The organism is Arthrobacter sp. S41 (assembly GCF_004320535.1).
Lineage (GTDB): Bacteria > Actinomycetota > Actinomycetes > Actinomycetales > Micrococcaceae > Glutamicibacter.
This window is the reverse complement of record NZ_SIHY01000001.1, coordinates 1,436,599-1,493,748: the sequence shown is the minus strand read 5'-3', so window position 1 is coordinate 1,493,748 and position 57,150 is coordinate 1,436,599. Positions and strand designations below refer to the sequence as shown.

The following is a 57,150-nucleotide window of genomic DNA, read 5'->3' as shown; positions in this document are numbered from 1 at the left end:
GCAGCCATCTACGCCGGTGCGTGCCACCGGGCCGCAGAACTCTTCAAAGACACGGTGAGCTGTTTGCTGCACAGGATGGGCCGGATCCAAGTACGTGTCGGTGTCAGCGCCTAGGGACTTGGCTGCATTCAGGAACCCTGCATGTTTTCCCGAACAGTTGAACGTCAAGCGCGACTTGGGCAGATGCTCAATGGTCATCTGCGTGCGAGTCGCTGAATCTACGGGCCACGCTTCGGGGCACTGCAAATCATCGGTACTCAGTCCAGCTGATTCCAAAATCTGTAAGGCAAGCTGCTGATGCGCAAAGCTGCCCACGTGGCTAGCGCAGGTCAGAGCTACCTGTTCCTCAGTTAGTTGTGCACCGCAGCGCAAGGAAGCGATTGCTTGGAAGGGCTTGAGTGCAGATCGCGGAAAGATCAGCGCCTCTGGGTTACCGAGAGCCAGCAACGAGGATCCGTTTTCTCCGAGCACCACGGCTACACCGTAGTGTCTAGATTCCACCGCGCCATTACGTCGCACCTGCACCAGCTGCGCACAATCGGAAATATCCACTGATCCATCCATCTGCCCAGTTTATTCGCGAACTGTGCGCACCAATGCTCAACGGCGTGCAGCAGGGTGATCCTGCGTCCAAATTCAGAGGATCTGGGGAAGTCATAGACAGCATCAGCTCCCAACTTCTCCGGTAAACTCGGCGGGGTGAAGGTACTGGTTATTGGCCCAGGTGGCCGCGAGCATGCAATTGTCCGAGCACTCAGTGCAGACCCCTACGTCAAAGAAGTTCATTGTGCACCCGGTAATGCCGGTATCGCACAGGACGTCACCACCCATCAGATCGATGCACAAGATCCAGCATCAGTGTTGGCGCTGGCCCGCGAGCTAGCTAGCGATCTGGTCGTTGTTGGACCCGAAGCGCCATTGGCAGCAGGCGTTTCCGACGCACTCATTGAGGCGGGAATCCCGGTCTTCGGCCCAACCAAAGCCGCAGCCCAGCTGGAGGCTTCCAAAGCATTCGCCAAGAACGTGATGGCCGCGGCTGAAGTTCCAACCGCGATGGCTCATGTGGCGACCAACCGTGAGGAAGCCGCCAACGCATTAGATGACTTCGGCGCACCTTACGTGGTCAAGGATGATGGACTAGCCGCAGGCAAGGGTGTTGTTGTCACCTCTGACCGTGATGAGGCCCTTGAGCACGCTGAAGCCTGCTTCGCAGCCGGCGGCACTGTAGTCATTGAAGAATTCCTTGATGGCCCAGAAGTTTCACTTTTTGTTATTTGCGATGGCAAGCATGCCGTTCCACTGTCGCCAGCCCAAGATTTTAAGCGCATCTTCGATAATGACGAAGGCCCAAATACCGGTGGCATGGGTGCCTACTCACCACTTGAGTGGCTTCCAGAGAACTTCGTCAACGAGGTTATGGACCGAGTCGCTTACCCAACTCTGCGTGAGATGGAAAAGCGTGGCACTGCCTTTACCGGTGTGCTCTACTGCGGTTTGGCGCTGACCAAGCGTGGTATTCGAGTCATTGAATTTAATGCTCGTTTTGGTGACCCTGAAACTCAGGCGGTGCTTGCACGCCTCAAGACTCCACTTGGTGGCATTTTGTTGGCCGCCGCCAAGGGTCAGCTTGATGATGATGAGCAGTTGAACTGGTCGTCCAAGACCGCAGTAGACGTAGTTATCGCGGCAGAGAATTACCCTGACACCCCGGTGAAGGGTGCGGTAATTTCCGGCCTTGACGCTGCCAACGCACTGGAAAACGTGCATGTGATGCATGCCGGAACCTCCGCGGATGCCCAAGGCAATGTCATTGTTGCTGGCGGACGTGTGCTGGCAGTGGTTGGTCTAGGCGATGACCTGAGCGCTGCTCGCAAGGCTGCCTACGCAGGCGTTGCACAGATCAGCTGGAACGGTGCCCAGTCACGCACCGACATTGCATTGAAGGCCGAACGCGGCGAAATCGTCGTAGCGAAGCAAAGCAAGTAAGGGACTAGGCAGTTATGGCAGGATTGAAGACCGAAGTTCTTGACCTTGAAGGTTGGGACCATTTCTACTCGGGCAAGGTACGCGACTTGTACGTGCCAGCCGGTGTGAGCTTCGAGGACACCGACCGCGTGCTGGTCGTTGCTTCGGACCGCATCAGCGCCTACGATTTTGTACTTTCCAGCGAGATCCCAGACAAGGGCAAAGTGCTGACTCAGCTAAGCCTTTGGTGGTTTGAACAGCTCAGCGACTTCGCCAACCACGTGATCTCCACCGATGTTCCAGAAGCTGTGGCCGGACGAGCCATGGTCTGCAAGAAGCTGGAAATGTACCCGATCGAGTGCATCGCTCGCGGTTACCTCACCGGTTCAGGGCTAGCTGAGTACAAGGTCTCCAAGACCGTATGCAGCCTGCCATTGCCTGATGGCTTGGTTGACGGTTCACGTTTGACCCCTGCACTGTTCACTCCATCGGCTAAAGCTGAGGTGGGGGAGCACGACGAGAACATCACTTACGAGCAGACCGTTGAGCGCGTTGGCAACGACGTGGCTGAGGCACTGCGTGAGAAGACTGTTGCGTTGTACGAACAGGCCGAACAGATCGCCCGTGGCCGTGGCATCATCTTGGCTGACACCAAGGTTGAGTTTGGGGCTGACGCAGCTACCGGTGAAGTTACTTTGGGTGATGAGGTGCTCACCCCGGATTCATCACGCTTCTGGGACGCAGAGGCCTATCAGCCAGGTCAGGCGCAGCCGAGCTTTGATAAGCAGTTTGTCCGCGACTGGCTGACCAGCGACGCATCGGGTTGGGACAAGAACTCTGACCAGGAGCCACCACAGCTCCCAGAAGAGATTATTGAGAAGACTCGCGCTCGGTACATTGAAGCCTATGAGCGTCTAACTGGCCTAAGGTTCAGCGCCTAGGCTAGTTGCACTCCACGATAAAACCCCTGTCGATCCGGAATGATATTCCGGGCCGGCAGGGGTTTATTCGTCGGTCGGCGGACCTTAGACCAATGAGTCTTTCCATGCCTTGTGTAAGGCGGCGAAACGTCCCTGACTGGCAATGAGCTCCTGTGGTGTACCGTCCTCGGTGATCTTTCCATCGTGAACTACCAACACCCGGTCAGCGATCTGCACAGTGGAGAGCCGGTGCGCAATGATCAGCGCCGTACGGTTACCCAGCAACGTCTGCAATCCGCGCTGTACAGCTCGCTCTGAAGGAATATCCAAGGAGCTGGTGGCTTCATCAAGTATCAACACTGCAGGATCTGCCAAGAACGCTCGTGCAAAGGAGATCAGCTGGCGCTGGCCAGCGGAGACACGGCCGCCGCGTTTGTTCACGTCGGTGTCATAACCTTCGGGCAGATCCATGATGAACTCGTGAGCTCCAACTGCGCGGGCCGCCGACTCAATATCTTCAAGGGACGCGCCAGGGCGTCCCAGGGCAATGTTCTCGGCAACGGATCCCGAGAAGAGGAACGCTTCCTGAGTCACCATCACTACGTGCTGACGTAACTCTTTGTTGGACAGTTCATTGATCGGAACCGAATCCAGTGCCAACGTTCCGGAGCGAAGATCATAGAAGCGGGCGATGAGCTTGGCCAACGTCGATTTTCCTGCACCGGTCTGACCCACCACAGCGACCGTTTGACCGGCAGGGATGTGCAGATCAAATTTGTCCATGATGATCGGTCCATTGCCATAACCAAATACCGCGTCCTTGAACTGAAGATCTCCGGCCACTGTGGTGATGGACTGAGGCTGCGCAGGTTCACGCACCGTTGGTTCTTCTTCAAGCAGACCCGAGACCTTCTCCAACGCCGCTGTTGCTGACTGCAGAGACGAGTAGAACATCGCAATCTGTTCTACAGGCTGAAAGAGCCGTTTTGAGGCCAAGAGGATCGCCACCATGGCACCGACGGCCATGGTCCCTGAGATGATTCGGAATCCACCGTAGGCTAAGAGAGCGGCCACAGTGAGGTTGCCAATGAGCACCAGTCCGGGCTGCAAAACACCAAACAGGTTGAAGGAGCGGACCGAATTATCCCGGTACTTTTCCGCAATTTCTTGGTAGTTCTCGTCGTTGGCCCGTTCTCGGCGGAAAGCTTTCACAGCGCGAATGCCGGTCATCGTTTCGACAAAGGTGGAAATCACCTTGGCTGAAACGACGCGGGATTCGCGGTACAGAACTTCAGAGCGGCGCTGGTACCAGAAGAACAAGATGGTCACTGGAATCGCGGCAACACAGACTACTAATCCACTGCGCCAGTCGAGGAAGAAAATCGAAATCAGCGTGAAGATAACAAAGACGCAGGAGGAAGCCAGCTCGGAGACTCCCTGATCAAGCAGCTCTCGCAGAGTTTCCAAGTCTGAAGTCTGTCGGGAGATGATGCGACCGGAGGTGTAGTTCTCGTGAAACTCAAGGCTCAGGCGCTGGGTATGACGGAACACTTGCTGTCGCAGATCCAAGAGCATAGCCTGCGAAATTTTTGCTGCAGAGTTGATGTACCAAGAAAGCAAAAAGCCACTGAGGATCGCGCAGATAATGTAGCCGGCGCCGGTAAGGCCCAAGGCTGACCAGTTGCCCTCACGTACTTGAGGTAGCGTCCAGTCGATAGCAAAGGCAATGATTACCGGCAGCAGAACGCGTGCTGCATTGGAGAGCAACACCAAAACTACGGTGAGGATAAAAAGCTTTTTCTGCGGCAAAGCCAGTGCCCCGAGCAATCGGAAGGACCGCTGGCGTACTACCTTACGATCAGCAGCGTTGAGTTTGATGGCGTCCTCGTTGGCGACGCCTTGTGTCTGGCTCATCGGGAGGCTCCCTCAATTGCTGATTGTTCTTCATCATGCAAACTGGCAATGACAAATCTGTAGTGTTCATTGGTGCTCAGCAGGTGGGTGTGACTGCCCACCGCGTCGATTCGTCCATCGCGCAGCAACGCCACTCGGTCTGCGAGCATCACCGTTGATGGTCGGTGAGCCACGATGAGCGTGGTGGTTCCGGCGAGAACTTCTCGAAGTTTCTCGGTCACCAGTTCTTCTGTCTTCACATCCAAAGCGGACAGCGGATCATCAAGGACCAGTACGCTCGGACGGGCCGCAATGGCACGTGCTAGCGCGATGCGCTGACGCTGGCCGCCGGAGAGCGAAAGCCCCTCTTCACCGATGAGAGTATCTACGCCGGCAGGCAGGTCATAGGTGAAGTGCGCTTGGGCTACGTCTAGTGCTTCGCTCAGCAGTGCTTCGCGTTGTTCTTCGTTTAGTTGTTCTGGGGCACCGAGCAGGACGTTCTCTCGAATGGTGTTTGAGAACAATGTGGTGTCTTCAAAAGCCACGGCAATTTCGGTGCGTAGCTGATCTAATTCCCAGTCCTTGACGTTCTGTCCATGGATGAGCACTTCCCCGGCCGTTGCATCGTGCAGACGGGGGATCAAGTTCAATAAGGTGGATTTGCCTGAACCGGTGATTCCCACCAAGGCCATCGTTTCGCCAGGACGAATGTCTAGATCAATGTCGGCAAGGATCGGGCGGCGTGTTCCGGCTACATCTGGGTAGGCAAAACGAACGTGACGTAGCTGCACGCTTCCGTCTCGCGTTTCAGGGACGGTTGGGTTGGCCACAGAGACAATGTCATTGGTCGAGTCCATGACCTCAAAATGCCGGTCCAGTGCAGTCTTGGTACTCAAGGTCATGCCCAAGAGCATTCCCATGCCTTCTACCGGGCCAGCGATCACTGCGGCGATGGCGAAGTAGGCAACCAGCGCGCCGACACTGAGCGTTCCATTGGCGACTTGAGCGATACCAATGAACAGGCCAATGCCCAAGATGGTTTCTGGCACCGCGACCACAGTAAGCAAGAAACTAGCCAAGGTCTTAGCTTTGGCAATTTCGGTTTCTTGGAGGGATTTGGCTTGAGTATTAAATCCTTCGTAGATGTGTGGACCGCGTCCAAAAGCCTTGATGACACGAATACCGTGCACCGATTCTTCCACGGCGGTGGCAAGGTCTCCGGCTTGGTCCTGACTGAGCCGGCTGGCCGCACGGTATTCATTGCGGAAGCGGTAAGCCTTGATGGCAATGGGAATAGAGCCAAGCAAGTACAGCAACCCCAAGATCCACGAGTGAGTGAACATCAGAATGAGTCCGGTGATCACAGTGACGGTCTCAACGACCAGCATCATTGCGCCGAAGGCCAGCCAACGGCGCAACAGCGACAGATCCGACATGGAGCGGGAGAGTAGCTGGCCGGAGCCCCAGCGCTCGTGGAAGGCAACAGGCAGCCGTTGAAGGTGCTTGTAGAAACGAATGCGCATCTGGGTTTCAAGCCCGGCGGCGGGATTGAGCACAAACTGGCGGCGCAGGAAAATCAGTAGCGCTTCAACAAATCCGAGGGCGGCAATGATGGCAACGGAAATCCAGACTTCGGAGGTGGCACCATCACGGTGAAAAACAGAGTTCACCAGCCACGCCAACACCTGGGGGATGGCTAGGGCAACAATTCCGGCACCGAGCGCACAAAGGAATCCGCAGAAGAGCCGAGGAAGTATCGGCTTAACAAACGGGTACAGTCTCTTCAACGTTGCCGAGAGCGGAACTGGAGCTTTGGTCTCGACTTTTTGTGCTTGCGCCACGGTACCCCGTATTCATCCAGAAGTTCGACAGAGCTTCAGCTTACAGTCACTGGTTGGGATAATTCAATCAATTTCTGAATTTGGGAAAGAAACGCTTCACATCGGAAATGAGTAGATCCCGGGACTTCGCCAGATAAGGCGAAATACCGGGATCTCAAGAACAATATTTAGTGTTTAGCTACGTGCCTTCAGCGTCACAAGAATTGCTTCAGGCGGGCAAGCAAAGCGGATCGGGGCGAAGCGCGAAGTGCCCAAACCGGCCGAGACATTTAGCGGAACCGTGTTGCCTGCGTACTCCCAGTCGCTCAGGCCGCGAGCTCGCCAGGTTGGCAGATCGCAGTTAGAGACCAAAGCGCCGTAGCCAGGGATGCAGACTTGGCCACCGTGTGTATGCCCAGCGAAAATAACGTCCGCCTTTGCTTCGGTGAACTGATCTAAGACTCGCTGGTATGGGGCGTGAGTCAGTGCGATACGCACGTGCGGAGCCTGGTCGCTGGTGGATGAGCCACGGGTCCATCCGGCGAAGTGGTCCCGGTTGATGTGCGGATCATCAACGCCGGTCAGATCCAGACGCAGTCCGTTCAGTACCGTCGAGTGGGAGCGGTTGGACATGTTGCTCCAACCGGCTGCACCAAATGCGCGGTGCATTTCTTCAAAAGGCAGCTGGTCCTTTGGTGACGGGTTAGGGGAGCCCTCGGAGCTGGAGAAGTATTTAAAAGGATTTTTCAGCTTGGGCGCGTAGTAGCAGTTGGAGCCAGGAACAAAGGCTCCCGGGAACGCCATCAGCGGTTCCAATGCCTTGAGCAAAGATGGAACACCCTTGCGGTGGCTCAGATTATCGCCGGTATTCACCACAAAGTCTGGCTTCAGGTCGGCGAGTTCACGGATCCACTGAATTTTGGTCTCTTGGCCCGGAACCATGTGAATGTCGGACAGGTGAAGGACCTTGATGTCGGCAGCACCTCTGGGCAGAACATTCAGGGTCTCACGGCGTAGTCCAAACTTCTGGGTCTCCAGCATGCCGTAGCCAATCAAGGCGGTGCCGAGAGCCAACGCTCCACCGGCCGCCAAAGCTGTTGTACCCGCTGCGTGGCGCAGCGCGGCGCCAAATGTATTGTGTTCAACCATGACTTTTCTGCCATCGTCCTTTCATGCCCGGGGGCTACTTCTCATGAAGTCCGCTATTGCCAATCTAAACCGAAAGGCCGCGTTCAACCAAAGTTGAACGCGGCCTTTGCTTGGCAGCTAGCTATTATTCGGACTAATCAGTGGACTTCGGCGGCTTAGGTTTAGACGACTGTGCCGCCTTCTTCCTCGCCTCTTCAGCCTTCTTCTTAGCTTCGGCTGCTGCCTTCTTCTTAGCTTCGGCAGCTGCCTTCTTCTTGGCAGCTTCAGCCTTTGCCTTAGCCTCGGCAGCGTCCTTCTTAGCTTCAGCCTTCTTCTTGGCGTCGTCGGCTTTCTTCTTAGCCTCGTCTGCCTTCTTCTTGGCTGCAGCATCCTTCTTAGCTTCGGCCCGATCCTCGGCAGCTTCCTTAGCATCAGCGGCACGCTGTCGAGCTTCAGCTTCTGCTCGTTGCTGGGCAGCAGCTCGCTTCTGTGCTTCGGCGGCAGCCCGAGCCCTAGCAGCGGCAGCCGCTGCAGCAGCGTCCTGCTTCTCGCCTTCGGTTTTTGCGCTTTCCGGAGTGGAAGGGATTACAGGTGCTGGACGTTTGCCCGGCTTACCAAAGCCCTTGCGCTCGTACTGAAGGACTGCATCCTTCATGAAATCGACCCACAACGGTGCAGCGTAGGTGGAGGAGTCAACCATTTCAGGTGCTTGCTTATCATTGATGATTGCGCCGTGCAGCGAATTCTGCTCAGTGGCAGCCTTGCCGTCCAGACGGCCTACCCACGTAGCGGTCGAGATGCCGGTGGTGAAACCAACAAACCAGGTCGAGGTGGCGTAGTTGTTAGTACCGGTCTTACCAGCGATTGGTCCCTCGACAACACCCTTAGAAACACGCTTGGTAGCGATCTTCTTCAGAGTCTTATCAAGATCGGCAACATAGGTTGGATCAACCTCTTGTGAGCAAGATTCGCCAGCGACCTTGTACTCGTTGTCAGCTGAATCGGTCACGCCGGTGATGGCGCGTGGCTTGCAGTACTCACCCTTGTTGGCGAAGGTAGCAAATGCTGCTGCCTGCGACAGTGGGGTGATGTTGGCCGAACCAATGATGAACGATGGGTTAGCTGGGCTGATTGGGCCTGGCTGACCATTATCAGCATCCTGATCCAAGACGCCAAGGCGCTTGGTGTAGTCAGCGATGGTGCACAAATCGGTTCGGTAGGCTTCCTGAACGGTCGCGGTGTTAATGGACCAGTACAAACCGGTATCAACGCTCATCGGGCGGTAGAAGCCCTTGGAAGCGTTCTTTGGTTCCCACTTGGTGCCCACCGTCGCGGTGCTGCCAGGCAGGCAGGAAGCGCGGAACTTCGTGCCAGGCTGGAAGACCTGCTTCTTCGCGTTGATGGTGTCGTTCATGCGGTTACCCTCGGTGAGCCAACCCAAGGTGGTGTAAGGCTTCATGGTGGAACCACCCTGGAAGCCACCGGCACCACCCTTGGAGCGTTCAACAGCGAAGTTGTAGTACGTGCTTGAGCCCGAGTCGTCCTTCTCGGGACCGTACTCGGTGTTCTGGGCCATGGTGAGAATGTTGCCGGTGCCAGGCTGGACCGAAACTACTGAAGAGTGAATGTCCTTGTTGGACTTGGCGTTCGGATCGATCGCCTCGCGAGCGTCGTTGGCAGCCTTTTCGTTCAGCTTGCTGTTCAGCGTGGTCTTGATGGTCAATCCGCCACGGTAGAGCAGACCTTCACGGTCTTCCTTGGTCTTACCGTAAGCTTCATCGCTCAAGATCAGGTTGGTGACATAGTCACAGAAGTAAGCGTTGTCCTTGGCCGAGGAGCAACCCGAAGGGGAAACACTTGGCTTGAGTTCGAGATCAGACTTCACAGCCTCGTCGTACTCTTTTTCGGTGATGACGCCGGTGCGGTACATGTTGCCAAGTACCTTGTTACGGCGGTCAAGCGAACGCTCAGGGTTGTTGATTGGGTTGTAAACGTTGGGCAGCTGAACCATGCCCGCAAGCATGGCGGACTGCTGGACGTTTAGATCCTTGGCATCAACCGAGTAGAAACGGTGCGCTGCGGCCTGGATGCCGTACTCGCGACCCGAGAAGAGCACCAAGTTCAGGTAGCCTTCAAGGATTTCGTCTTTCGACATTTCCTTTTCAATAGCTACCGCGTACTTCAGCTCGCGGATCTTTGCGGCGTAATCCTTCTGACCAGAAATGGTCGACTCTTCCGAGCCGGTGAGCTCCTGGTTGTTCACCAACAGGTTGTTTACATACTGCTGGGTGAGCGTGGAAGCACCGGAACGGGATGAGGAAGTAAGGTTGCCGATTACTGCGCGGGCGATACCGCGAGGGTCGACACCCTTATGCTCGTAGAAGCGCTCATCTTCCACCGACACGATTGCCTTCTGCATGTGTGTGGAGATGTCATCAAGTTTCACCGGTTCGCGGTTCTGCTGATAGAAGGACGCAATGGTCTTTCCGTCCGCGTCCAAGATCTTTGAAGGCTCCGAAATTGGGAGCTTTTCAAAGGTGCTTGGAAGTGCACTAATGACGCTGTTACCGGTGGTCAAACCGGTTTTCGCGATAGCTGCTACGGGTACGAGCATACCTGCTGCGAGCACACCACACAGGGCGCTGATTCCGAAGAACGCAACGACTTTCCCTAACGTGGTGGCGGTATCAAAAAAGGGGGACTTCTTGGCTGCCATACCTATTAGTTTACAAGGACGCGATAACGTATCCAGTATGACTAAATGGGAATACGCTACTTTGCCACTCTTGATCCACGCTACGAAGCAGATTTTGGACCAGTGGGGAGACGATGGCTGGGAGCTGGTAACTGTTGTTCCAGGTCCCAACGGCTCCTCGCCAGTGGCCTACCTGAAGCGCGAAAAAGAATAATAAATTAACACTTCCTAAAGGAGACAAAGCCCATGCAAGAAGCCACTTCTTCGCGTGTCGAAGCACGCCTAGCTGAACTCGGCCACACGCTGCCAGGCGTAGCGAAACCAGTTGCCGCGTACCTGCCGGCAGTAACTACCGGCAACTACGTGTACACCTCGGGTCAGCTTCCACTGATTAATGGTGAACTCTCAGTTGTTGGAAAGGTTGGGGCAGAAGTTTCAGCTGAAGAAGCGAAGGCTCAGGCGCAGGTAGCTGCGCTGAACGCTTTGGCTGCCATCAAGGCTGAGATCGGTGACCTAGATCGCATTAAACGAATCGTGAAGGTTGTCGGCTTCGTGTCGTCAGATCCTTCGTTCACCGGACAGCCTGGCGTCATCAACGGAGCCTCCGAATTCTTCGGTGCGGTCCTGGGAGATGCCGGCCTGCATTCACGTTCGGCCGTTGGTGTCGCCGTACTGCCGCTGGATGCGCCAGTCGAGGTTGAGGTCATCGCTGAATTTGAGTAGTTCATTTCAGTCGCCAGTTGCGCGGACCGCAAGGGCTTTTCCTTGTGGCCCGCGCAGCGGCATGGTGCGCCGAATCTTTGATGTGCCTCCGCACCAGATCCCTACTGCCGAAAATTGGTTTACCTTCGGCTCTCGCACACCTCGAAGTCCGCGCCGCGCATCCTCTGTTGCGCTGGTGCACGATTGCGCGAACGGTGTGGAAACTTACCTGACCTATCGGCCAGGCGGCTCACCGTTGGGCAACGTAGCCTTTCCAGGTGGTAGCCACGAGGCCAGTGACCGAGCAACTTACCAATGGTTTGGCCCAAGTCTTTCTCAGTGGTCCAAGCGCATGGACGTGCTGGATCAGCAATTAGTGCAGGCCTATATTGTCTGTGCCATCCGTGAGCTGTTCGAAGAGACCGGCATATTATTAGCCGGCACCGATGAGCAGTCTATTGTCGAGATGACCGACCCTGATGACTGGATGAGCGCTCGGGAAGCCATTGCGGTTCAGGACTTATCCTTTGATGAATTTCTTCGCCGTCGCGGACTGGGACTACGCACCGATTTGTTGCGCCCGGTCTCGCACTGGCTCAGCCCAAACTTTGCGCTGCGCAGATTTGATACCTGGTACTTCGCGGCTACCGTTCCCACTCGCCAAGAACCGACGTTGCTTCGTGGCAAAGGAAAATGGGCCCGCTGGAATGTTGCCAAACAAGTTCTCGCCGGCCGCGAGAGCGCCGCGTTGGGAGACCTCGTAGGCCAGCCCAACACCGTAGGGCTCAATCTTTCGCAGATTAGTTACCCCGCAGTGGAGCTGATCCTTGAGGCCATGTCGGATGCCAACGGAGTTGTGGCTTACCTTTCGCGGTCTAGGGCCCTGGACCTAAAACACCCAGACTTGCTGGTGCGCGATGGAATCCACTATCTGGAAGTGCTCGGCTCAATGAGCGCTGAGTCATCGCGTCCCTGGCAGGCTCTGGCCGGTCACTAAAAAACTAGAGTTAAACACAAAGGCCGAATATCCATGATGGATATTCGGCCTTTGTACTAAGTGCGTTTAGCGTGAACGCTGACGCAGACGCTGGATGTCTAGAATCACGACAGCGCGTGCTTCTAGGCGGAGCCAGCCGCGCTGTACAAATTCAGCCAATGCCTTGTTTACGGTTTCACGCGATGCGCCAACCAGCTGAGCGAGCTCTTCCTGGGTTAGCTCGTGAGCTACCAGGATGCCGTCAGTTGCTGGGCGTCCGAAGCGATCAGCCAAATCCAGCAGAGCCTTGGCAACACGGCCAGGAACGTCGGAGAAGACTAGGTCCGCTAGGGACTCGTTGGTGCGACGCAAGCGAGCAGCCAGAGCCTGCAGCAACTGGATCGAGACCTCAGGGGAGTTCAAGATCGCCTTGCGCATGTTCTCGTGGCTTAGACCTGCAAGTCGGGTTTCCGACACAGCAGTCGCCGTAGCGTTGCGTGGGTGTGGATCGAATAGGGCCATTTCGCCAAACAGTTCACCTGGGCCAAGAACAGCAATCAGGTTTTCGCGACCATCCGAAGAGGTGCGACCCAGCTTAATCTTTCCCGAAACGATGAAGTACAGACGGTCGCCTTGATCGCCTTCACGGAACACCGATGCACCGCGAGACAGATCAACCTCGGTCAATTCTTCGGTCAACGCGGTAAATACTTCATCACCAAGCGACGCAAACAGTGGCGCGCGACGCAGTACCTCGATATCCATTAAATCTCCTGTCAACAGTAGTAGGCGCTTACCTCATTGTGCCGTATTCAGTAACAATGTGACAGTTTCCACACGTGGTTTTACCAAGAAAATGTTGAACGTCACGCTCATCAGGTCAAAACTCGCGGATATGCTCGCAGAAATCCATCAGCTTCTAAGGGTACCTTGGGTTAATACAAAGTAAATGAACGCATTGGAGTCTTGGTGCTCGGAATTTTCAGCTGGCTCGACATAGCCATCTGTGCAGTTTTACTGATCTTTTTCATCATCGGACTCCGCCGAGGTTTTCTTCTGACCGTCGGTGACATGGTGGGCCTCATTCTTGGAGGTGTTGCCGCGTTCTTTGCCATCCCCTTGGTTTCAACCTTTGCCACTAATCCGTGGTGGCGTGTTGGGCTGATGGTCGCCACCGCAGCGGTGCTGATCATCCTTGGCCAAGCTCTAGGCAGGGTTATCGCCACACGCATTCGGCACTGGATGAATGTCGATTTTTTGCGTTCAGCTGATCGCTTTGCCGGCGGTGTGCTTTCCGTGGTCATTAGCGCCACGATCATTGGTGGTCTGGCGTTTTCCACCTCCAGCATGGGCATTCCGCAGTTATCCATGGAGATTGGTAAGTCAGGGATGATTACCGCTATCCGCTCGGCGACTCCGCAGTTTGTGAACTCAGCAATTTCCAGCGCACGTTCTAAAGTGATCGCTGAAACCTTGCCGGCCTTCCTGGATCCGTTTGCACCGCAGGTTGATCAGCCGGTGGACCACAATTGGCAGGCCACTGACTTGCAGCGCGCCGCTTCCGAATCAGCTGCCAAAGTCTCGGGCACCGCAGTTCAATGTGGTGTGAACCTAACCGGCTCCGGGTTTGTCGTGGCACCAGAAATGGTCATGACAAATGCTCACGTGGTCGCAGGCTTGGGCTCAGCAACAGTAGAAACCGGTCGTAATGAAGTTCACCGCGGAAACGTCGTTTACTTTGATCCTGAGACCGATATTGCTTTGCTTTATGTCGAAGGTTTACAGACCCCGGTCATCGACTTGGCACCTGATGAGCTCACTCGCGGCGACGCCGCAGCCTTCATCGGCTACCCAGCCGGTGGTCCGCAGCAAATCCGCAGTGCCGTCATCGCTTCCCGAGCCAACGTGTCTATCGCAAATATATACGGTGAAGATCCAGGACGAATCTCTGTCTACCAGCTCAGCGCCCAAGTAGCTCAGGGTAATTCTGGCGGACCTCTGCTAGACGAAGAAGGCGAAGCCGTTGGCCTGATCTTCGCTAAGTCACGCAGCGATGATCAGGTCGGCTTCGCACTGAGCCTGGACGAAATGGAAAACGCGATGGAGCTTGGTGGCTCGAATCGGACCTCGGTGAGCACCGGGGACTGCATCGCCAACTAGCTGTGTTGACTGTTTACTTGCTCAGGAGGTGCACCAGTTGCTCAACGGCCAGCTTGTAACCATTAACGCCGGCTCCCACAATGATCGAGCTTGCTACCGGTGAGATGTAAGAGTGGTGGCGGAATGCCTCACGCTGATGCACGTTGGAAATGTGCACCTCGATGGTTGGAAGCTCCACACCGCTGAGTGCGTCGGCAATGGCTACTGAGGTGTGGGTGAAGGCGCCAGGATTCATGACGATACCGGCGGCAGTGCTGCGTGCTTCGTGGATCGCATCTATGAGTACACCCTCATGGTTGGACTGCAAGGTGCGCAATTCATATCCGTGGGCCGCCGCGGTGTCGCGGGCCAGCTGTTCAACGTCAGCCAAGGTGTCGTGTCCGTAAATCTTGGGTTCGCGAGTACCGAGCAAGTTCAGGTTTGGTCCGTTGAGTAGCAAGATGGTGCGCGATGCGTTGTCAGTCATGGACTCAAATCTATTACATCCTCACGCATTCGTTGCCCAACCTTTATTGATGAACGAGAAAACGCCACCGCCGTGGAGAACAATGTTGTTGTTCTCCACGGCGGTGGCGTCGAAATATTTCTGGATTACTTACCCATGGACTGGGCGATCTGACTCATGACGGTGGAATCCGAGAGAGTTGTTGCATCGCCAACTTCACGACCTTCAGCCACGTCCTTGAGCAGACGGCGCATGATCTTGCCTGAACGTGTCTTAGGTAGTTCAGGAACCACCAACACGTGCTTCGGCTTGGCGATCGGTCCAATGTCCTTACCTACGTGGTTGCGCAAGGTAGCCACAACGTCTTCACCTTCAGCAGGCTCGGTTTGCAAGATGACAAAGGCAACTACAGCTTCACCGGTGGTGTCATCCTTAGCACCAACAACAGCTGCCTCAGCCACATATGGGTGGGCAACCAAGGAAGACTCGATCTCGGTGGTGGACAGGCGATGTCCGGACACGTTCATCACGTCATCCACACGACCGAGCAACCAGATGTCGCCGTCTTCATCCTTCTTAGCGCCGTCGCCGGCAAAGTACATGTTCTCGAAGCGGGACCAGTAGGTCTCCTTGTAGCGGTCCATGTCGCCCCAGATGCCGCGCAGCATCGATGGCCACGGCTCGCGGATGACCAAGAAGCCACCCTCGCCATCGCCGACCGATTCACCGGCTTCATCAACTACATCAATGCTGATACCTGGCACAGCCACCTGAGCCGAGCCTGGCTTGGTATTGGTGACACCGGGCAGTGGAGCGATCATGTGGGCGCCGGTTTCGGTCTGCCACCAGGTGTCCACGATCGGCGTTGGGTTTTCTTTGAGTTCACCGTTTTTGCCGTTGTTGGTGCCGATGACCTCGCGGTACCACATCCAAGCTTCTGGGTTGATTGGTTCACCAACCGAGCCCAGCACCCGAAGCGAAGACAGATCAAATCCATCGGGAATGGAACGACCCCACTTCATGAAGGTACGGATAGCGGTTGGCGCGGTGTAAAGAATGGAGACCCCATACTTTTCCACCAGTTCCCACCAGCGGCCCTGGTGCGGAGTGTCCGGTGTGCCTTCATACATCAGCTGGGTGGCGCCATTGATTAGCGGCGCATAGGTGACATAGGAGTGACCGGTGATCCAGCCAATGTCCGCGGTGCACCAGTACACGTCAGTTTCTGGGTGCAGGTCGAAGGTATCGCGGTGGGTGACTGCACCCTGGGTGAGGAATCCGCCCGTGGTGTGCACGATGCCCTTTGGCTTGCCGGTGGTGCCCGAGGTGTAAAGCACAAACAGTGGGTGCTCGGAATCGTGTGGCACCGCGGTGTGCTCGGTGGAGGCCTCGTCGACAACTTCGTGCCACCACTTATCCAGTGGGCCAAACTCCACTGGTTCGCCGTTGCGCTTAACGACCAAGACGTTCTGCACGGTGTGGCCCGGAGCAGTCAGTGCACCGTCCACGGCAGGCTTCAGTGGGGAAGGCTTGCCACGGCGCCAGGTGCCGTCGGCGGTGACAACCAATTTTGCGTCCGCGTCATCGATGCGGCTGCGTAGCGCGTCGGCGGAGAATCCACCGAAGACCACTGAGTGGATTGCGCCGATGCGTGCGCAGGCGAGCATGGTGATGACCGCTTCAGGGATCATCGGCAGGTACACGGCAACACGGTCACCCTTGGCAACACCCAAGGATTCAAATGCGTTGGCAGCCTTTTTGACCTCTTCGGTCAGCTGGGCGTAGGTGTAGGTGCGGGTGTCGCCCGGTTCGCCTTCAAAGTAGATGGCCACACGATCTCCCAGACCGTTTTCGACGTGACGGTCCAGTGCGTTGTATGCCGCGTTGAGCTTGCCCCCGACAAACCACTTGGAAACCGGTGCTTCACTCCAGTCCAAGGTCTGCGTGAAATCGGTGTCCCAGGTAAGTACCTTGCGCGCCTGATCAGCCCAATATTGCAGGCGGTCAGCGTTGGCCGCCTCATAGCTGGCCGAGGTGGCTACGGCTTGGTCACTGAACTCTTTGCTCGGAGCAAAGGCACGGTCTTCGTGTGACAGGTTGTCTAGGGTTTTTGAATCGCTCACGGGCTTCGTTTCCTTCCGTGTAAACATAAATATTCTCTGTGATCAAAGTTACATCCTTATAAGGCTTTGGAGGTGAATTGTGTTCTCGAACAGGGAGAAAGAGTGTGATTTCTGCGCTCAACGGTCAGCTCACAGCGATGAACAGCAACTAACAACGGTGTCCCACAGTGAAAACACGGCCCGCACATGACACGATCTATCCGTGGCGAAAAAACCAAAATTGGAAACTGAACTGGGGCTCAAGCGTCGAGCGCGCAAAATTAATCGGGTGCTGGCGCAGACCTATCCCTATGCGGTCCCGGAACTCGACTTTGAAAACCCCTTCGAGTTGTTGGTGGCGACGGTGCTCTCAGCGCAAACCACCGACGTGCGGGTCAACGCGATCACCCCGGCGCTCTTTGCACGTTTCCCGGATGCGCTGGCAATGAGCCAAGCGGAGCGAAGCGAGATCGAAGCGCTGATTAGGTCCACCGGGTTCTTCCGGGCAAAAACCGATTCCTTACTGGGGCTTTCCGCGGCACTGGTCGAGCGCCACAGCGGACAGGTTCCACCCAAGCTCGAAGAACTCATCAAGCTTCCCGGAGTCGGACGTAAGACCGCCAACGTGGTGCTAGGCAATGCCTTTGGCGTGCCTGGAATTACCGTTGATACCCACTTTGGTCGTTTGGCCAACCGCTTTGGGTGGAGTGACGAAACCGATCCAGTCAAGCTGGAACAAGCGGTAGGAGCACTCTTCGAAAAGCGGGACTGGACCATGCTCAGCCACCGCGTAGTTTTCCACGGTCGGCGCATCTGTCACGCTCGCAAACCCGCCTGCGGAGTATGCCCGGTGGCGTCCTTGTGCCCCTCGTATGGAATCGGCGAGGAAATACCCGCCAAGGCTAAACAGTTGCTTAAGTATGAGCTCGCACCGGGGCGCGAAGACCTGCTGGCAAAGATGCAGGCAGGCGCCACTCGCCGGCAGCTGCGGGAGCAAGGATATGGATTGGACGCATGAGCGCACGTAGTGAACTGAAGCAGGTTATTGCCAAGATTCAAGCCAAGGTTGGTGCGGCCCAGAAGCTGCCCAAGGAATGGATTGAACTTGATCTTGACGCCGGGCCTGCCCGCAAAGCAGCGGTGCTAATTCTTTTTGGCGCCACCGGTGATGGTTCTTTAGCGCAGAACACGAGCGCTAGGGATCTGGATCTGCTTTTTGTTGAGCGGGCCACCACCTTACGCAAACATGCTGGACAGATTGCCTTCCCAGGCGGTGGCATTGATCCTGAAGATTCGGGCGCCACTGATGCAGCTTTACGCGAAGCGTGGGAAGAGACAGGGGTAGATACCAGCGGCATTGAAGTGTTGGGAAACCTTGCAGAGACCGAACTGCCGGTCTCAAACTTCTTAGTCACTCCGGTGATCGGTTGGTGGCATGCCGAGTCCAAAGTTCACGCAGTAGATCCTGGCGAGAGCGCTGGTGTTTTCCGTGCACCGGTCGCCGAATTACTGGATCCAAAAAATCGGCTGACTGGCGTTGTTCAGCGCGGAGGACAGAAATTCAGCTCACCGGCCTTCCAGTTTGGTGAACGGATCATCTGGGGCTTCACCGCTATCGTCTTGGACCGACTGTTCACAGACCTGGGCTGGACCAAAAACTGGGATACCCGGCGCGAACTACAAATGAACTAGCGGCTCAACCTTTATTTGGCTTCCCCGTAGTTGGCATTAATGGCCACGCTGACGGGGAAGTATGGTGAAGCGGATCCAAACAGGGTACGCCCTGCGAGCATCGCAGCGTGCCGGACCAACTCCTGCAGCTGATCAGCCATTTCAATCGGGCATTCAAAAACGATCTCATCGTGAACAAAAAATACTTGTTTGCACACTGAATCCCAGCCGGCGGTGTGGATCAGATGACGGGCATGACCCATCCACACCAGCGCCCATTCGGCCGCGGTGGCTTGCACTACGAAGTTTCGGGTAAATCGGCCCCGGGAGCGAGCAGCTGCGTCGGCTGCACGTTGTGAACCTTCATCAGCGGTATCTCGTTGCGCCCGCATCCACGCATCATCGGCCGGTGGGCAACCACGGCCCAAGAAGCTGCGCACACCTTGGCCCTGTTCGCCGGCTTGGGCAGCCTGCTCAACAAATTTCATGGCGGTAGGAAAACTGCGGGTCAACGCCGCACCCACGGTGCCCGAATCACCGCCCCCGCCACCATAAATGACCGAGAGCATCCCCAATTTGGCTTCTTGGCGGGTGGAGACCAACTTGGCGTCAAGCAACCATTGGTACAGGTCATCTTGCCGCCCAGCCTTTTGCAACTGTTGATCGTTGGAGATCGCCGCCAAAATACGTGGTTCCAGTTGCCGGCCATCAGCCACCACAAAGGTCCGGCCCGCAGTGGTTCGAACGACCTGGCGGATAGCGTGGGGAAGCTGCAAAGCTCCGCCACCTGAAGCGGCCCAGCGCCCCGAAGCCACAGTGCCAAGAACATAATGTGGATGGAAGCGAGAGTTTTTCACCCACTGATCCAGCCACGCGTCCCCATGGCTGCTGGCGAGTCGAGCCAGTTTTTTGTATTCCAAAACCTGGCTCATCAACGGGTGATTGATCTGCTCAAGTTCCCAAGCCCGCACCGAACGCACCGCAAATCCAGCCTTGTGCAATGCGCGCAAGAGTTCTTGCGGGGAGTCAGGATTGAGCCCCGGGGTGTTCAGGGCGGAAGCCAACTCCTGAGCCTTGGCCGCGAGCTTTGGCGGGCGCGAATAGTCGGTGACCCGTTCGCCTAACTGTTCACGCAATAGTGCACGGTGTTCGGACTCATCCCATGAAAGCCCTGCTGCTTCCATCTCGCAGGCAATCAGCGCACCCACCGACTCAGCGTGAACTAGTAGTTCAAGGCGTCGTCGGGCACTAGGATCAGCTGGCATCGCTTGGCGTTGCTGGGTGTAGAGCTCAATGAGATCTTCCAAAGACTCACCGGAGGAAGGAGCGGCAAAGAGCGCGTCCTGATTAAAGCGGTCGGAGGAAGAAGGCGGACGTTCAAGATCAAAATCGGGGATAACTTCAGAAGCTAGGGGAGTGCGGTGCATGATGCGCTGCGCCAAGGAAAGGATGTACGCCTTGGCCAGATACACCCCGGCGGCCACCAAAGGTGTCATCCACGGATCGGTGCGCAGCATGGCCCAGCGCGGTTGAAGCTCGGCTTCAGTGGTTGCAATAACGCTGACAAAGTCTTCACGAGTGACCGCGGTGGTTGGCTTGAGTGAGACTCCGGTTTCGGACTCACGGATATCAATCAGGGCGTAGCCTTCAGGATCGGAAGCAATAAAGGCGATGGCACTCATAGCTCCATTGTGCCGTGCCAGCATCAGATATCCCCAGTTGGCTCCGGGGCTTGTACGTACTTCTTTGCCTGATGCCACGCTCGAAGCATGAAATGGCTAACTGACACCCCAGTGGGACCCCAGTCTCAACGAACTGATCGCTTTGTGATCACCAAGCTTGATAACCCGGTGGGAACACCTGCCCCTGAACCAAGCCAGCTGCCTGACATCAATAGGGGCAACGAACCGGTGTGCACCATCGTGAGCAACGATCCGAAAATTATTGAGATCTGTGCGGCCATCGCCGTCGGTGCGGCCGTGCGCATCATTCAATGTACGGAACCTGCATCGCTATCTCTGTGGATCGCGGGCCCGGTGCTCTGGGGTAGTGATATGGCGATAGTTGCCGGCCACCAGAATTATCCGGTTGATGTTTTGGTGGGGCTAGAACCTGATGCATCCCATCTGTGGGCGCTAGCAAGCCGCATTCCCAAAGCCCGCGTTGCGCTGTTGCCCTCGGCCGGTCAATGGCTCGGAGAGTATCTAGGCTTGTGGGCCATGCGCGCCGGTCACGGCCACACCTTGGCTGTTTCCGCCACAGCTGGGGGACTGGGAACAACCACGCTGGCCATGTTATTGGCTCACGCTGGAACACTGAGCGGATTACGTAGCGTTTTGATTGATTTAGACCCACATTCACAAAGCCTGTGGCCATGTATTACCACCAGAGCGCCAGTAGGGGTTGGGTGGGAAGAATTGGTGAAGTCCGGCGGAGCACTCGCTGCCCACCAGCTTGCAGAGACGCTGCCAAAACTACGCGAGACTTCGGTACTCACCTGGTCACAGGCTAATGAACACGAAGTATTGGAAGAACAACTACTCATCAGACTTCTCGCCGCAGCGCGCCAAGGGTTCGACTTTGTGGTGCTAGATACCGGCCGGGCGGTTCATCCTCAGCAAGAGATTATCAACCAATTTCTAGACCGCCACGTGTTTGCTGCCAACAACACCACCATTCCCAAAACGGGGGAAACGGTGCTGTGCGGTGAGTCGCGTTTGCGCAGATCTACAGAAGATCACGCGCAGATACTCGGATCGTTCCCCCTCAATAGCAGGATCATCAAAGCCACTGGGCGCGGGGAACTACTTGATTGCTTCAAATCCCGCACCTTGCGACAAGGACTAGCGGATTTTTGCTTGATCCCACAAGTTCAGGAGCAACGCTCATGAGTTCAGGACGCCACAGCAAAGACGGCATCATGGTGGCCACCGGCCATGTGTTGGATGCAAAAATCCTTGAATCAGTACGCGAAAGGGCGCTGCTCTCCGGTGGACAACTTGATGCCATCGCGTTGGCCGGTGCAGTTCATGATTCGGGAGCAGCCTTGGGTGCACAAGGTGCAGCGCAGTCTTTAGAAATTCTGCAACACGAAGTTGCCGGACTGTCGATTCTTGAACCATTCGCGCGCATCCCGGATGTCACCGACGTTTTAGTAGACGGACAAGGCCAGGTATGGACGGATTCCCCACGAGGCTTAGAGCTCACCGATTTTAGCTTCTCTTCAGCTGAACAAGTCCGTGAGCTTGCAGTTCACTTAGCTACCTTGGCTGGGCGGAGACTAGATTCGGCCAGTCCGTTTATGGACATGAGCCTGAAAAACTATCGCGTTCATGCAGTGCTTCCACCTATCGCTGCCGCGGGACCGCTGATTTCAATCCGTGTAAAACACAGCACACAGCTGGGGCTGACCGAAGTGCTGCAACATTCTCTGGGCTTCTGGGATCCGCTCTTGCGTGTCATCGCCACCCAACAAATGAACTTCTTGGTCACCGGAGGAACAGGTAGCGGAAAGACCACCTTGCTTCAGGCAATGCTGGCCGAGGTAGGAGCACAACAACGCCTAATCATAGTTGAGGACTCTCAAGAGCTGCAGGTGAATCATCCCCACGCAGTCTCCCTACAAACTAGGGCAGCCAACGTGGAATCGGCCGGACTGGTAGAACTCAAAGATCTGGTCATCCAAGCACTGCGAATGCGTCCAGACAGATTGATCGTAGGGGAGTGCCGCGGCGAAGAAATCAGAGACTTCCTCGCAGCAATGAATACCGGACATCAAGGAGCCGCTGGCACCCTGCACGCAAATAATCCAGAGTCGGTTCCTGCCCGCTTGGCAGCACTGGGAGCCCTGGCTGGGTGGAGCGTTCAGGCAACCTCACTTCAAGCGTCCAGTGCATTGGACCTGATCATCCATCTCAGCCGAGGAGAGCACGGACGCCGTGGACCAGTGGCACTAGGAACTCTAGAAACCGATGAGCCAGGACGCATGTTCATGCACACCCTGATTGATCTGCACAGCACCGACCCCATGCCAGAAAAGGCTCGGGCGGTGCTGGAGAAAAAGTTCGGAGCTAAGCTCATGTTCAAGATCTGCGCGGACTTGAATCAGTCCATGGCTGTAGGGCAACGGCCATGCTGATCCTTATCTGTTGCGCCATGGCGCTGGCCCTAGGGATTCCCGCACATCAAAGTGAGCATCATCAGCCCGCTCAATTCTGGAGAAGATGGAAGAAAAGCAGCCAAGGGGCCCATCAAAAGAATCTGGCCTTGAGCGAAGACGCGCGCGTTATTCGAGAACTCTCGGCACTGCTTCGAAGCGGCGTGGGTTTCTATCCAGCGTTGGAGGCCCTGCTTGAAGTTGAAGAAAACACAGGCAATATTGCCCAAGCGTTGAAGGGCTTGCAGGCAACTCATCGGTTGAACAACCAGCCCGGCAACGAATCCGTATCGCTCAGCCGAAGTGGGCATCCGGCGGTTCAACGATTGCATTGGTGCCTGAAAATTTCTGAACGCAGCGGCGCTAGTTTGGCCGAAGTCCTTGAACGGCTAGCCGAGGATCTGGAATCAGCGTTGGTAGCTCAGCAATCCTTTGATGCAGCGATGGCCGGACCGAAAGCCACCACCAAGTTACTCACTTGGCTTCCCTTGGTTGGGTTCGGCTTCGGGTTACTCGTAGGCATCGACGTGATCGGAACAATCACTTCCTCATGGGCAGCCCAGTTGAGCGTAGCCGTCGGCGTAGGGCTCTGGGTTTTGAATAGATTCTGGTGTCAACGACTCCTGCACTCAACCTCAGCGCAGGCACTGTCATGAACACACTCATCTTGTTATCCGCAGCGCTCGCCGGACTTCTTAGCCTCGGCACCGGGATTACTGCGCGAATGTCTGCTCGATTGATACCAACAGAAGGGCCATCCAAGCGTCGTGACGCCCAGCAGCCCATCGAATTAGTCCTTGATTTGAGCGCCAGCCTGCTGGATGCAGGCATGCCTATTACGGAGATCTTGGACTTGCTTGGCAGCAATATAGAGCAGTGCACCGTTTTGCGAAGCGTCGCTCGGTGTCTGGAAATGAATCTCGCGTGGGATAAGGCATGGGAAGCCGCACCCCAATGGCTTGCGCCACTGCGCAAAGCACTGCTCTTCGCCCATACGACCGGTGCTCCGGCAGCTAATCTGCTGCGTAATACTGCCGCCCTTCAACGTCGAGAACACTCGCAAAAGGTGGCACGTCTCGGAGCACAGTTCGCGACGAAACTTGTTCTGCCCCTGGGTGCCTGTGCCTTGCCCGCTTTCATTGCGTTGGGCGTTGTGCCTCTGATCATCGCGCTGTTTCCCAGCCTCTAGATTGCCTGACGAGATGTTCATAAGAGTTATACCCAGATCGTTTGCAACTAGCTCAAGAACTTTACCGACTAGCTGAGAGTGAAGATACACCGTTGGCAGCGACAAAGCCGCCAACAACTAACACTGAGAAAGGTGAAAACAATGAACGGACAGTTCCGCGAAATCATGGACCAGCTGAAGGACGAGCAGGGTTCCACAACCGCCGAGTTTGCTATGGTCACCCTGGCCGCTGTGGCATTCGCCGGCTTGCTGATCAGCATTCTATCCAGCGGCGATGTACGTGGAATGCTGATGGGTCTGATCAGCAAAGCCCTGTCGCTGTAGGCCATGAAACTCAGCGATGAATCAGGAAGCAGCACCGCAGAATTTGCGGTGCTGCTTCCGGCGGTTGTGTTGATGCTCTCGCTCTTGCTGTGTTTAGGAGTCCTTGGGATCCAACAAATTCAAGTTCAACAGGCAGCCGGGGCCATGGCTAGGGAATTGGCCCGCGGCGAAGATGGATCAACAGCAAGAGCCAGCGGAGTCAGGTTGGCTGGAAATCAGGCCAGATTCACCATATCTAGTGGCGGTGGATTGTCGAAGGTGACGGTCAGCAAATCGGTGCAAATCCCCATCGTTGGCAGCATGCAGATTCATGGCCAAGCAAGTGTTGCCGTTGAAAGAAGTAGCCAATGATAAACATTCGAGATGAGCAAGGCAGCGGCGCTGTAGTGACCACGGCATTGGTGATCATTGCCTTGCTCCTGACTGGGGCGCTACTGACTTGGGTAGCCGCCGTCCACGCGGCAATGACTGCTGCCTCGGCCGCTGATCTAGCTGCCTTGGCCGGGGCCGATACGGCGCGAGGACTGCGCCCGGGAGATCCTTGTGGCGTTGCAGGAGAACTGGCAAACGCTAACAAGGCCCAGTTGGAATCGTGCCTGGTTGAAGCCGACGGGCAAACCGTGATGGTCACTGCCAAAGTCCCCATCGCTTCCCAAATTATGGGCTTCGAAATCTATGCGGCGAAAGCCACGGCCCGCGCCGGAGCACCACCACTGGATCAGCCCTAAGCAGAGGGGAGAGACATGAGCCGGGTACTAGCGGTGGTGTCGAGGCTCGACATCGTCCAAGACGGCGCTGAGCAGCAAGATGGCTCCGGCCTTGTCCAAAGGGTTATTGCGATTGCCGCACTTGGGGGATTGGACGCAGCTCGGGCAACCATATTGGCATTCGCAAGCATCAATAGCTTCTCTGGTAGCTCGAACCCAATCGGTGAACCGTTCAAATCCGCGCTCGGCAAATCCTGCCCCGCCAGGCTGAGCATCATAAACAAAGATAGTCGGTTCACCGGTGTCCATATGCAGGGCAGTAGAAACTCCGCCAATATCCCAGCGATCACTGGTGGCCACCAGTGGCAACAAACCGATCATGGCGTGTTCTGCGGCGTGAAGTGCACCGGGAAATTGATCCACGGTTAGACCAGCGCGCAGCAGTCGTTGCTCGGTCAACGTGAACCAGATTGACTTGGTATTCAGATCACGGGCTTCAAGCTCCAGAGGTTCTTCTGAAAGAACTTCATTAGATGCCACGGACTTTCTTTGGAATGAAACGACCTGGGTGGTCACGGTGACTTCACCAAAGTAAATGTTCAGCTCACGATGGCTACTTTTACGTTCTTCAGAATCGATGGCAACCGTAGTGAGGTCTCTCGCCGTGGTGTAGTAATCCGGGTTTACTCTGCTAACGACAACAACATGATTTTGTTCATCGAGTTCTTCCACATGGTAGCTGGCACCTTGATGCACATAGATGGCACCGGGGTGCGCCTGATAGTGCGTCTGAGGAGAATCCATGGTTCCCAAAAGTGCGCCAGTTTCAGCATCAATAATGTCCACCGGCCCGCCACCGTCAGCGCGAATAGAGAACATCGCGGCCGCATGCTGCGGGTGGGTCCAGAACCAGCCGGCAGGTCGGCGCCGCAAGTAGCCTCGCTGAACTAAAGATTCGAGAAGTTCTTCAGTCTTCGGGCCGAAAAGTTCCAGCTCTTCGGGACGCAACGGGGATTCTTGGGCGGCAGCACACAAGTGTCCGCTCAGTACGTACTTATTGTGTGGATCAAAAACTGTAGCTTCGACACCCAAATCAAAGATGGCTTCCGGATGATGAGCAAGATAGGTATCCAACGGATCTTCGGCGGCAACAAAAATAGCCAAGGCATCTTGACCCGAGCGGCCCGCTCGACCAATCTGCTGGAAGAACGATGCTCTGGTACCTGGCCATCCGGCAACGACGACCGCATCAAGACCTGCGATATCGATGCCGAGCTCCAAGGCCGAAGTTGAGGTGACTCCCAGAAGCTCTCCACTTCGTAACTGCCGCTCAACTTCTCGACGTTCCGTCGGTAGATAGCCCGAACGATAGGCAGCCAAACGAACCGAGAGCTCTGGTGCGAAGCGTTCAAGGTGTTTACGTGTCAGTGTTGCTATGGTTTCGGCGCCACGTCGAGACTTGATGAAAACGATGGTGCGTACGTGATCTGCCATCAAGTCGGTGAGGATTGACGCGCTCTCAGCAATGGCAGTTCTGCGAACCGGGGCACCGTTTTCACCCTTATGCTCGGTCAACGGAGGTTCCCACAAGCCGATGACTAGTTCGCCACTGGACGAAAAATCATGGACTACCGCCTTGGCGGGTGCCCCGATGAGCCGCCCAAAAGATTCTTCTGGATCGGAGCTTGTTGCCGAGGCACCGATGAACACCGGTGTGCTTCCGTAGTGCTCACAGATTCGACGCAAACGGCGTAACAGGTTAGCTACATGGGCTCCGAAGACGCCGCGGTAGGAATGGGCTTCATCGATCACGATGTAGCGCAGACGCTTGAAGAACCGTGACCACGCTGGATGGTTGGGCATGATCCCGCGGTGCAACATATCAGGATTGGTGAAAACAAAATTGGCATGCTGGCGAACCCAAGCGCGGGTGGCCTGATCAGTATCGCCGTCGTAGGGAGCTGCGCGGACACCGGGAACATCCAAAGCTTGAACCGCGGAGAGCTGATCAGCCGCCAAGGCTTTGGTAGGGCAAATGTAGAGGATAGAAGCGGCAGAATCAGCATCATTAAATCCGCTGTCTCGCGCCTTGAACAGCACGTCCAAACTTGGCATCAGGTAGGCCATCGACTTACCAGAGGCGGTGCCGGTCGACACGATGGTGTGCTGCCCCTCATGGATGAGGTTGGCAGCTTGCGCTTGGTGCAACCACGGCTTTTGAATGCCTAAGCCTTGGAAAGTTTCGATCAGTTCAGTGCTGAGCCATTGCGGCCAGTCGCTGGTCACTTCATCTTTGGCTGGCCTTGAACGACGATGAAGAACCGCATCCGGATCATTAGTCCGGTCATACGGATCCAGCAGGGAACGCACTGACTTCACGTGGACGCCTTTCGGAACCAAAAATTGCTGAAGTTAAAGACTATCGCCGTACCCAACACTTTGATGCGTCGGATACGGCGAAAGAAAAATACTAGATAGTTCAGGCTTTGAACATGACAACTTTGCCCAGGGAAGTCCAGCCCAGTGAAGCGTAAAGCTGCTGGCCGTCAACCGAAGCAATGAGCAGGCCTTCGTCCACGTCGTGTTCCTGAGCCAAAGAGGCCAGAGCGCGCATGATCAAGGTACCCAGGCCAAGGCGACGGAAGTCTGCACCGGTGATGATGCGGTCAAAAATTGCCACACCGTTAACGGCCGACACGTGACCTGAGGCGGCCACTACTTCTTGGTTGCCCTCGGGGTGCAAGGAAACATAAGCGTGGGTGCCATCGCGTTCAATCTGGAAGACAAAGCCATCAATGGGCAACGGTACTTCAACGTCGTGCACGGCAAGTTCAGTCACCATGAGTGCTTCGTCGTCGGCAGTAACCTGTAGGCCAACCTCGCTGGCGATGGCGACCAAATTTTCGGCCGAATCATCAAACGCGGTAAGGCGACGGTTAGGGTGTTTTTTTAGAGTTTCGGCGACTGCAGCCAGTTCCTCTTTAGAAGGGCCATAGATCACGTATTCCCAGTCTTCGGTGGTGTCGTGACGCAGGGCAGCATGGACTCGTCCCTCATTGCGAGTTTCGTAGCCACGGGCGCCAGCCCAGCCGGTGACCCAGGTGCCGATCAGTTCATCGCTTGCGTTTGATGCCATAATTTGACCCTACCTTGTCTTTCCTAGGAATTTGCTGATGTCGACCTAATCGTTGCCTAGTTGAAACTCTTGGACCACCGGACCACTGGAAATTTCGCGACGAATCAGTGTGACGTTGCTCTTTTACTCGGCGTTTCGCGACCAAAAGCTACTAATATTGTATGGTGGCCATTCATCGCATAGTTCTGTATTACGCATTTACTCCGCTTCCTGACCCAGAGGCAATTCGCCTGTGGCAACGTTCACTGTTGGAACGTTGGGGACTACGCGGACGCATCATCATCTCCAAGCAAGGTATTAACGGTACCGTCGGTGGCGAGATCTCGGCTGTTAAGGCTTACGTCAAAGCCACCCGCGAACTTCCTGCCTTCAAAAAAATGGACATCAAGTGGTCCGAAGGCTCCGCAGAAGACTTCCCACGTATTTCGGTCAAGGTCCGCGACGAGATAGTCACCTTCGGTGCGCCCGGCGAACTGGAAGTAGACGAAAACGGTGTTGTTGGCGGCGGAACCCACCTGCGCCCCGAGGAACTTCACGAGTTGGTAGACACCAAGAAGAAGTCCGGCGAAAAGGTGCACTTCTTTGACGGACGAAACGCCTTCGAAGCGCAGATCGGTAAGTTCAAGGACGCTATCGTTCCTGAAGTTGATACCACGCGTGACTTTGTAGCCGAACTTGATTCGGGCAAATACGACCACCTCAAGGACCAGCCGGTAGTTACCTACTGCACCGGTGGCATCCGTTGCGAGGTACTCTCAGCGCTGATGGTTAAGCGCGGCTTCCAAGAGGTGTACCAGATGCAAGGCGGCATCGTTCGTTACGGCGAAAAGTATGCGGATGAAGGCCTGTGGGAAGGATCCCTCTATGTCTTCGACAAGCGTATGCACACCGAGTTCTCGGAAGATGCCGTAACCATCGGCAAGTGCGTTGGCTGTCAGGGACCAACCAACAAGTTTGAAAACTGCTCAAACCCAACCTGTCGTAACCTGCGCCTGTTCTGCGAGGACTGCGCACATGATGAGCAGCTACGTCGCTGCCCAGATTGCAACAGCGTGGATGCCTAAGCGCATCTCATAAAGAGGCTCGGCACCAATTTCTCGCGAAGTTGGTGCCGAGCTTTTTCTATTTGGCAGCCACCGGCCATAATCCGGTCGATGCGTCGCGTACCTCGGATTCTTCAACCTCGGTGCGATAGATCTTCAGACCGCGGGCCAGATAGTTAGGCAGCGCAGCGGGAGAATCGAGCGAGCACGTATGCAGCCACACTCGGGAGACCTCAGGTAAAGCAGGCCACCGGCTTGCTAAGCGCCACGCCTGAGTCAAAGCTTGGTCAAGTAAAACTCCGCCGAGTCCCTGGCCCGTGGCATCAGGGAAAAGTCCGAAGTAAAAAATCTCCACTTCGCTTCCACCCTGCCCGGCTTCGGTGACCAGCTCGAAGTAACCGCGTGGTGCGCCGCCCCGATAGAGGACCCACGTTTCAGAACCAGGACGTATCAGAACTTCGTTCCACACTTCCCTTGTCGAATCCAACCGGTCAGTCCAATTTAGTTCGCTGCCTACGCTTTGGTAGAGGAAGCGTGAGAATTCTGGGGTGATCTGCTCAACTTGTTCAATTCGTGCGTCGCTGGGAAGGGTCTTGGTGGAGCCGATGAGCTCATCCGAGGACAGCTGCTGAAGGAAGGTAACAGTCACTTGAGTCATGCCCACATCCTATTCGGGGCAGGGCGAATCAAGCTATCTGCGCACAGTTGCGTGACTCGGTAGACTTGAAGATGTGAATGCCGCTGAATTTTCTGCCCTGGACGATACCCCTCAAAGTTCCGATCAAACCTTGATTGACTTGCTAGTCAAAGACTTGGATGACCTCGGATATAGCTACGAAAACGTCATAGAGTTGATCGGTGAAGAAGCGGCCTCCGCATTTGCCCGGGACCAAATTCACCCGGCCTTGCGAATACTAGATCGCCAAACACCTGATTCGCCTTTGGCATCTGTGATCCGACTCTTCCAGCTGGCCCAAACCGTATCTGAATCCGCGATCAATCAGGCGTTTAGCCATGTGAAAGTGGAAGGTCTGATCAAACTCGGCCTTATCGATGCGTGGGCCAGTGGTTTCCGTGCCACCATCGCCTTGGCGCTGCATTCCTCAGACGTGGACGGTGAGCTGTGGGTGGCTCATGACCTTGGTGCACATCAGCGCCCAGGTGTATTGCGCACTGACCACGTATTGGGAATTGGCCAAGCATCGCTGACACTGGCACAGCTGACAATTCGAGCCGACGTTCAACGGGCTTTGGACCTTGGCACCGGTTGCGGAATCCAGCTCTTCCACCTGCTGTCTCATGCACAACATGTCACGGCAACTGACCTTTCGGCTCGCGCCTTGGGCTTTGCCCGATTCAATCTGTTGCTCAACCACCGGGCGCTGAAGCTTGACCCACAGAATCTTGAAGCTCGTGTGACGCTGTTGCAGGGGAGCCTCTTCGAACCGGTAGCCGGGCAGAGCTTTGAACTGATCGCTAGCAATCCACCGTTTGTGATCACCCCTCGCAGTTCTAATGAGCGAGCCAAAGACCGATTCACTTATCGTGATGGCGGCATGGCTGGAGACAACCTGGTGAGCACGCTCATTGAGCAGGCACCGCAGTTCCTGACTCCTGGCGGTTCGCTGCAGATGCTCTCTAACTGGGAGATTCCTCGCATAGATGACGAGTCGGATGCTTCGTGGGATACACGAGTTCGCCAATGGTTCGCAGAAGACCTGGACGTCTGGGTCATTGAACGTGAGCAGACTACCCCCAGTGGTTATGCCGAAACGTGGCTACGGGACTCTTCACAGACCGAAGACTCAAGCTCCTATATTGCCGCTTACAACGCGTACCTTGATGATTTTGAATCCCGTGCCGTAGCTGCGGTGGGCTTCGGGTTGGTCTACTTCCGCAAGCCGGTAGACGGCCATCGGGTCTTGCAAAGTTATGAGCAGATCACCCACCAGGTGGAGCAGCCGCTGGCCCCGACTTTGCAGCGCGATATCGCCATGGCTGATGAACTGGCAGCCGCAGGAGAAGATTTTAAAAACTGGCACCTGCTGGTGGCCGAAGACGTGACCGAAGAGCGCCATCAGCGTCCCGGAGCTGAGCATCCTGGGGTGATTTTGCTTCGCCAAGGTGCGGGTCTGCGTAGAACCGAACTCCTTGATACTGCACAAGCCGGATTTGTTTCTGCCTGCGACGGTGATTTGTCCGTAATTCAACTAGTCAACGCGCTAGATTCGCTGATCGGTGAGGGCGAGGAAGACTTTGCGGAACGGCTTTATGAAGCAGTGAAGCGCCTCTTGCTACACGGTATGCTTCGTAAAATGTGAAACAAGCGCTAAAGTTCTTGCCTATGACACGCAACACAATAGAGGAGCAGGCTCCTGCAGCCTCGACCCAGGAGAGCGAATTTCCACAGGTCGTCTCCATTACGGACCCACAGGCCATTCGTGCTTTGGCCCATGACGCGCGACTAATCGTTTTGGATGAGCTCTTTGCCTCGCAGACTACTCGCACTGCAACTGAACTCGCATCGCTGTGTGATCTAACGCCTAGCGCCATGAGCTATCACTTGCGTGCGCTTGAAAAATACGGGTATGTGATCCGTGCAGCAAGCGAAGGTGATGCCCGCGAGCGTAGGTGGCGTGCGGCCGGTGAACGGTTGGAACTGAACACTCAGATCGACTCCTCTAACGCCAAGACTGCATATCTAAACGTGCAATTAAACGCATTTAGAACACGGCTGAACGCCGAAGTTCAGCGACGCCAAAATGAAGCGAACGCAGGAATCACCCCAGATCCTGATCGCCCACCTATGCTCACTAGCGGTTTGGTCTTCCTTTCTGAAGATAAACAGCGTGAGTTCAATCGCAGAATGTTGGACCTTGTCTACGAGTACGAGGCGAAAGCTACTGCTGAGGAACGAAGCATTGACTCCCGTCGTATGTTCTACTTAATCTCGTTGCTTCCCGAATATCAGAGTTCCGGTGAAGCAGCGTTGTAAAAAGCCTCACTCAAACCACGGTTATCCCTCGGTGTAAGATCATCGGGAAATGTGGCTATAGAGTAGGCACAAAGAACGAAGCTGCGATGGCGGACTGATTCGGGGTCTAAATAAGACTCCTAAAGTCCGGACTGTTTAAAAGGAGTGCTGTGCCCCCCAAGGCCAAAGAAAAGACTGGTAAGAAACTCGTTATCGTGGAGTCTCCTGCCAAGGTGAAGTCGATCGCCAAGTATTTGGGCGAGGGCTTTGACGTTGATGCATCGGTGGGGCACATTCGCGATCTTCCACAGCCATCAGAACTACCAACCGAGTTGAAGAAGACGTCGGTGGGCAAGTTTGCTGTTGATTTGGATAATGACTTTGAGCCTTACTACATGGTCTATCCAGACAAGAAAAAGCGCGTTTCAGAACTGAAAGCCAAGCTTAAAGAAGCTGACGAACTTTACCTCGCAACCGATGCGGACCGCGAAGGCGAAGCCATCGCGTGGCACCTGTTGCAGGTGCTTAAGCCCAAAGTTCCAGTACGTCGTCTGGCCTTCACCGAAATCACCAAGGAAGGTATTTCTCGCGCACTGGAAAACATGCGCGAGTTGGATACCGACCTCGTTGATGCCCAGGAAACCCGTCGTGTTTTGGACCGTCTGTACGGTTACGAGATCTCGCCGGTACTGTGGCGCAAGGTAGCTCGTGGCCTGTCTGCAGGTCGTGTGCAGTCTGTGGCTACTCGTCTGGTTGTTGAGCGTGAACGCGAACGTATGGCGTTCATCCCGGCTGGATACTGGGACGTGAAAGGCAACTTTGCCACTAAAGAAGGCGAAGGCTTCGAAGCGAAGCTCGCTGCCGTTGACGGCGCCCGCGTGGCCTCGGGCCGTGACTTTGATGACCGCGGTGCACTAAAGGCAACTCGCAACAAGCTCGCTCACCTGGATCAAGAATCGGCTCAGTCGCTGGTTACCAATCTTTCCGACACTGACTTTGCTGTCACCTCGGTTGAAGATAAGCCGTACACACGTCGTCCGGCCGCACCATTTACCACTTCCACGTTGCAGCAGGAAGCCTCGCGCAAGTTGCGCTGGAGCTCCAAGCTGACCATGCAGATCGCTCAGCGCCTGTATGAAAACGGTTATATCACCTACATGCGTACGGACTCGGTCTTCCTCTCGCAGGAAGCAACCACCGCCGCACGCAAGCAGGCCACCGAACTTTATGGTGCCGACTCGGTGCCAGCCAAGCCACGTGTTTACAAGGCCAAGTCCGATGCTGCACAGGAAGCTCACGAAGCGATCCGTCCAGCCGGTGACATGTTCCGTCGTCCCAAGGATGTGCGTTCCTCGCTGTCCAAGGATGAAAACGCACTCTACGAGCTGATCTGGAAGCGCACCGTTGCTTCGCAGATGGCAGATGCCAAGGGCTTCACCGCCACCATCAAGCTTCAGGGCACCGCTAGTGATAGCCGCGTTGCTGAATTCTCAGCCTCTGGTACCGTGATTACCTTCCGCGGATTCCTTTCGGCCTACGAAGAAGGCAAGGATGAGCAGGCTATTGAAGCTGCTGCCGCTGACGCTGAGGCACGCCTGCCACAGCTGAGTGTCGGACAGTACTTGGCAGGAGATGAGCTTCTGGCCTTGGGCCACGAAACTTCCCCGCCAGCACGCTACACCGAAGCCTCGATTGTTGCTGAGCTGGAAAAGCGCGAAATTGGTCGCCCTTCAACCTACGCACCAACAATCTCCACCATCATGGATCGTGGCTACGTCACCAAGCGTGGCGGAGCTTTGGTTCCTAGCTGGATTGCCTTCTCTGTTATTCGTTTGCTCGAAGAGCATTTTGCTAAGTACGTTGACTACGATTTCACCGCACGGTTGGAAGATGACCTCGACGAGATCGCCAAGGGTCAGCGCGCTCGTAGCGATTGGCTGAACCTGTTCTACTTCGGCAAGGGCGCAGAGTCTGAATCCGAAGGCCTGAAGCATGTAGTCGATAACCTCGGTGACATTGATGCGCGCGCCATCAACTCCATCCCAGTCACTGATGACATCACCTTGCGTGTGGGCAAGTTCGGTCCTTACCTTGAACGTGCCATCCCGGAAGGTGCTGAAGAAGGTACCGAGCCACAGCGCGCCAACGTGCCTGAAGATTTGGCACCGGATGAGCTGACTGCACAGAAGGCTGAAGAGCTCTTTGCTACCTCGCAGGTCTCGGAAAACGAACTGGGCACTGACCCAGAAACGGGCCGTGCGATTGTGGCCAAGGACGGTCGCTATGGCGCCTATGTCACGGAGATCATTCCAGAGCCAACGGCCGAAGATTTGGCTGCTCAGCCTGTGGAGTACTACAAGAATGGCAAGCCTAAGCCACCTAAGAAGCCGGTCAAGCTTAAGCCTCGCACCGCTTCACTATTCAAGAGCATGACCGTTGAGACGGTGACCTTGGATGATGCGTTGAAGCTGATGAGCTTGCCACGCGTGCTGGGTGCAGATGCTGAGGGTGAAGAGATCACCGTACAGAACGGTCGCTTTGGTCCATACCTGAAGAAGGGTAGCGATTCGCGCTCAATTGAGAGCGAAGATCAGATCTTCACCATCACTTTGGATGAAGCTCTGGAGATCTACTCGCAGCCAAAGCAACGTGGTCGCCGCGCTGCTGTTCCGCCACTGGCAGAGTTCGGTGCGGATCCGACAAGCGAAAAGAACATCGTGGTCAAGGATGGTCGTTTCGGTCCTTATATCACCGATGGGATTACCAACATCACCGTTCCGCGAGGAACGTCGTTGGAGGAGCTGACTCGCGAGCAGGCTATCGAATTGCTGGCAGACAAGCGCGCCCGCGGCCCGGTAAAACGTACCGCGAAGAAGGCGCCAGCGAAGAAGGCTCCGGCCAAGAAAGCCACCGCCAAGAAGGCGCCAGCAAAGAAGACTACGACCAAAAAGACGACCGCAAAAAAGACTGATTAGAATTTTTTGCTCGGCCAAATGAGGAGCGCACCATGCGACTAGGTGTACTGGATATCGGTTCGAATACCGTTCACCTTTTGCTCGTCGACGCATACCCAGGAGCCCGACCGGTCCCCTATGCATCGCACAAGCGTCCACTGTCCTTGGTGCGCTACCTCAACGAATACGGTGCCATTACCGAAGAGGGCCAGCAAGAGCTGATTTCATTTATTGATGAAGCAGTGAAATTTGCTGGAAGCCATCAGGTGGAAGACTTTATGGCCTTCTGTACATCGGCTATTCGTGAATCTTCCAACGGTGCCAGTGTGCTGGAACGAGTCAAAACTCAGACCGGTGTGAGCTTGATGGAACTATCCGGTGAAGAAGAAGCCGGCATGACCTTCTACTCGGTACGTCGTTGGTTTGGTTGGTCTTCGGAATCTATCCTCAACCTGGATATGGGTGGCGGTTCGTTAGAGCTGGCCTATGGCACCGACGAATTCCCACAGGCCGCATTCTCGGTGCCTTTGGGTGCCGGACGCCTGACTCGTGAATGGCTGCCGAATGACTTGCCGTCGATCAAAGAGGTCAAGGAATTGCGTACCTATGTACGCGACGTCCTGAATGACCCTTCGACCGAGCTGCGCCAATACGGAAAACCAACGTTGGCCACGGCAACATCTAAAACTTTCCGTTCATTGGCCCGCATCACCGGAGCTGCTCCGAGTGATGAAGGTCCGTACGTGAAACGTGTACTAAACCGTGACGCGCTAAAGCTCTGGACTAACCGTCTGACAGCGATGAGCTGGGCCGAGCGAGCCGAGCTGCCAGGGGTCTCAGAGATCCGTGCACCGCAGCTGTTAGCTGGCGCCATTGTGGCTCACGAAGCGATGAGCGCGTTGAAGCTGAAATCCATCCGAATCTGCCCATGGGCAATTCGTGAAGGATTGATGCTGCGCCGTTTTGATCACGTGATGTTTGCTTCAGCGACACCGCTCAGTAGTAGCGTGGGTGTGGGAGAAGTACCCTTGGCTTATGAAAAAGACCAGTTCTTGAAAGAGCCAAGTAGCTAGAGTTTCTCAGTGATACAGGTGCCCTTGAACTAGGGCGCCACCGTAACAGGAGGCAGGGGCATGGAAGACCAGAAGAGTTCTCACCGGGTGCCGGTCACCTTGTCCAGCGCGTCCGTCTACCCGCTATCGGTCCATGACGCGTTCGCTATGGCCAAAGACGTGGGATATGACGGCATTGAGGTCCTGATTACCGGAAATGCTGCAAGCCAGTCCGCTGACGCGCTCAAAAAATTGATGGATAAGTACCAACTGCCCATCATGGCCATCCACGCACCGACCCTGTTGTTGACTCAGCAGGTGTGGGGTTCGGCCTGGGCCAAGGTGGAACGCTCGGTCATCCTGGCTCAAGCAGTGGGCGCCAGCGTCGTAGTGGCACACCCGCCATTCAGATGGCAGGGCACCTACGCTGAAGGCTTCGCCGATGGTGTCCAGCGTCTGGTTGATACCACCGGGATGAAAATCGCCGTGGAGAATATGTACCCGTGGCGCGCCCGAGGCCGCGAGGCAAAAATGTACTTGCCGCACTGGAACCCAGTTCCGCAAAATTACCAACACGTCACGTGGGACTTCTCCCACGCTGCCATTGCCAATACCGATTCGCGCCAAGCCGTGGAGGACCTCGGTCAGCGATTAACCCACGTGCACCTTTGCGACGGTCTTGATAACGGTAAAGACGAGCACTTGGTACCGGGCCTAGGAACACAGCGCGTGGCCGAAACCTTGCAGTATTTGCGGGACGTTCAGTGGTCAGGAACCATGGCGGTTGAAGTCTCCACGCGCAAGGCAAAGAATGCCGGCCAAAAAGAAGAGTGGCTGGGAAAGACCCTTGAATTTGCTCGTGAGCACTTATCTGCAAGCTCCGAGCGCGACCCAATGAAACAATGAACTTATGAGTGAAGCAACAAAGAACCTAAAACTGTCCTTCCTCGGCACCGGATCCATGAATGGTGCCATCCTTCGCGGCATTGTCGCGTCAGGCCACGATCCCAAGCTGATCACCGCCACCATCCGTAGCGACAAGCGAGCTGCAGAACTTCGCGAACTAGGCATCAACGTGCTGGTTAGCGAAGAAGACTCATCGGCCAACGCTAAGGCTGCCGCCGACTCCGACATCATTTTCCTGGGTGTAAAGCCAGTAGGAATTACTGACTTGTGTGAAGAGATTTCCGAATCCCTCACCGCAGAAAAGGTTGTCGTTTCAGTCGCTGCCGCCATCACCCTGGCAAGCATGCAGGCACACTTGCCTGCTGACCAGCCGGTGATTCGCTCCATGCCAAACACCCCATTGATGGTTGGCGCAGGCGTAGTTGGCTTGAGCCCAGCTCAAAGCGTGAGCGAAACGCAGACCAAACTTGTCAGCGACCTACTTTCAGGTTCCGGCGACGTTCACGTCATCGATGAGTCCCAGCAAAATGCACTCTCCGCGATTTCAGGATCAGGCCCTGCCTACGCCTTCTACCTGGCTGAAGCCATGGCTAACGCCGGTGTAGCGATGGGTCTGGATGAAAAGCTATCCATCGATCTGGCCCGAGCCACCGTTGCCGGTGCCGGCAAGATGCTTTCTGATCCGAACGCTAACCCGGGTGAGCTGCGCAAGGCTGTGACCAGCCCTAAGGGCACCACCGAGCAGGCCATCCTTACTTTTGATGAGCAGGGTATCCCAAAGATTATTGCTGCGGGCACCCAGGCTGCTGCTGCACGTGCGGCCAAGCTCAGCGAGGAACTAGGCTAATCGCCGTTTCTTTTTACAACTAAAGATGAGTGAGGCCGGTACCCCTAAGGGGTACCGGCCTCTTCCATCCGTGCCAAGCGCCGTGCAATGGCCTACGGACGGGCCGCAAATCTTTCTAGCAAGTCCACGTGCCCAGAAACGATCAGCACGTCTCTACGGGTCACGATGGTGTCTGGCACAGCGTACGTGAAATCTTCACCGGGCGATTTCACACCGACAATGGTCACGCCGTACTTAGAACGAACCTGGGACTGCGCAAGGGTGAAGCCCTGAGTCTCCTTTGGCGGATACATCTTCACGATGGCAAAGCCGTCTTCAAATTCAATGAAGTCCAACATACGTCCACCGACCAAGTGCGCGGCACGGACCCCAGCATCTGCTTCCGGGTAAATCACGTGATTGGCACCGATGCGCGTGAGGATCTTGCCGTGCGAAGGGGTAATGGCCTTGACCCACAGATGCTCAATTCCCAAGTCCACCAAGTTCACCGTGATCAGCACGGATGACTCGATGGAAGTACCCACGCCAACCACGGCGGAGGAGAACTCTTGGGCACCAAGCTGACGTAGTGCATCAATGTTCGTGGCATCAGCGGCGACCACGTGGGTGAGCGTACTGGCCCACTGCTGAACGAGTTCTGGGCTGCGTTCGATGGCCAAAACTTCTCGGCCCTGCTTGACCAACGTTTGGGCTACGGAGGCACCAAAACGTCCCAGACCGATCACCAGAACTGGGGCATTGTGGTCTATATTCTTGTCAGCCAATGAGCGGCCTCTCTTCTGGAAGTCTAAACAGGGAGTTACGGTGGCGCATGGTCAGCGCGCTAGCTAGGGTGATGCTACCGATACGTCCAGCAAACATAAGGATACTGAGTACGTATTTACCGGCCGGTGGCATCTCTTGAGACACGCCGGTACTTAATCCGACGGTGGCGAAAGCTGAAATGGATTCGAACAAGGCACGGGAAAAACCAACAGACTCATCGATGGTGACCAAAACGCCGGTGGCCACCATGACCAACGAACCGCCCATCGCAACTACCGAGATAGCTACGCGCATTGTTCCCTGGGGAATTTGGCGACCAAACGCGGTCACTTCGGTGTCGCCTCGAACTTCGGCCATGATTGCTAGGAACATAACAGCGATGGTGGTGACCTTAATACCGCCGGCGGTGGATGCCGAACCGCCACCAGCAAACATCAATGCATCGGTGAGCAACACCGTCACCTGGTGGATGTCATTTTGATCAACCAAGTTGAAGCCGCCAGAGCGCGTCATCGTCGAGGCAAATAAAGCATGAATGACCTTGTCGCCTATGGACATGTCACCCAGGGTACGCGGGTTGGACCATTCAAATACCAGCCACAGTAGCGCGCCAGCAAAGAGCAATAGCGTGGTGACCAGCATGGTCAGTTTGGTGTGCAAGTTCCATTTTTTGACGTTGAACTTGTGCGCCAACAAGACCATGACTACTGGGAAGCCCAGCGAGCCGGCATACACGCCGACCATCAAAGGGATCAAGATCCACAGGTCAGTTTCGTAAGGCACCAAACCATCTGAGTGGGGAGTGAACCCGGCGTTGTTAAACGCTGAGACGGCATAGAAAATCCCGTGCCAAATAGAGGAAAGGAAACTTTCGCCCAGAACATAGAAGCGCGGGATCAGGAACAGCGCGATAAGTCCCTGAAGGCTCACGGCCGTGGTGATCACGATGCGCAGCAAGGAACTAACCTCGCCCAACGCGGAGGCACCTGAACTGTCCATGGACTTCTGTGCCATGAGCTTGGCGCGGACGCCCAACTTGCGTGAGACGGCCAACGACATGATCGAGGCCAGCGTCAAAATGCCCAAACCACCCATGAATGCAGCGATCAGCATGATCAGCTGTCCAACAAAGGACCAGTGCGCTGCGGTGGAGACGGTGGTTAGACCAGTCACGCAAACCGCAGAAACTGCGGTAAACAGCGCGTCGTGCAGGGGAGTCACTTCACCCTTAGAAGAAGAAAACGGGGCAGCGAGCAGGGAAGTGAAAAGTGTGATCGCTAAGAGAAAGACGCTCAGCGTTAAGCGCGCGGGGGAGCGTACGGTGATGTCAGCAATTCTCGCGCGAAACGCAAATCGTTGCTTGCGGCGCTTCTCGCGCAATTCAGCTGCCCGGGCGCTGGGGCCCAGTTCACTGCCTATGCTCATCGATAACTCGCAGTTTCTTCTGGCCGGGTGGAATAAAGATGTGGAGGTTCAAGTCCTCCTAGTAATTTACGCGTTTCCCGGGCCAAACGCTTGTCATATCGCCCTAAAGAATGACTGCGTGGCCGAATACGCCATATATTCATGAGTTGGATCACTATCAGGTAGCCTGAAAAAGTGTTAGATCCGCAGCAGGCTCCTCGCCCAACTATGGTCATGTGGGATGAACAGTATCTGAAGTACAAATTCAGCGACTGGCATCCGATGCACCCATCACGTTTAGAACTGACCTACCGCCTTAGCGGAGAACTCGAAGTGCTGAGCGCGCAAAACGTGAGTATCCATGCTCCAGAAATTGCTAGTGATGCGCTTGTGGCAACCGTGCATGATCAGGCCTACATTGATCAGGTGCGTCGGGTCAGCGAAGATCCGACACTGATTGCAGAAGACTTTGGTTTGGGCACCGAAGATGATCCAGTCTTCGCCGGCATGCATAATGCTTCGGCGCGTATTGTGGGTGGCTCAGTGATTGCCGCGCAATCCATAATGGATGAAAGTACCGTTCGAGCAGTGAACTTTGCAGGCGGCATGCACCATGCGGCGCGAAGAAAAGCCAGCGGTTTCTGCATCTATAACGACGCTGCCGCAGCGATCCAACGCATGCTCGACCGTGGGGTGCAACGGGTTGCCTACATCGATGTTGACGCTCACCATGGGGATGGCACCGAATCAATTTTTTGGGATGACCCAAGAGTACTGACGATATCCATCCACGAATCTGGCCTGTCGTTATTTCCTGGAACAGGATTCGCCAACGATATTGGCGGCAAGCAAGCCGAAGGCAGTGCAGTCAATGTGGCGCTGCCGGCCATGACCGGGGATTCCGGATGGATGCGCGCCTTCCATGCGATTGTTCCCCAGCTGGTTCATGCCTTCAAGCCAGAGATTATCGTTTCTCAGCATGGTTGCGATGCCCACCGTGACGACGACATGACCAACCTCAAACTCTCCGTGGACGCGCAACGTCAGGCCGCTTTGGATATTTCCCAGCTGGCCGATGAGGTCTGCGAAGGTCGATGGTTGGCCACCGGTGGTGGCGGCTACAACGTGAGCGCAGTGGTCCCGCGTGTGTGGACTCATCTGACGGCCATCGTCGCCGGGAAGCCCGTGCCGCTAAGAACATATGTCCCGGAGACTTTCCGACGATATGTTTTGGAACGATACGGTCGTGCCACCCCGTACCTGATGGGTGATGACGCCCAGCTGTGGTGGCGCAACTGGGAAGTCGGCTACGATCCAGCCGATCCAGTGGACCGCACGATCATCGCGACTCGCAAGGAAATCTTCCCGCTCTTTGGACTCGACCCCTGGTTTGACTGAGCCTTTGAACTTCATCGGTTAGGCAATTGCCGTGAATTTCACCGTGGATAGCCCGGCGAAATCAATGGCCAGAAGGTCATATGCCGTTAGGGTTATGTGTGTGGCAATTGATGAAGTGTTCTCGGCTTTGGCAGAACCAACCCGACGCAAAATTATTGAAGCTCTCAAAAGCGAACCGAAAGCGGTGGGCGCTTTGGTAACCGAGCTGGAAATTTCCCAGCCCACGGTATCCAAGCACCTGAAGGTATTACGTGAGGCGCAGCTGGTGAGCATGGCCGCTGCCGGGCAGCGCCGTATCTACAGCATCGATACCTCCGCGCTAGAGCAGCTTGTTCGTTGGTGCGCCGATCTGCTGCCAGAACAAGTACTCGAAGAGCAACAAGAACTCCATGAATCTGAAGCGGGCACTGAGCTGGCAACAACCGCCAACCCCACTGCGCAACAGATTGGCCGCAGCGTTGGCCGAGGCCTGGAACAAGTTACTGGACGTGCTCAAGAATTCTTGGAGCGGCTTCCGCGCTTTGGCCGCCGTCGCTAAGTGATCCCCAGTTTTCAAGTTACGGTTATGTTTCTGGTTTTTAACGGCAAATTTTAGCTCGGTGTGTTCTCCATGACACTCTCGAAAGGGGGACAGTGTCGCCACGGGTAAGTTTCCCAGTGCGCATGTTCCTGCCCCGTTTGATGAGGAGAGAAACTTGGATACGCACTTAACAACGATTCGTGATGAAGTTTTCCGTCGTAACCCCGGAGAATCAGAATTCCACCAAGCGGTCACCGAAGTATTCGACAGCCTTGAAGCTGTATCGCTCAAACATCCCGAATATGCTGAAGCAGCGATCCTGCAACGCTTGTGCGAACCCGAACGACAGATCATTTTCCGTGTGCCGTGGGTTGATGACCAAGGTCGAGTCCAAATCAACCGAGGCTTCCGCGTTGAGTTCAACTCCGCATTAGGCCCGTACAAGGGTGGACTGCGTTTCCACCCCTCGGTGTACCTAGGCATCGTCAAGTTCCTAGGCTTTGAACAAATCTTCAAGAATTCCCTAACCGGTATGCCTATTGGCGGCGGCAAGGGTGGGTCTGACTTTGATCCACGGGGAAAGTCCAACGGTGAAGTTATGCGCTTCTGCCAATCGTTCATGACCGAGCTGTACCGTCACATTGGCGAATACACCGATGTGCCTGCCGGTGATATTGGCGTGGGCGGCCGCGAAATCGGCTATCTCTTCGGACAGTACAAGCGCATTACCAACCGATACGAATCTGGCGTCTTGACCGGCAAAGGACTGAGCTGGGGCGGCTCGTTGGTTCGCCCGGAAGCAACCGGCTACGGGGCCGTGATCTTCACCCAAGAAATGCTCAAGACCCGCGGCCAGTCCTTCGACGGGCAACGGGTGATCATCTCGGGATCCGGCAACGTGGCCATTCACGCCATCGAGAAAGCTGCCAACCTAGGTGCCAAGGTCGTGACCGCATCGGACTCGGCCGGCTACATCGTTGACGAAGATGGCATCGACCTAGAACTGCTACGCCAGATCAAGGAAGTTGAGCGCGGACGTATTGCCGAATACGCACAACGCCGTGGAACCAGCAGGGTGCACTACGTTGAAGCTGGCAGCGTGTGGGACGTTGCTGGAACCGTCGCACTGCCCTGCGCAACGCAGAACGAGCTGGATGAAAGTGCCGCGAAGAAGATGGTGGCCGCAGGAACCATTGCTGTTGCCGAAGGCGCCAATATGCCAACAACCGCTGCTGCAACCTCACTCTTCCAAGAAGCCGGGGTGCTCTTTGGCCCAGGTAAGGCAGCCAACGCAGGTGGCGTGGCAACCTCAGCGCTGGAAATGCAACAAAACGCCAGCCGTGACTCGTGGAGTTTCGAACACACCGAGCAGCGTCTGACCGAGATCATGGTGGGCATTCACGACCGATGTGCGACAACCGCTGACGAGTACGGCATACCAGGCAATTATGTTGCCGGTGCCAACATCGCTGGCTTTGTGAAGGTAGCGGACGCCATGCTGGCCCAAGGCGTCATCTAGGGGAATCCTTTGATTACGACTCGCGTGTCACAGCCGGTTGTATTGGACCGTGGCTCGCGAATTGTCTCAATTAAGCAACAAAATTTTTGATTCAGATGCGCCCTGAAGTGTTGCGTGATGCGAAAGTTACCAAAGTGCGATTAGACTAGGACAAAGCGAACGTGAACCTGATCGCCGATGTTGATCCAAAGTCGTGTAAGTTCACCTTCGCTAGTAACGCGACGAAATAGAGATCAGCGTCAGGAGAATATCCCGCATGACGGATAGACAGAATTTTGCAGGAGCCCGTTTCATGACGGTAGCCGAAGTGGCTGACATGATGCGTGTTTCCAAAATGACGGTTTATCGGCTGATTCACGCAGGCGATCTGCCTGCCGTTCAGTTCGGTCGCTCCTATCGTGTACCGGAGAACGCTGTCGAATCCTACCTAAGTGCCGCGGCTATTGATCCGCAGCACGGTACTGGTTCATACGGCCGTTAGTCCGCACGATGGTCAGAGCATGACCGAAAAGCGGGTAATCTATTAAGGAACGTTTAACGTCCGGTCAACCTTGTCCTTTTGCTTGCGTGCAAGCAGATATTTTGGGTTGACGCATTTATTAGTTTGTGAGGAACCATTATGGGCTCTGTTATCAAGAAGCGCCGCAAGCGTATGTCCAAGAAGAAGCACCGTAAATTGCTTCGTAAGACTCGTCACCAGCGTCGCAATAAGAAGTAAATCTACTTCGAGCACTTTGCCGCTAGGCAATCATCGCCACCGATATGCAGTTGAACTGCAAACGGTGGCGATTGCTTTATCCAGAAGTAACTAACACCCTGCTAAGAGCCGGAACGGCGCAGGATAGAGCGCCTAGCGGCCCACAGCGCACCGATGACTCCGGCTGCTCGCAGGCTGAGCTTGGCGGCTCGTTGGCCGGTGCGGAAATCGTAAACTTGCCAGCCTCTGCGCTTGGCGTAGGCACGTAACCGAGCATCCGGATTGATGCACACAGGATGGCCAACGGCTTCTAGCAATGGAACGTCATTGTAGGAATCCGAGTAGGCCCAGGAACGCGAAAGTGAGATCCCGCGAGCCTTAGCCAGGGACCGAACAGCTTGCGCTTTTTCGGCTGCGTGAAGAATTGGGCTAGCCAACGCCCCGGTGTACAAACCGTCCTTACTTTCCACCACGGTGCCCAAAGCGCCGGAAAGATTGAGCCGATCCGAGATGACATTCGCCACTTCCAGGGGAGTGGCGGTGACCAGCCAGACTTCGCGACCTACATGCAGGTGCTGACGGGCAATGGCCACGGTCCCGGACCACAGCTTCGGTTCGATGAACTCGTCATAGATCTCGTTGCCGATTTGCTCAATTTCGGCCACCGGGATTCCGCGCACCATCATCAACGCACGGTCACGAATCTGATGGATGTCGCCCAAATGCTCGCCACGGGCGGCATAGCGCAGTTGTTTCAACGCGAACCATAGAATCTCGCGGAATTGGAAGAATTTGTGTTCACGGAGTTTGCGCGCCAGTAGATAAAGCGAGGCACCGCGAACCAGGGTGTTGTCCACATCAAAAAATGCGGCGACGGTACCCGATGCCGGAGCTTGAGACTGCGTGGAGTCAAATTCTGAGGAAGACATTTGATCCAGTTTATTTCATCTTAAAGTTCAAGCGTGGTTACGGCTCGTGAGATTATGGACAGGTGAGTACTTTGCATCAGATTCAACTGTTGGTTAGAAAAGACTGCCACCTTTGTCACGCCGCTCGGCAGACAGTGGCAGAAGTGACGGGCCGGTTGAATATGGAATTTTCTGAGATAGACATAGATCAGAATCCTGATCTGTTGGCAAAGCATCATGAAGAGGTTCCAGTGCTGTTCATTGACGGACAGGTCCGAGACTTCTGGACCATCGATCCACAACGGCTTGAGCGTCTGCTCACCAACTAGCAGTTGCCACAAACATGAACATGCGCGGTGCTCGCTTAGCCCATTGGAAAGTGCAGGGGAACGAAGATGTCTGAGCTTGAAGCTCGTGTCCTGCCTGAAGCCACCTTGGCTCGACTCACTCAGTACCTGCGGGCGTTGAACACTCTCGAAGCCCAAGGGCGCGAACGCACCAGCTCCGGGGTGTTGGCCAAAGAGGCTGGGGTGAACCCCTCAATCTTGCGTAAAGATCTTTCATGGCTCGGCTCCTATGGAACGCGTGGAGTCGGTTATGTCGTGCGAGAACTGGCTGAACACATCAGTCGGACCTTGGGGCTGAACCAAGACTGGAAAGTAGCGATTGTCGGTGCCGGTAACCTGGGCCGCGCGTTGAGCGGATACGCGGGTTTCACTTCGCGTGGCTTCAACGTCAAAGCCATTTTGGATGTTGACCCTGCCCTAATCGGTGACAAAGTCGGTGAACTGACCGTTGAGTCAATAGCGGATCTTGCCCAAGTAGTAGCCCGCGAAGAAATCAATATTGCGGTGCTAGCGGTCCCTGGTGATGCTGCTCAAGATCTCGTTTACGTACTTGCTGAAAATTCCGTGCGATCGGTGCTGTCTTTTGCCCCGAAACCTTTAAAGGTTCCAACCGGCATGAACCTACGCCGTGTTGATCTGTCGACAGAATTACAGATTCTGGCTTATCTGGCCGTGCAAGGCTAACCAACTTTTAGCAATAAAAAAGGCGTTGCCTGTTTTTGTCAGTGATGACAAAACAGGCAACGCCTTAGCTATTTGCCCTGAAGTCCGGGCGCTACAGCTGTTTACCGGTAACCGGCGCGACGAGCCATGCGACGGGCTGCAATGTATTCGGATGATGGACGAAGCCAAGCAAAGACCACACCAGCAACGCCAAGCAATACACCAATGATGCAGACCGCGCTCAGGACACCGGCCTGGGAGTCGCCGTACATGCTGATGGCGGACACGGTTGAGAACATGCCGAACAGTGACAGTACAGCCAAGATGGTAGCGATAACGCGCATCGCGCCCACACCACGGCCTACAAAGAAGCCCACCAAGAAGTACAGAAGTACCGAGATGATGGCACCAACAATGCTGATGCCGGCCACTACCGAGCTGGCCTGTGCCATGAACGCTTCGGGGCTGTTCATCATCTGCTGCAGGGTTGGGTCGTTAGCCATTTCAGGCGAACTTTCCATCTGCGTTTCTAGTTCGGTCTCCACCGCTGCCCACTGGGAAGCAACCATGTTGGTGAACAGATTTGAGGTGGAGATCATCCAGCTAGCAATCGCACCGACAACACCAGAAAGCAGAATCAAGATAAAAGCAATCTGCAAGGTCTTTGGTCGGGTTGCTGGAGGCTGAACTGCGGCGTAGCCACCCTGGGTAGGGAACTGGTTGTAGCCAGCAGTCATCGGAGCTTGTGCGTAAGGATCTTGCCCGGCTTGCGGGTTCTGACCGTATGGGTTTTGTCCGTACGGGGAAGGCTGCTGTGCATACGGGTTTTCGCCGTAAGGGTTCGGATTTGAACCTTGAGCGCCGGACTCAGGATTGTAGGGCTGGCCGGGTTGATTCGGGTCGTAATTACTCATGATCCATCATCCTTTAGGGGTCAACTTGTTGTTGTGTTCAAGACTAGTACTCGGCGCTGTGAGCTACCCCATCCAAAAGGATGGTTTTTCTATATGGGAATCCCATGCATGGGCTGTGAATAGTTGATGGTGGACACAATATGACTATTTTGCACTGAACATTTGAGACACTGGAAGTATGCCTTTATCGACCGTCCATTTGTTGCGCCACGGGGAAGTTTTCAACCCTGACCGTATTCTTTACGGACGGATCCCCGGCTACGGGCTCTCCGAGCTGGGATTCAAAATGGCTGATGCGGCCGGCGAATTTTTCGCTCAGCGTCAGGCCGAGGGAGCCAAGGTGGTTCGCTTGGTTGCTTCGCCATTGATCCGTGCCCAGCAAACCGCTGCTCCCACCAGCCACGCCCTGAACCTGCCGATTCGCACTGATGACCGTGTCATCGAAGCCGGTAACAAACTTCAAGGCCTGTCCAAGGTCGCCGAGCACCTTCGTCAGCCGAAGTTCTGGCCATTGTTGGTCAACCCACTCAAGCCATCATGGGGCGAACCTTATGCGCAGCAGGTTCAGCGCATGCGTGAAGCCATGGATGCGCATCGTCGCGCTGCTGTCGCCGAACACGGCGAAGGCGCCGAAGTGATCATTGTTAGTCACCAGCTTCCTATCTGGGTCACTCGCCGAGCAGCCGAGAAGAAGCCGTTGTGGCACGACCCGCGTCAGCGCGAATGCACGCTGGCCTCGGTCACGAGCTTCGACTTTGAAGGGGACGAATTAGTCTCCGTGCGATACACCGAACCAAACCCCGAGCTACTGGCCGGCGCAGCGAATATTCCTGGAGCCTAAGCAAATGACTGATCCTGTGCCAACCCCGCGCAATCTGAGCCGACGCACCATGCTGCGTTCGTTGATGCTTACCGCCGCGATCGTTCCTTTGGCTGCCTGTGGCGCCAAGGAAGATACGTTGACTGCGCAAGCAAACAACGGCGATGGGAAAAACTACATTGCTGGCGACGGAGCTGTGCAGGAATACGTAGCATCCAAGCGCAGTGAACCAGTAGAGATCACCGCGACCACGTACCACGGCACCGACGTTGACTTCAGCAAGTGGGAAGGCAAGCCAGTAGTGATGAACTTCTGGTACGCCGCCTGTGCGCCATGCCGTATCGAAGCTCCAGATTTGAAGAAGTTGGCCAACAAGTTTGGTGACAAGGTGGAGTTCATTGGCGTCAACGTGCGTGATGAAGCGGAGGCAGCCAAGGCGTTTGAACGCACCTTTGACCTTCCTTATGAATCAATCCAAGACACCTCTGGCGATATTCAGCTAGCTATGACCAAGTACGTGCCTTTGCAAGCCGTTCCTTCCACCCTGGTCCTAGACCGCAAGGGACGAGTGCGCGCCCGCGTTATTGGTGCAGCGGATCCGGGCACTTTGAAGTCGCTGATCGATACTGCTTTGACCGAAGAGTTGTGAGCTAGGCGTTGACCTCAAATCCATTTGCCGACATCGTCCTAGACGGGTCGTTATTACTCGCGTCGCCGGTAGCGGTGTTGGCGGGATTAGTATCATTTCTTTCTCCCTGCGTTCTGCCACTGGTTCCCGGATTTCTTGGCTACGTCACCGGTCTGACCGGAGCGGATCTCAAAGAACACCGACGAGGCCGGGTAGTCCTTGGAATCTTGCTGTTTGTTCTTGGATTCTCCGTAGTTTTCATCGCAGCTGGCGTGCTGTTCAGCCAGGCGACCGCCTGGTTAAAATTTAATGGATCTTGGGTCACCCAGATTCTGGGCATTGTCGTAATTTTTATGGGCATCGTCTTCATGGGCGGATTCTCATGGATGCAGCGTGACCGTAAGATCCATAAAAAACCACCAGCCGGGCTATGGGGTGCTCCGGTCCTGGGCCTGACCTTTGGTCTAGGCTGGGCACCGTGCATCGGCCCAACCTTGAGCGCGGTACTAATAATGTCTACCGGTGGCGGAGCCAACGTCGCACGAGGCACATTGCTCACGGCGTTCTACTGCCTAGGACTAGGGTTGCCGTTCATCCTGATAGCCCTTGGACTACAGCGCGGAATGCAGGCATTAGCGTTCTTCCGCAAACATCAGGTATTCATCATGCGTTTTGGCGGCGCAATGCTCATGGCCCTCGGCGTAGTCATGGTGACTGGCCTATGGGGCACTTGGGTGTCAGAACTGCAAAACTGGTTTGCCAATGAAGTGAGGTTGCCAATTTAATGGCGAAAAAACAACGGAAGTCCAAAGGCACCCAAGACGCACCCGCATTAGGGTTTGTCGGTACCCTGCGGTGGATCTGGACTCAACTTACATCCATGCCAACAGCGTTGTTCTTGCTGTTGCTATTGGCTGTTGCTGCTGTACCGGGATCGATTTTCCCGCAGCGTCCCTCGGGGCCAGAAAACGTCGTAGGCTACATTGACCAGCACCCGGTGGCCGGTCCATGGCTTGATCGCTTCCAGATGTTCAACGTCTATTCCTCGGTCTGGTTCTCAGCGATCTACATTCTGCTGTTCATCTCCTTGGTTGGCTGCATCATTCCGCGTGTGCGTAAGCACGCGCAAGCACTGCGTACTCCACCACCACGCACTCCGGCTCGCCTGAACCGTTTGCCGCAATATACTTCCTACGAGATTCTCGAAGGTGAGTCGGATACCCCCGATGATGACCAAATCATTGAGGACTCCTACAAGATCCTGAAAAAGCGTGGTTATCGAGTAGAACGCCGCGAGGATGCGACGGGACGTTCGGTAGCAGCAGAACGTGGTTACGTTCGTGAAATCGGCAACCTGATGTTCCACATCTCGTTGATTGGTGTGCTGGTTGCCGCCGCCGTGGGTGGGGCCTTCGGCTACACCGGACAGCGTGTGGTTGTTGAGGGGGAGACCTTCGTTAACTCGCTGGTTGCCTACGACTCGTTCACTCCGGGAACCGCGTTTAATGCTGACAAACTTCCTGGTTACTCGGTGAAACTCGATAAATTCGACATCGTCTTTGACCGTGAATCAGAGGCACATTTTGGACAGCCGCTGGACTTCACCGCGCACGTGCAGGTCCGTAAGACTGCGCAGTCAGAACCGGTAAAACAAGACCTGAAAGTGAACCATCCGCTACGTATTAATGGCGCGGATGTTTACTTGGTGGGCAACGGCTATGCACCGGTCATCACCGTGCGTGATGGTAAAGGCAACGTTTCTTACTCGGGTCCGGTAGCTTCGGTTCCGCAGGACTCCGTTTACACTTCAATCTTCGTGCTGAAGGTGCCTGACGCTAAGCCCGATCAGCTGGGCTTCCAGGGATTCCTACTTCCTACCGCGCTGGTAGATGAAAAGGGATTTGGTATCTCGGGAGATCCTAACGCGATCAACCCGCAGCTGCACCTGAACTCCTTCTACGGTGATCTAGGCCTAGACAATGGCAATCCGCAGAACGTCTTTGTGCTGGATACCGCGAAGATGAAGGCACTGAACAGTCGCGACCTCGACGCCGGTGGTATTCGTCTTGAAGCTGGCCAGACCTACGATCTTCCAGATGGCAAGGGAAGCATCACCTTTGATGACCTCAAGCGCTACGTAGCCTTGGATGTGAACTACGACCCGGGCAAGCTGCCAATTGGTATCTTTGCGGCTCTGGCTCTCATCGGACTTGGCGTCTCGCTGTTTACTCCGCGTCGTCGTGTCTGGATCAAACTGGTGCAGGTTGATGGCAAGCGTAGTATCGAATATGCGCTGTTGGCCCGTGGCGAAGACCCACGACTGGAACGCGAAGCTTCAGAACTACAAAAAATCTTTGACAAGGCTTGGCCATTGGCAAGCCAGGAGCAGAACCAAGGAGCAGTAAATGGGTAACGCTGGGGCATTATCACCAATTAATGAATCGCTGGGTGAATACAGCCAGTTGTTCATGCTGCTGGCAGCCATGGTCTATGGCGTAGTCTTCATCATCTTTGCTCTTGATTTGGCCAAGACAAACAAGTCCATTACCGAGATGGACTCTGCTGCGCTCAAGCGTGACGAAGAACTGCTCGTTGGTGCTGGCAACGTTGTTGCTGGAAGCAATCGCAAACGCCGCGGCGAAAATAGCCGAGCAGATCACATCAGTGAAGAGATCGTCTCGGACAAGATGACCTACACCAGCTTCTCGGCGAAGCGCCCCATGGCGCGCATCGCCGTAGTGCTGATGTGGCTTGCCGCTGCGCTTCACGGTTTCGCTGTGGTTTCCCGTGCTCTGGCTGCTCACCGTGTGCCATGGGGCAACATGTACGAGTTCCTCACCACCGGTGCATTCCTTGTTGCCTTGGTGTACCTGATCATTCTGATCATCAAGGACCTGCGCTTCATGGGTTCGTTCATCTCTGGTCTGGTCACCTTGATGCTGTGTGCAGCTACCATCGGTTTCCCTACTCCAGTAGGTCACCTGGTGCCAGCGTTACAGTCGCCATGGATCGTCATCCACGTTTCCATTGCAGTGCTTTCCTCTTCACTGTTTGCCATTAGCTTCGCCATGAACGTTTTGCAGTTGCTGCAGCACTCGCGCATGAACCGTTTGGCTTCAGGTCTTAGCGACAAGTTGCCATTCATGCGCGTAGTACCTGGCGCAGGTGCACTGGAGAACTTCGCCTACCGCATCAACACCATCGCGTTTGTCATGTGGACCTTCACCGTGATGGCTGGCGCCATCTGGGCCGAAGCAGCGTGGGGACGCTACTGGGGCTGGGATCCAAAGGAAGTCTGGTCCTTCGTGATCTGGGTTGTCTACGCAGGCTACCTGCACGCCCGCGCTACCGGTGGCTGGACCGGCCCACGTTCAGCATGGCTGTCGATTATCGGCTTCCTCTGCGTGGTCTTCAACTTCACCATCGTGAACATCTTCTTCAACGGACTACACTCCTACGCGGGCGTCTAGACCCCGCAGCAATACACAAACGGCGAGCGACACCCATCAGGGGTATTGCTCGCCGTTTGTCGTTGGCGGATCATTCTGGGCCTTGAAGGGCGCTGGGCTCGGCACCTTGTTCCCAACTGATCTGAGCTACCCAACTGATCCACGCTACTCATCTCAGACCACGCCAGCCGAGCAACAGGTACAACAAAGCCCCGGCCTCCGTGAGCGCCACGCGAGGGCGCGGTAACGGAAATGTCGGGGCTTGTGTTCTACGGGCCGTGAGTAGGCCGCTACTGGCTTCTAGGACTTGGTGTCCGGTGAATCAGTGTCGGTGTCTTCTGATTTAGCCGGTGGTTCAGGATTAGTATTCTTTTGAATCTTGCCCTGATCTTTGAGTTCTTGCTCACGAGCCTTAGTATCTGCTTCGCGTTGTTGCTGTCGGCGCCAGACTTCTAGCTGACGCAAAAAGTCCTCATCATCATCGGGGGCAGTTTGTTGCCCTGCTGGTTGGTTTGCCGAGCTTTGAGGTCGTCCAAGAACGAACCACAATACGGCACCGATCAGCGGTAAGAGGATGATCACTACGAACCATGCGGGCTTCGGCAAGGAACGTATCAGATGCCTCGGCGCACGGCTGCATTCGATCAAGGTGTAGATCATCAAAGCGACCGAAACTACTGCTGCGAATATAAGGAGACGGACCATGTAATCATTCTAGTGATAATCGAGTTCACAGGTTCATCGGTAAACTTGAAGTTATGCAGTTTCTGAAATATACAGCTCTTCGCCTGGGCATCTTCTGCGCAGTGTTCCTTGGTCTTTCGTGGGGTCTGAACTGGCCTATCTTCGTTTCCGGAATCATCGGGCTGATCTTCGCGTTCGCGGTAGCCTACTTGTTCTTTAATAAACTTCGTCTAAAAGCGAACGAGGACGTGCGTAAAGCTTTTGCTAAAACCTCGGCAAGTAAGACGCAGAAGCAGCTGGACGATGAAGCTGTCGAAGATGAATTTGATGAAGATCAGCGACGCAATCACCGAACTGCAGAATAAACGTCAACATAATTTGCGTGCTCGGTAACTGAGTTCTTAACTCCAGTGACCTTTTGAGCAGAAAAAAGTCTTGGCTCATCATTTCCCGCGAGGGCAGTGATGAGCCAAGGCTTTGGTGATTAAGCGCTAAATACCCGGTGGGCTAGAACCAAGTCTGCAAGATAATGGCCAGCGCAAAGAGCAAGGCATAGACCATGTTCAGCATGCCGGTCTGCTTGAGAACCTTAACCAGCTTGGGAAGCTCGTGTTCACGCAGCATCAGCAACGATGGTGCGATAGCTGGGATGAAAGTAAGCAGTAGCAACCACAGCCAAGGGAAAGTTCCGGTAGCTAGCAGTGGCAACAAGATCGCTACGGCAATCATCAACACGTAGCTCAGACGGGCATTGTGTTCGCCGAGGCGCACAGCCAAGGTAATTTTCCCAACCTCTTTATCGGTGGGGATGTCCCGAACGTTGTTGGCCATGAGTAGCGCGCAGCCAATCAAACCGGTACCAATCGCACCCAATATGGAGGTCAGTGGCAGTTCATTGATCTGAGTGAAGGTCGTGCCCAGGGTCGCTACTAATCCAAAGAAGATGAAGACGTAGATATCACCAAGGCCGCGGTATCCATAAGGATTTTTGCCACCGGTGTAGCCCCACGCAGCAAAAATGGCTGCCACGCCAACTAGCAACAACGGCCATGATGCGGAGACGACCACCAGGGTCAGGCCCGCAATAGCTGCCAGGCCAAAGCAGGCGAAGGCGAGGTTGCGTACGTTCTTCGGGGCAGTGAGTTTGGAGCCCGTAAGACGCAATGGGCCGACACGATCATCGTCAGTGCCGCGGATTCCATCGGAGTAGTCGTTGGAGTAGTTAACGCCAACCTGCAACAGCAAACCGACTATCAACGCCAGAACAAAACGGACCCAGTGAAGGGTGCCTGTTTCGCCCACTGCGGCCGCGGTGCCAATAACTACCGGGGCGATGACGATAGGCAAGGTGCGCAAACGTGCACCGGAGACCCATTGGGAAAGTGTGGCCACTTTCAGTCCTTTCGGGGCAAAAGAAAAACTCGTACCCTCTAGTTTCCCGCGAATGGGCGGGCAAGGCGAATCGAGTTAGTTGCGCGCACCGAGTTCATCAATGATCAGCTTGCGGTCGAACTTGCCGTTGGGCAGTTGTGGCAACCCGTTAGGGTAGTGCCGAACATACTTTGGCACGGCTTCTTTGCCCAAGGTTCGGCGCACCGCGTCGAAGGCTGCCTCGGTTTTGGTGGGTCCGCTGAAAGCTAAGCCAACGCTTTGACCCCACTGCGGATCAGGCACTGAAACGACCAAGGTTTGGGTGAAGAATTCTTCCAGGATGCCCTCGATCTTGGAAGCTGAGAGCTTGATGCCACCAGAGTTGATCACGTCATCCACGCGCCCAACGATGCTTAGTCGCTGGCCCTGAACAGAGCCCAAATCATCGGTAACGTACCAGCGGTGTCCATCGTGTTCTACAAAGTGCTCTGCGGTGGCCTCTGGGGAATCCACGTAGCCATCGGCCAGCATGGGGCCAGAAACCCAGATGCGAGAATCGTGTTCGGCCAGCTGCACGCCGGGCAGTGCGCTGCCGTTGTACACCAATCCACCCGAGGTCTCTGAAGACCCATAGGTTTGGAAGATCTTCAGTCCGTGGTGTCGAGCGTTGACGAGCAAGTCCTTGCTGGCGCGGGCTCCGCCGAGCAAGATGGCGTCAAAGCGTTTGAGCGCGGTCAAGGTAGCCGGATCAGCGTCATCAAGCAGGCGAGCTAGCTGGGTTGGTACCAGCGAGGTGAGGCGTCGCTTTTCAACCATCTGCTGTGCAGCCTGAGTGAACGAGGAAGCTGAAAAACTACCCGACAAATCCATGACCACAGGTTTGGTTCCGGCGAACAAGGAGCGAGTCAGCACGCTGAGCCCGGCCACATAATGCACCGGCAAAGCCAACAACCACTGGCCCTCAAATCCTAGGTACTCAGCAGTGGCCTGCGCACTTGATGCCAGCGCCTCAACACTGAGCACCGTGCGCTTGGCCCGACCAGTAGAACCGGAGGTGCGCACCACCGCCATGGGTTGTTCAAAGCCGGGCAGATCCTGCTCGGTGAGGTATTCGATGCGCCAGCCTGAGTCGCTGCTTTCGTCGATGATGACTTCAACAGCCGGGCCATCGTCGTTAGCGGCGTTGGCCAGTGCCGAGAGCAGTTCCTGAAGCTGTGCGTCCATAGTGGTTCCTTGTGCCGGTGCCAGTGATTAGAAGTAGTACGGGTAGTTGGACCAGTCAGGGTCCCGCTTGCCCAAGAACGCGTCGCGTCCCTCTACGGCTTCGTCGGTCATGTAGGCCATGCGGGTAGCTTCGCCGGCAAAGACCTGCTGACCGGCCAGTCCGTCATCAGCCAAGTTGAACGCAAACTTGAGCATGCGGATGGCTTGCGGGGATTGCTTGGCGATGTCCGCTGCGTATTCCAATGCAACTTCTTCCAGACGCTCATGATCAACTGATTCATTAACCGCGCCCATGCGTACCATGTCATCTGCGGAGTATTCGCGGGCAAGGAAGAAAATCTCGCGGGCAGTCTTCTGACCTACCTGGCGGGCCAGCAGCGCCGAGCCATAGCCAGCATCAAAGGAACCGACGGTGGCGTCGGTCTGCTTAAACTTGCCGTTTTCTTTGGAGGCGATGGTCAAGTCAGAAACTACGTGCAGTGAGTGTCCGCCACCCGCGGCCCAACCGTTGACCACGCACAGGACAACCTTGGGCATGGTGCGCATCAGGCGCTGTACTTCAAGAATGTGCAGGCGTCCGGCGCGGGCAGGGTCGATTGACTCGCGGGTCTCACCCTCGGCGTAGCGGTAGCCATCACGGCCACGGATGCGCTGGTCGCCACCGGAGCAGAAGGCGTGCCCGCCATCTTTGGCTGATGGTCCGTTGCCGGTGAGGATGACGGTGGCCACATCACTGGTCATACGGGCGTGATCCATAGCGCGGTAAAGCTCATCAACGGTGTGCGGGCGGAAAGCATTGCGCACCTCGGGACGGTCAAAGGCGATACGGACCGTTGGTAGGTCGCGAGTGATTTCGCCGTAGGTATTGCGCTCTACCTGACGGTGGTAGGTGACGTCGGTGAAGTCGAATCCTTCAACCACGCGCCAGCGCATTGGATCAAAGACGTCGGAAACCTTTTCGGGCAGGGCTGAGCTGTTCTGGCTATTCACCCTCTAAATGCTAGTACCTTGAACCTGTTTGCGCGGACTGTGGCGCACAAACCGATGGTTTTGAACGCAGTGAATCTCGGTGCCACAGCGAAGGGGCTTGGGAATTAGCCAAAAATTGACTGAAACCCAAGCCCCGCACGGTTGGTTGACGTTAGGCGTCTAGCGTTAGTTCTTCTTCACTGGTCCTTCTTCACCGTCGCTAGAATCCCGGTGTCGTGGGCATCAGGGATCTCGGTGCCTCGTAGGGAGGCGCCCGCGGTTTCCGGCATGTACTTGATGGCGATCATGCCAATGACGCAGGCGATCATCATGTAGACCGCAGGGAAAAGTAGGAAGCCTGTGGCATCAATGGCAGCCTCATTAACGATGGCCGCGGTTCCGCCAAAGAGTGCGGTAGCAATGTTGTAGGTGACCGCAAACCCGGCGAAGCGAACATGTGAGGGGAACATGGCCGGGAACGTGGCAGTAATCGTTGCCAACTGCGGAATGTACAACAGTCCGAGTACCGCAAAGCCAACGATGGCCCAGCCAAAGCTTTGTCCCATGAGCCAGAACATTGGTACAGCCAGAACAAATAATCCAATGACCGACGTGTACCACATGGGTCGGCGGCCCACCCTGTCAGAGAGTGATCCAGCAAAGGGGATGACTGCCATCATGGCCACCTCACCGATCAAGATAGTGGCCAATGAAGCCTTGGAATCCAGACCTAACTGAGTTTCCAGATAGGTCGGCATGTAGCTGAGCAAGGTGTAATTCACGACGTTCAGTGCAATGACCAGCCCGCTCATGGTGAGCATTGGCTTCCAATAGGTCATCACTAATTCTTTGAGTGTGCTCTTCTGCTGGGTTTCTTCGGCTTCTTGCATCTCCTGGAAGACTGGGGTGTCTTCCAACTTGCTTCGCAAGTACAAACCGATCAGGCCCATCGGTAATGCGAGGAAGAACGGGATGCGCCAGCCATAAGCCATCATGGATTCTTCGCCCAGGGTGATCTGCAGCAGAAGCATGATTCCAGTGCCTAAGGCGAACCCGCCCAGTGTGCCGAACTCAAGGAATGATCCAAAGAAGCCACGTTTGCGGT

Annotated in this window: 56 protein-coding genes (2 of these 56 cut by a window edge); 35 read left to right on the top strand and 21 right to left on the bottom strand. The window is 55.4% G+C overall.

All coding sequences use genetic code 11. The annotated features are described in order from the left end of the window. A protein-coding gene (locus EYR88_RS06880) for an asparaginase (RefSeq protein ID WP_131088923.1) crosses the window boundary here: on the bottom strand, positions 1–564 show its 5' portion. Its footprint begins 411 nt before the window's first position; 564 of the gene's 975 nt are visible here — the first part of the coding sequence; the start codon lies at positions 562–564; its stop codon lies beyond the left edge, outside the window. Positions 565–699: 135 nt separating this feature from the next. On the opposite strand from EYR88_RS06880, the gene purD reads away from it, so the two are divergent. Both purD and EYR88_RS06870 read left to right on the top strand, forming a co-directional pair. After that, complete coding sequence (gene purD, locus EYR88_RS06875) at positions 700–1,986, top strand: phosphoribosylamine--glycine ligase (RefSeq protein ID WP_131088922.1); 1,287 nt, start codon at positions 700–702, stop codon at positions 1,984–1,986. Between the two features lie 14 nt (positions 1,987–2,000). Beyond that, entirely contained in the window at positions 2,001–2,906 is a 906-nt protein-coding gene (locus tag EYR88_RS06870; protein WP_131088921.1) for a phosphoribosylaminoimidazolesuccinocarboxamide synthase, read from the top strand. Between the two features lie 84 nt (positions 2,907–2,990). On the opposite strand, the gene EYR88_RS06865 is transcribed toward EYR88_RS06870, so the two are convergent. The 4 genes from EYR88_RS06865 to EYR88_RS06850 form a co-directional block, all read right to left on the bottom strand. Further along, positions 2,991–4,799 carry an ABC transporter ATP-binding protein gene (locus EYR88_RS06865; protein ID WP_131088920.1) on the bottom strand — a complete coding sequence of 603 codons (1,809 nt, stop codon included), beginning with the start codon at positions 4,797–4,799 and terminating at the stop codon, positions 2,991–2,993. Next, on the bottom strand, positions 4,796–6,619 hold the full coding sequence (locus EYR88_RS06860; protein ID WP_131088919.1) for an ABC transporter ATP-binding protein: 1,824 nt from the start codon (positions 6,617–6,619) through the stop codon (positions 4,796–4,798). The genes EYR88_RS06865 and EYR88_RS06860 overlap by 4 nt, the downstream gene beginning before the upstream one ends. 174 nt (positions 6,620–6,793) lie before the next feature. Then, positions 6,794–7,747: a metallophosphoesterase gene (locus tag EYR88_RS06855; protein ID WP_131088918.1), complete on the bottom strand. Its 954-nt coding sequence runs from the start codon at positions 7,745–7,747 to the stop codon at positions 6,794–6,796. Between the two features lie 133 nt (positions 7,748–7,880). Then, positions 7,881–10,442: a transglycosylase domain-containing protein gene (locus EYR88_RS06850; protein ID WP_207306469.1), complete on the bottom strand. Its 2,562-nt coding sequence runs from the start codon at positions 10,440–10,442 to the stop codon at positions 7,881–7,883. A 37-nt stretch (positions 10,443–10,479) separates the two neighbouring features. Between EYR88_RS06850 and EYR88_RS16000 the strand changes: the two genes are divergently transcribed. From EYR88_RS16000 to EYR88_RS06840, 3 genes are read left to right on the top strand one after another with little or no spacing between them, the layout of a single operon-like run. Further along, positions 10,480–10,635 (top strand): hypothetical protein, encoded by a 156-nt coding sequence (locus tag EYR88_RS16000; RefSeq protein ID WP_165477294.1) that lies wholly within the window; start codon positions 10,480–10,482, stop codon positions 10,633–10,635. Between the two features lie 32 nt (positions 10,636–10,667). After that, positions 10,668–11,144, top strand: a complete 477-nt coding sequence (locus tag EYR88_RS06845) for a RidA family protein (RefSeq protein ID WP_131088917.1) — start codon at positions 10,668–10,670, stop codon at positions 11,142–11,144. Then, a complete protein-coding gene (locus EYR88_RS06840) occupies positions 11,137–12,120 on the top strand; it encodes an NUDIX hydrolase (protein WP_242632475.1) in 984 nt (327 codons plus the stop codon). The genes EYR88_RS06845 and EYR88_RS06840 overlap by 8 nt, the downstream gene beginning before the upstream one ends. Positions 12,121–12,186: 66 nt before the next feature. On the opposite strand, the gene EYR88_RS06835 is transcribed toward EYR88_RS06840, so the two are convergent. Then, positions 12,187–12,864, bottom strand: coding sequence for a Crp/Fnr family transcriptional regulator (locus EYR88_RS06835; RefSeq protein ID WP_131088916.1), 678 nt, complete (start codon positions 12,862–12,864; stop codon positions 12,187–12,189). A 204-nt stretch (positions 12,865–13,068) separates the two neighbouring features. Between EYR88_RS06835 and EYR88_RS06830 the strand changes: the two genes are divergently transcribed. Further along, positions 13,069–14,259 carry a MarP family serine protease gene (locus tag EYR88_RS06830; RefSeq protein WP_165477293.1) on the top strand — a complete coding sequence of 397 codons (1,191 nt, stop codon included), beginning with the start codon at positions 13,069–13,071 and terminating at the stop codon, positions 14,257–14,259. A 13-nt stretch (positions 14,260–14,272) separates the two neighbouring features. Here the strand turns inward: EYR88_RS06830 and aroQ are convergent, their stop codons facing one another. Beyond that, a complete protein-coding gene (gene aroQ, locus EYR88_RS06825) occupies positions 14,273–14,725 on the bottom strand; it encodes a type II 3-dehydroquinate dehydratase (RefSeq protein ID WP_131088914.1) in 453 nt (150 codons plus the stop codon). 125 nt (positions 14,726–14,850) lie between these two features. Then, positions 14,851–16,854: an acetate--CoA ligase gene (gene acs / locus EYR88_RS06820; RefSeq protein WP_131088913.1), complete on the bottom strand. Its 2,004-nt coding sequence runs from the start codon at positions 16,852–16,854 to the stop codon at positions 14,851–14,853. Between the two features lie 175 nt (positions 16,855–17,029). On the opposite strand from acs, the gene nth reads away from it, so the two are divergent. Next, positions 17,030–17,824 carry an endonuclease III gene (gene nth / locus EYR88_RS06815; RefSeq protein ID WP_131088912.1) on the top strand — a complete coding sequence of 265 codons (795 nt, stop codon included), beginning with the start codon at positions 17,030–17,032 and terminating at the stop codon, positions 17,822–17,824. Further along, positions 17,821–18,498, top strand: coding sequence for a CoA pyrophosphatase (locus EYR88_RS06810; protein ID WP_131088911.1), 678 nt, complete (start codon positions 17,821–17,823; stop codon positions 18,496–18,498). Before nth ends, EYR88_RS06810 begins: the two co-directional genes overlap by 4 nt. Positions 18,499–18,509: 11 nt before the next feature. Here the strand turns inward: EYR88_RS06810 and EYR88_RS06805 are convergent, their stop codons facing one another. Continuing rightward, positions 18,510–20,237 (bottom strand): bifunctional 3'-5' exonuclease/DNA polymerase, encoded by a 1,728-nt coding sequence (locus tag EYR88_RS06805; RefSeq protein WP_131088910.1) that lies wholly within the window; start codon positions 20,235–20,237, stop codon positions 18,510–18,512. 9 nt (positions 20,238–20,246) lie between these two features. Here EYR88_RS06805 and EYR88_RS06800 point away from each other — a divergent pair, with 9 nt between their 5' ends. From EYR88_RS06800 to EYR88_RS06770, 7 genes are all read left to right on the top strand, one after another. Beyond that, a complete protein-coding gene (locus EYR88_RS06800; RefSeq protein WP_131088909.1) occupies positions 20,247–21,368 on the top strand; it encodes a hypothetical protein in 1,122 nt (373 codons plus the stop codon). Continuing rightward, positions 21,365–22,615, top strand: coding sequence for a TadA family conjugal transfer-associated ATPase (locus EYR88_RS06795; protein WP_131088908.1), 1,251 nt, complete (start codon positions 21,365–21,367; stop codon positions 22,613–22,615). The genes EYR88_RS06800 and EYR88_RS06795 overlap by 4 nt, the downstream gene beginning before the upstream one ends. Before the next feature lie 128 nt (positions 22,616–22,743). After that, entirely contained in the window at positions 22,744–23,289 is a 546-nt protein-coding gene (locus EYR88_RS06790) for a type II secretion system F family protein (protein ID WP_165477292.1), read from the top strand. Then, complete coding sequence (locus tag EYR88_RS06785; protein ID WP_131088906.1) at positions 23,286–23,822, top strand: type II secretion system F family protein; 537 nt, start codon at positions 23,286–23,288, stop codon at positions 23,820–23,822. The genes EYR88_RS06790 and EYR88_RS06785 overlap by 4 nt, the downstream gene beginning before the upstream one ends. Positions 23,823–23,963: 141 nt before the next feature. Continuing rightward, complete coding sequence (locus EYR88_RS06780; RefSeq protein ID WP_131088905.1) at positions 23,964–24,146, top strand: DUF4244 domain-containing protein; 183 nt, start codon at positions 23,964–23,966, stop codon at positions 24,144–24,146. Between the two features lie 3 nt (positions 24,147–24,149). Next, the gene (locus tag EYR88_RS06775) at positions 24,150–24,497 is read left to right on the top strand and encodes a TadE family type IV pilus minor pilin (protein WP_131088904.1); all 348 of its coding nucleotides are present in this window, start codon (positions 24,150–24,152) and stop codon (positions 24,495–24,497) included. Next, a complete protein-coding gene (locus EYR88_RS06770; protein WP_131088903.1) occupies positions 24,494–24,874 on the top strand; it encodes an Rv3654c family TadE-like protein in 381 nt (126 codons plus the stop codon). The genes EYR88_RS06775 and EYR88_RS06770 overlap by 4 nt, the downstream gene beginning before the upstream one ends. A 27-nt stretch (positions 24,875–24,901) precedes the next feature. On the opposite strand, the gene EYR88_RS06765 is transcribed toward EYR88_RS06770, so the two are convergent. Beyond that, positions 24,902–27,232, bottom strand: a complete 2,331-nt coding sequence (locus tag EYR88_RS06765) for a DEAD/DEAH box helicase (protein WP_131088902.1) — start codon at positions 27,230–27,232, stop codon at positions 24,902–24,904. Positions 27,233–27,332: 100 nt separating this feature from the next. After that, positions 27,333–27,989: a GNAT family N-acetyltransferase gene (locus tag EYR88_RS06760; protein WP_131088901.1), complete on the bottom strand. Its 657-nt coding sequence runs from the start codon at positions 27,987–27,989 to the stop codon at positions 27,333–27,335. A gap of 164 nt (positions 27,990–28,153) precedes the next feature. Here EYR88_RS06760 and EYR88_RS06755 point away from each other — a divergent pair, with 164 nt between their 5' ends. Then, a complete protein-coding gene (locus EYR88_RS06755; RefSeq protein ID WP_131088900.1) occupies positions 28,154–29,053 on the top strand; it encodes a rhodanese-related sulfurtransferase in 900 nt (299 codons plus the stop codon). Positions 29,054–29,111: 58 nt separating this feature from the next. On the opposite strand, the gene EYR88_RS06750 is transcribed toward EYR88_RS06755, so the two are convergent. Then, entirely contained in the window at positions 29,112–29,690 is a 579-nt protein-coding gene (locus EYR88_RS06750; RefSeq protein WP_131088899.1) for a GNAT family N-acetyltransferase, read from the bottom strand. Between the two features lie 73 nt (positions 29,691–29,763). On the opposite strand from EYR88_RS06750, the gene EYR88_RS06745 reads away from it, so the two are divergent. The 6 genes from EYR88_RS06745 (at position 29,764) to proC (ending at position 37,765) form a co-directional block, all read left to right on the top strand. Beyond that, positions 29,764–31,353: a methyltransferase gene (locus EYR88_RS06745; RefSeq protein WP_131088898.1), complete on the top strand. Its 1,590-nt coding sequence runs from the start codon at positions 29,764–29,766 to the stop codon at positions 31,351–31,353. Positions 31,354–31,376: 23 nt separating this feature from the next. Then, on the top strand, positions 31,377–32,027 hold the full coding sequence (locus tag EYR88_RS06740; protein ID WP_131088897.1) for a helix-turn-helix domain-containing protein: 651 nt from the start codon (positions 31,377–31,379) through the stop codon (positions 32,025–32,027). A 149-nt stretch (positions 32,028–32,176) separates the two neighbouring features. Further along, entirely contained in the window at positions 32,177–34,981 is a 2,805-nt protein-coding gene (gene topA, locus EYR88_RS06735) for a type I DNA topoisomerase (RefSeq protein WP_131088896.1), read from the top strand. 32 nt (positions 34,982–35,013) lie between these two features. Continuing rightward, entirely contained in the window at positions 35,014–36,033 is a 1,020-nt protein-coding gene (locus EYR88_RS06730; RefSeq protein ID WP_131088895.1) for a Ppx/GppA phosphatase family protein, read from the top strand. Between the two features lie 60 nt (positions 36,034–36,093). Further along, a complete protein-coding gene (locus EYR88_RS06725; RefSeq protein WP_131088894.1) occupies positions 36,094–36,918 on the top strand; it encodes a sugar phosphate isomerase/epimerase in 825 nt (274 codons plus the stop codon). A 4-nt stretch (positions 36,919–36,922) separates the two neighbouring features. Next, positions 36,923–37,765 (top strand): pyrroline-5-carboxylate reductase, encoded by an 843-nt coding sequence (gene proC, locus EYR88_RS06720; RefSeq protein WP_131088893.1) that lies wholly within the window; start codon positions 36,923–36,925, stop codon positions 37,763–37,765. A 92-nt stretch (positions 37,766–37,857) separates the two neighbouring features. On the opposite strand, the gene EYR88_RS06715 is transcribed toward proC, so the two are convergent. Then, positions 37,858–38,529 carry a TrkA family potassium uptake protein gene (locus EYR88_RS06715; RefSeq protein WP_131088892.1) on the bottom strand — a complete coding sequence of 224 codons (672 nt, stop codon included), beginning with the start codon at positions 38,527–38,529 and terminating at the stop codon, positions 37,858–37,860. Next, positions 38,522–39,955: a potassium transporter TrkG gene (locus EYR88_RS06710; protein ID WP_131088891.1), complete on the bottom strand. Its 1,434-nt coding sequence runs from the start codon at positions 39,953–39,955 to the stop codon at positions 38,522–38,524. Before EYR88_RS06710 ends, EYR88_RS06715 begins: the two co-directional genes overlap by 8 nt. 207 nt (positions 39,956–40,162) lie before the next feature. On the opposite strand from EYR88_RS06710, the gene EYR88_RS06705 reads away from it, so the two are divergent. The 5 genes from EYR88_RS06705 to EYR88_RS06685 all read left to right on the top strand — a co-directional run bounded on the left by EYR88_RS06705 (position 40,163) and on the right by EYR88_RS06685 (position 44,089). Continuing rightward, positions 40,163–41,332, top strand: a complete 1,170-nt coding sequence (locus EYR88_RS06705; protein WP_131089814.1) for an acetoin utilization protein AcuC — start codon at positions 40,163–40,165, stop codon at positions 41,330–41,332. A gap of 100 nt (positions 41,333–41,432) precedes the next feature. Further along, positions 41,433–41,870: a metalloregulator ArsR/SmtB family transcription factor gene (locus EYR88_RS06700; RefSeq protein WP_131088890.1), complete on the top strand. Its 438-nt coding sequence runs from the start codon at positions 41,433–41,435 to the stop codon at positions 41,868–41,870. Between the two features lie 157 nt (positions 41,871–42,027). Then, positions 42,028–43,371, top strand: coding sequence for an NADP-specific glutamate dehydrogenase (gene gdhA, locus EYR88_RS06695; protein ID WP_131088889.1), 1,344 nt, complete (start codon positions 42,028–42,030; stop codon positions 43,369–43,371). Between the two features lie 256 nt (positions 43,372–43,627). After that, positions 43,628–43,852, top strand: coding sequence for a helix-turn-helix domain-containing protein (locus EYR88_RS06690; protein ID WP_131088888.1), 225 nt, complete (start codon positions 43,628–43,630; stop codon positions 43,850–43,852). 138 nt (positions 43,853–43,990) lie between these two features. Beyond that, on the top strand, positions 43,991–44,089 hold the full coding sequence (locus tag EYR88_RS06685) for an AURKAIP1/COX24 domain-containing protein (protein ID WP_005504750.1): 99 nt from the start codon (positions 43,991–43,993) through the stop codon (positions 44,087–44,089). A 101-nt stretch (positions 44,090–44,190) separates the two neighbouring features. Here the strand turns inward: EYR88_RS06685 and EYR88_RS06680 are convergent, their stop codons facing one another. Continuing rightward, entirely contained in the window at positions 44,191–44,997 is an 807-nt protein-coding gene (locus EYR88_RS06680; RefSeq protein WP_131088887.1) for an HAD-IB family hydrolase, read from the bottom strand. A 62-nt stretch (positions 44,998–45,059) separates the two neighbouring features. Here EYR88_RS06680 and EYR88_RS06675 point away from each other — a divergent pair, with 62 nt between their 5' ends. Next, entirely contained in the window at positions 45,060–45,305 is a 246-nt protein-coding gene (locus EYR88_RS06675; RefSeq protein WP_315973789.1) for a glutaredoxin family protein, read from the top strand. Positions 45,306–45,371: 66 nt separating this feature from the next. Further along, positions 45,372–46,007: a redox-sensing transcriptional repressor Rex gene (locus tag EYR88_RS06670; RefSeq protein WP_131088886.1), complete on the top strand. Its 636-nt coding sequence runs from the start codon at positions 45,372–45,374 to the stop codon at positions 46,005–46,007. 101 nt (positions 46,008–46,108) lie between these two features. On the opposite strand, the gene EYR88_RS06665 is transcribed toward EYR88_RS06670, so the two are convergent. Continuing rightward, complete coding sequence (locus tag EYR88_RS06665) at positions 46,109–46,900, bottom strand: DUF3824 domain-containing protein (RefSeq protein ID WP_131088885.1); 792 nt, start codon at positions 46,898–46,900, stop codon at positions 46,109–46,111. 178 nt (positions 46,901–47,078) lie between these two features. Here EYR88_RS06665 and EYR88_RS06660 point away from each other — a divergent pair, with 178 nt between their 5' ends. The 5 genes from EYR88_RS06660 to ccsB all read left to right on the top strand — a co-directional run bounded on the left by EYR88_RS06660 (position 47,079) and on the right by ccsB (position 51,818). Beyond that, entirely contained in the window at positions 47,079–47,741 is a 663-nt protein-coding gene (locus tag EYR88_RS06660; RefSeq protein ID WP_131088884.1) for a histidine phosphatase family protein, read from the top strand. A gap of 4 nt (positions 47,742–47,745) precedes the next feature. Continuing rightward, the gene (locus tag EYR88_RS06655) at positions 47,746–48,369 is read left to right on the top strand and encodes a TlpA disulfide reductase family protein (RefSeq protein ID WP_207306468.1); all 624 of its coding nucleotides are present in this window, start codon (positions 47,746–47,748) and stop codon (positions 48,367–48,369) included. A gap of 8 nt (positions 48,370–48,377) precedes the next feature. Further along, positions 48,378–49,133, top strand: a complete 756-nt coding sequence (locus EYR88_RS06650; protein WP_131088883.1) for a cytochrome c biogenesis CcdA family protein — start codon at positions 48,378–48,380, stop codon at positions 49,131–49,133. 95 nt (positions 49,134–49,228) lie between these two features. Continuing rightward, complete coding sequence (locus tag EYR88_RS06645) at positions 49,229–50,761, top strand: cytochrome c biogenesis protein ResB (protein WP_242632474.1); 1,533 nt, start codon at positions 49,229–49,231, stop codon at positions 50,759–50,761. Beyond that, positions 50,754–51,818 (top strand): c-type cytochrome biogenesis protein CcsB, encoded by a 1,065-nt coding sequence (gene ccsB, locus EYR88_RS06640; RefSeq protein ID WP_131088881.1) that lies wholly within the window; start codon positions 50,754–50,756, stop codon positions 51,816–51,818. Before EYR88_RS06645 ends, ccsB begins: the two co-directional genes overlap by 8 nt. Positions 51,819–52,097: 279 nt before the next feature. On the opposite strand, the gene EYR88_RS06635 is transcribed toward ccsB, so the two are convergent. Next, complete coding sequence (locus tag EYR88_RS06635) at positions 52,098–52,502, bottom strand: PLD nuclease N-terminal domain-containing protein (protein ID WP_131088880.1); 405 nt, start codon at positions 52,500–52,502, stop codon at positions 52,098–52,100. Positions 52,503–52,555: 53 nt separating this feature from the next. On the opposite strand from EYR88_RS06635, the gene EYR88_RS06630 reads away from it, so the two are divergent. Continuing rightward, a complete protein-coding gene (locus tag EYR88_RS06630) occupies positions 52,556–52,846 on the top strand; it encodes a DUF4229 domain-containing protein (protein WP_131088879.1) in 291 nt (96 codons plus the stop codon). Positions 52,847–52,988: 142 nt separating this feature from the next. Here the strand turns inward: EYR88_RS06630 and EYR88_RS06625 are convergent, their stop codons facing one another. The 4 genes from EYR88_RS06625 to EYR88_RS06610 all read right to left on the bottom strand — a co-directional run. Next, complete coding sequence (locus EYR88_RS06625; protein WP_131088878.1) at positions 52,989–53,873, bottom strand: 1,4-dihydroxy-2-naphthoate polyprenyltransferase; 885 nt, start codon at positions 53,871–53,873, stop codon at positions 52,989–52,991. A 75-nt stretch (positions 53,874–53,948) separates the two neighbouring features. After that, complete coding sequence (locus tag EYR88_RS06620; protein ID WP_131088877.1) at positions 53,949–55,076, bottom strand: AMP-binding protein; 1,128 nt, start codon at positions 55,074–55,076, stop codon at positions 53,949–53,951. A gap of 27 nt (positions 55,077–55,103) precedes the next feature. Then, positions 55,104–56,066 (bottom strand): 1,4-dihydroxy-2-naphthoyl-CoA synthase, encoded by a 963-nt coding sequence (locus tag EYR88_RS06615; RefSeq protein WP_131088876.1) that lies wholly within the window; start codon positions 56,064–56,066, stop codon positions 55,104–55,106. 176 nt (positions 56,067–56,242) lie between these two features. Beyond that, positions 56,243–57,150, bottom strand: the 3' portion of a protein-coding gene (locus EYR88_RS06610) for an MFS transporter (protein ID WP_131089811.1). It continues 508 nt past the right edge of the window; only the last 908 of its 1,416 coding nucleotides appear in the window; the start codon falls outside the window, past its right edge — the gene reads right to left on this strand; it ends in the stop codon at positions 56,243–56,245.

What these genes read in the sequence shown, in the direction of transcription:
- EYR88_RS06645 (WP_242632474.1), top strand. Translation starts at nt 49,229, where the DNA reads ATGCCAACAGCGTTGTTCTTGCTGTTGCTATTGGCTGTTGCTGCTGTA.
- EYR88_RS06780 (WP_131088905.1), top strand. Translation starts at nt 23,964, where the DNA reads ATGAACGGACAGTTCCGCGAAATCATGGACCAGCTGAAGGACGAGCAG.
- EYR88_RS06620 (WP_131088877.1), bottom strand. Translation starts at nt 55,076, where the DNA reads ATGGACGCACAGCTTCAGGAACTGCTCTCGGCACTGGCCAACGCCGCT.
- EYR88_RS06845 (WP_131088917.1), top strand. Translation starts at nt 10,668, where the DNA reads ATGCAAGAAGCCACTTCTTCGCGTGTCGAAGCACGCCTAGCTGAACTC.
- EYR88_RS06740 (WP_131088897.1), top strand. Translation starts at nt 31,377, where the DNA reads ATGACACGCAACACAATAGAGGAGCAGGCTCCTGCAGCCTCGACCCAG.
- EYR88_RS06775 (WP_131088904.1), top strand. Translation starts at nt 24,150, where the DNA reads ATGAAACTCAGCGATGAATCAGGAAGCAGCACCGCAGAATTTGCGGTG.
- EYR88_RS06835 (WP_131088916.1), bottom strand. Translation starts at nt 12,864, where the DNA reads ATGGATATCGAGGTACTGCGTCGCGCGCCACTGTTTGCGTCGCTTGGT.
- EYR88_RS06725 (WP_131088894.1), top strand. Translation starts at nt 36,094, where the DNA reads ATGGAAGACCAGAAGAGTTCTCACCGGGTGCCGGTCACCTTGTCCAGC.
- EYR88_RS06660 (WP_131088884.1), top strand. Translation starts at nt 47,079, where the DNA reads ATGCCTTTATCGACCGTCCATTTGTTGCGCCACGGGGAAGTTTTCAAC.
- EYR88_RS06635 (WP_131088880.1), bottom strand. Translation starts at nt 52,502, where the DNA reads ATGGTCCGTCTCCTTATATTCGCAGCAGTAGTTTCGGTCGCTTTGATG.
- EYR88_RS06665 (WP_131088885.1), bottom strand. Translation starts at nt 46,900, where the DNA reads ATGAGTAATTACGACCCGAATCAACCCGGCCAGCCCTACAATCCTGAG.
- aroQ (WP_131088914.1), bottom strand. Translation starts at nt 14,725, where the DNA reads ATGACTGACAACGCATCGCGCACCATCTTGCTACTCAACGGACCAAAC.
- EYR88_RS06855 (WP_131088918.1), bottom strand. Translation starts at nt 7,747, where the DNA reads ATGGTTGAACACAATACATTTGGCGCCGCGCTGCGCCACGCAGCGGGT.
- EYR88_RS06630 (WP_131088879.1), top strand. Translation starts at nt 52,556, where the DNA reads ATGCAGTTTCTGAAATATACAGCTCTTCGCCTGGGCATCTTCTGCGCA.
- EYR88_RS06865 (WP_131088920.1), bottom strand. Translation starts at nt 4,799, where the DNA reads ATGAGCCAGACACAAGGCGTCGCCAACGAGGACGCCATCAAACTCAAC.
- EYR88_RS06750 (WP_131088899.1), bottom strand. Translation starts at nt 29,690, where the DNA reads ATGACTCAAGTGACTGTTACCTTCCTTCAGCAGCTGTCCTCGGATGAG.
- EYR88_RS06770 (WP_131088903.1), top strand. Translation starts at nt 24,494, where the DNA reads ATGATAAACATTCGAGATGAGCAAGGCAGCGGCGCTGTAGTGACCACG.
- EYR88_RS06850 (WP_207306469.1), bottom strand. Translation starts at nt 10,442, where the DNA reads ATGGCAGCCAAGAAGTCCCCCTTTTTTGATACCGCCACCACGTTAGGG.
- EYR88_RS06670 (WP_131088886.1), top strand. Translation starts at nt 45,372, where the DNA reads ATGTCTGAGCTTGAAGCTCGTGTCCTGCCTGAAGCCACCTTGGCTCGA.
- EYR88_RS06795 (WP_131088908.1), top strand. Translation starts at nt 21,365, where the DNA reads ATGAGTTCAGGACGCCACAGCAAAGACGGCATCATGGTGGCCACCGGC.
- EYR88_RS06785 (WP_131088906.1), top strand. Translation starts at nt 23,286, where the DNA reads ATGAACACACTCATCTTGTTATCCGCAGCGCTCGCCGGACTTCTTAGC.
- EYR88_RS06655 (WP_207306468.1), top strand. Translation starts at nt 47,746, where the DNA reads ATGACTGATCCTGTGCCAACCCCGCGCAATCTGAGCCGACGCACCATG.
- EYR88_RS06690 (WP_131088888.1), top strand. Translation starts at nt 43,628, where the DNA reads ATGACGGATAGACAGAATTTTGCAGGAGCCCGTTTCATGACGGTAGCC.
- acs (WP_131088913.1), bottom strand. Translation starts at nt 16,854, where the DNA reads ATGTTTACACGGAAGGAAACGAAGCCCGTGAGCGATTCAAAAACCCTA.
- EYR88_RS06685 (WP_005504750.1), top strand. Translation starts at nt 43,991, where the DNA reads ATGGGCTCTGTTATCAAGAAGCGCCGCAAGCGTATGTCCAAGAAGAAG.
- EYR88_RS06810 (WP_131088911.1), top strand. Translation starts at nt 17,821, where the DNA reads ATGAGCGCACGTAGTGAACTGAAGCAGGTTATTGCCAAGATTCAAGCC.
- EYR88_RS06705 (WP_131089814.1), top strand. Translation starts at nt 40,163, where the DNA reads ATGGTCATGTGGGATGAACAGTATCTGAAGTACAAATTCAGCGACTGG.
- EYR88_RS06870 (WP_131088921.1), top strand. Translation starts at nt 2,001, where the DNA reads ATGGCAGGATTGAAGACCGAAGTTCTTGACCTTGAAGGTTGGGACCAT.
- ccsB (WP_131088881.1), top strand. Translation starts at nt 50,754, where the DNA reads ATGGGTAACGCTGGGGCATTATCACCAATTAATGAATCGCTGGGTGAA.
- EYR88_RS06710 (WP_131088891.1), bottom strand. Translation starts at nt 39,955, where the DNA reads ATGAGCATAGGCAGTGAACTGGGCCCCAGCGCCCGGGCAGCTGAATTG.
- EYR88_RS06760 (WP_131088901.1), bottom strand. Translation starts at nt 27,989, where the DNA reads ATGGCATCAAACGCAAGCGATGAACTGATCGGCACCTGGGTCACCGGC.
- EYR88_RS16000 (WP_165477294.1), top strand. Translation starts at nt 10,480, where the DNA reads ATGACTAAATGGGAATACGCTACTTTGCCACTCTTGATCCACGCTACG.
- proC (WP_131088893.1), top strand. Translation starts at nt 36,923, where the DNA reads ATGAGTGAAGCAACAAAGAACCTAAAACTGTCCTTCCTCGGCACCGGA.
- EYR88_RS06730 (WP_131088895.1), top strand. Translation starts at nt 35,014, where the DNA reads ATGCGACTAGGTGTACTGGATATCGGTTCGAATACCGTTCACCTTTTG.
- EYR88_RS06800 (WP_131088909.1), top strand. Translation starts at nt 20,247, where the DNA reads ATGAAATGGCTAACTGACACCCCAGTGGGACCCCAGTCTCAACGAACT.
- EYR88_RS06680 (WP_131088887.1), bottom strand. Translation starts at nt 44,997, where the DNA reads ATGTCTTCCTCAGAATTTGACTCCACGCAGTCTCAAGCTCCGGCATCG.